The sequence below is a fragment of the Streptomyces sp. SID14515 genome (genome assembly GCF_010548505.1).
Taxonomy (GTDB): Bacteria; Actinomycetota; Actinomycetes; order Streptomycetales; family Streptomycetaceae; genus Streptomyces; species Streptomyces caviscabies.
In genome coordinates this window covers 1-57,671 of the sequence record NZ_JAAGMH010000053.1, presented here as the reverse complement: position 1 = coordinate 57,671, position 57,671 = coordinate 1, and the positions used below count along the sequence as shown (strand labels likewise).

At 71.4% G+C, this 57,671-nt stretch carries 44 protein-coding genes and 4 pseudogenes (1 of these 48 running past the window's edge); 25 read left to right on the top strand and 23 right to left on the bottom strand.

Going from position 1 to position 57,671, the window contains the following annotated elements; all coding sequences use genetic code 11:
• From G3I54_RS10050 to G3I54_RS10040, 3 genes are all read right to left on the bottom strand, one after another.
• Positions 1-602, bottom strand: the 5' portion of a protein-coding gene (locus G3I54_RS10050; RefSeq protein ID WP_164613225.1) for a 4'-phosphopantetheinyl transferase superfamily protein. The gene continues 217 nt to the left of window position 1, outside the view; only the first 602 of its 819 coding nucleotides appear in the window; it begins with the start codon at positions 600-602; the stop codon falls past the left edge of the window.
• Positions 599-1,579 carry a metallophosphoesterase gene (locus G3I54_RS10045; protein WP_164613223.1) on the bottom strand — a complete coding sequence of 327 codons (981 nt, stop codon included), beginning with the start codon at positions 1,577-1,579 and terminating at the stop codon, positions 599-601. The genes G3I54_RS10050 and G3I54_RS10045 overlap by 4 nt, the downstream gene beginning before the upstream one ends.
• Before the next feature lie 318 nt (positions 1,580-1,897).
• Positions 1,898-4,111, bottom strand: coding sequence for a hypothetical protein (locus G3I54_RS10040; protein WP_164613221.1), 2,214 nt, complete (start codon positions 4,109-4,111; stop codon positions 1,898-1,900).
• Positions 4,112-4,180: 69 nt separating this feature from the next.
• Here G3I54_RS10040 and G3I54_RS10035 point away from each other — a divergent pair, with 69 nt between their 5' ends.
• The gene (locus G3I54_RS10035) at positions 4,181-5,068 is read left to right on the top strand and encodes a glycosyltransferase family 2 protein (RefSeq protein ID WP_164613219.1); all 888 of its coding nucleotides are present in this window, start codon (positions 4,181-4,183) and stop codon (positions 5,066-5,068) included.
• A gap of 16 nt (positions 5,069-5,084) precedes the next feature.
• Here the strand turns inward: G3I54_RS10035 and G3I54_RS10030 are convergent, their stop codons facing one another.
• The 3 genes from G3I54_RS10030 to G3I54_RS10020 all read right to left on the bottom strand — a co-directional run bounded on the left by G3I54_RS10030 (position 5,085) and on the right by G3I54_RS10020 (position 8,625).
• The gene (locus G3I54_RS10030; protein WP_164613217.1) at positions 5,085-6,392 is read right to left on the bottom strand and encodes an MraY family glycosyltransferase; all 1,308 of its coding nucleotides are present in this window, start codon (positions 6,390-6,392) and stop codon (positions 5,085-5,087) included.
• Positions 6,393-6,680: 288 nt separating this feature from the next.
• Positions 6,681-6,899, bottom strand: a complete 219-nt coding sequence (locus tag G3I54_RS10025) for a hypothetical protein (RefSeq protein WP_164613215.1) — start codon at positions 6,897-6,899, stop codon at positions 6,681-6,683.
• A 148-nt stretch (positions 6,900-7,047) separates the two neighbouring features.
• Entirely contained in the window at positions 7,048-8,625 is a 1,578-nt protein-coding gene (locus tag G3I54_RS10020) for an amidohydrolase (RefSeq protein ID WP_164613213.1), read from the bottom strand.
• Between the two features lie 212 nt (positions 8,626-8,837).
• Here G3I54_RS10020 and G3I54_RS10015 point away from each other — a divergent pair, with 212 nt between their 5' ends.
• The 9 genes from G3I54_RS10015 (at position 8,838) to G3I54_RS09975 (ending at position 19,255) form a co-directional block, all read left to right on the top strand.
• Positions 8,838-9,782 carry a methionyl-tRNA formyltransferase gene (locus G3I54_RS10015; protein WP_164613211.1) on the top strand — a complete coding sequence of 315 codons (945 nt, stop codon included), beginning with the start codon at positions 8,838-8,840 and terminating at the stop codon, positions 9,780-9,782.
• A gap of 17 nt (positions 9,783-9,799) precedes the next feature.
• Entirely contained in the window at positions 9,800-10,612 is an 813-nt protein-coding gene (gene ddaH, locus G3I54_RS10010; RefSeq protein ID WP_164613209.1) for a dimethylargininase, read from the top strand.
• A 62-nt stretch (positions 10,613-10,674) separates the two neighbouring features.
• On the top strand, positions 10,675-11,091 hold the full coding sequence (locus G3I54_RS10005) for a hypothetical protein (RefSeq protein WP_164613207.1): 417 nt from the start codon (positions 10,675-10,677) through the stop codon (positions 11,089-11,091).
• A gap of 107 nt (positions 11,092-11,198) precedes the next feature.
• Positions 11,199-12,056, top strand: a complete 858-nt coding sequence (locus G3I54_RS10000; protein WP_164613205.1) for an AraC family transcriptional regulator — start codon at positions 11,199-11,201, stop codon at positions 12,054-12,056.
• Positions 12,057-12,207: 151 nt separating this feature from the next.
• Positions 12,208-13,296: an iron-siderophore ABC transporter substrate-binding protein gene (locus tag G3I54_RS09995; RefSeq protein WP_164613203.1), complete on the top strand. Its 1,089-nt coding sequence runs from the start codon at positions 12,208-12,210 to the stop codon at positions 13,294-13,296.
• A 55-nt stretch (positions 13,297-13,351) separates the two neighbouring features.
• Positions 13,352-14,434: an iron chelate uptake ABC transporter family permease subunit gene (locus G3I54_RS09990; protein WP_164613201.1), complete on the top strand. Its 1,083-nt coding sequence runs from the start codon at positions 13,352-13,354 to the stop codon at positions 14,432-14,434.
• Positions 14,435-14,505: 71 nt separating this feature from the next.
• Positions 14,506-15,564, top strand: coding sequence for an iron chelate uptake ABC transporter family permease subunit (locus tag G3I54_RS09985; protein WP_164613306.1), 1,059 nt, complete (start codon positions 14,506-14,508; stop codon positions 15,562-15,564).
• A 113-nt stretch (positions 15,565-15,677) separates the two neighbouring features.
• The gene (locus G3I54_RS09980) at positions 15,678-17,510 is read left to right on the top strand and encodes an ABC transporter ATP-binding protein (protein ID WP_343240301.1); all 1,833 of its coding nucleotides are present in this window, start codon (positions 15,678-15,680) and stop codon (positions 17,508-17,510) included.
• Entirely contained in the window at positions 17,507-19,255 is a 1,749-nt protein-coding gene (locus G3I54_RS09975; protein ID WP_164613199.1) for an ABC transporter ATP-binding protein, read from the top strand. The genes G3I54_RS09980 and G3I54_RS09975 overlap by 4 nt, the downstream gene beginning before the upstream one ends.
• Before the next feature lie 79 nt (positions 19,256-19,334).
• Here G3I54_RS09975 and G3I54_RS09970 read toward each other — a convergent pair whose 3' ends face one another.
• The 7 genes from G3I54_RS09970 to G3I54_RS09940 all read right to left on the bottom strand — a co-directional run bounded on the left by G3I54_RS09970 (position 19,335) and on the right by G3I54_RS09940 (position 28,182).
• Entirely contained in the window at positions 19,335-20,015 is a 681-nt protein-coding gene (locus tag G3I54_RS09970) for a hypothetical protein (RefSeq protein ID WP_164613197.1), read from the bottom strand.
• 86 nt (positions 20,016-20,101) lie between these two features.
• On the bottom strand, positions 20,102-21,130 hold the full coding sequence (locus G3I54_RS09965; protein ID WP_164613195.1) for a winged helix-turn-helix domain-containing protein: 1,029 nt from the start codon (positions 21,128-21,130) through the stop codon (positions 20,102-20,104).
• 137 nt (positions 21,131-21,267) lie between these two features.
• On the bottom strand, positions 21,268-22,575 hold the full coding sequence (locus tag G3I54_RS09960) for an MFS transporter (protein WP_164613193.1): 1,308 nt from the start codon (positions 22,573-22,575) through the stop codon (positions 21,268-21,270).
• A 6-nt stretch (positions 22,576-22,581) separates the two neighbouring features.
• Positions 22,582-23,265 (bottom strand): pyridoxamine 5'-phosphate oxidase family protein, encoded by a 684-nt coding sequence (locus G3I54_RS09955; RefSeq protein WP_164613191.1) that lies wholly within the window; start codon positions 23,263-23,265, stop codon positions 22,582-22,584.
• Between the two features lie 173 nt (positions 23,266-23,438).
• Positions 23,439-25,694, bottom strand: coding sequence for a BTAD domain-containing putative transcriptional regulator (locus tag G3I54_RS09950; RefSeq protein ID WP_343240300.1), 2,256 nt, complete (start codon positions 25,692-25,694; stop codon positions 23,439-23,441).
• Positions 25,695-25,966: 272 nt separating this feature from the next.
• Positions 25,967-27,205 (bottom strand): MFS transporter, encoded by a 1,239-nt coding sequence (locus G3I54_RS09945; RefSeq protein WP_164613187.1) that lies wholly within the window; start codon positions 27,203-27,205, stop codon positions 25,967-25,969.
• Complete coding sequence (locus G3I54_RS09940) at positions 27,202-28,182, bottom strand: EamA family transporter (RefSeq protein WP_164613185.1); 981 nt, start codon at positions 28,180-28,182, stop codon at positions 27,202-27,204. The genes G3I54_RS09945 and G3I54_RS09940 overlap by 4 nt, the downstream gene beginning before the upstream one ends.
• A gap of 208 nt (positions 28,183-28,390) precedes the next feature.
• Here G3I54_RS09940 and G3I54_RS09935 point away from each other — a divergent pair, with 208 nt between their 5' ends.
• Together G3I54_RS09935 and G3I54_RS09930 are read left to right on the top strand one after the other, a co-directional pair.
• On the top strand, positions 28,391-29,266 hold the full coding sequence (locus G3I54_RS09935) for a LysR family transcriptional regulator (protein ID WP_164613183.1): 876 nt from the start codon (positions 28,391-28,393) through the stop codon (positions 29,264-29,266).
• Positions 29,267-29,414: 148 nt separating this feature from the next.
• Positions 29,415-30,114, top strand: a pseudogene (locus tag G3I54_RS09930) (2-phosphosulfolactate phosphatase).
• A gap of 40 nt (positions 30,115-30,154) precedes the next feature.
• Here G3I54_RS09930 and G3I54_RS09925 read toward each other — a convergent pair.
• A complete protein-coding gene (locus tag G3I54_RS09925; RefSeq protein WP_164613181.1) occupies positions 30,155-30,592 on the bottom strand; it encodes an arsenate reductase ArsC in 438 nt (145 codons plus the stop codon).
• A 95-nt stretch (positions 30,593-30,687) separates the two neighbouring features.
• Between G3I54_RS09925 and G3I54_RS09920 the strand changes: the two genes are divergently transcribed.
• Together G3I54_RS09920 and arsB are read left to right on the top strand one after the other, a co-directional pair.
• Positions 30,688-30,996 (top strand): metalloregulator ArsR/SmtB family transcription factor, encoded by a 309-nt coding sequence (locus G3I54_RS09920; protein ID WP_164613179.1) that lies wholly within the window; start codon positions 30,688-30,690, stop codon positions 30,994-30,996.
• Positions 30,993-32,105: an ACR3 family arsenite efflux transporter gene (arsB, locus tag G3I54_RS09915; protein ID WP_164613177.1), complete on the top strand. Its 1,113-nt coding sequence runs from the start codon at positions 30,993-30,995 to the stop codon at positions 32,103-32,105. The genes G3I54_RS09920 and arsB overlap by 4 nt, the downstream gene beginning before the upstream one ends.
• A gap of 36 nt (positions 32,106-32,141) precedes the next feature.
• On the opposite strand, the gene G3I54_RS09910 is transcribed toward arsB, so the two are convergent.
• The gene (locus G3I54_RS09910; RefSeq protein ID WP_164613175.1) at positions 32,142-32,516 is read right to left on the bottom strand and encodes a metalloregulator ArsR/SmtB family transcription factor; all 375 of its coding nucleotides are present in this window, start codon (positions 32,514-32,516) and stop codon (positions 32,142-32,144) included.
• A 142-nt stretch (positions 32,517-32,658) separates the two neighbouring features.
• On the opposite strand from G3I54_RS09910, the gene G3I54_RS09905 reads away from it, so the two are divergent.
• Entirely contained in the window at positions 32,659-34,011 is a 1,353-nt protein-coding gene (locus G3I54_RS09905; protein WP_164613173.1) for an NAD(P)-binding domain-containing protein, read from the top strand.
• A gap of 79 nt (positions 34,012-34,090) precedes the next feature.
• Here the strand turns inward: G3I54_RS09905 and G3I54_RS09900 are convergent.
• Positions 34,091-34,366, bottom strand: a pseudogene (locus G3I54_RS09900) (alpha/beta hydrolase fold domain-containing protein); the annotation flags it as partial.
• A gap of 207 nt (positions 34,367-34,573) precedes the next feature.
• On the opposite strand from G3I54_RS09900, the gene G3I54_RS09895 reads away from it, so the two are divergent.
• Positions 34,574-35,476, top strand: coding sequence for an AraC family transcriptional regulator (locus tag G3I54_RS09895; RefSeq protein ID WP_164613171.1), 903 nt, complete (start codon positions 34,574-34,576; stop codon positions 35,474-35,476).
• Positions 35,477-35,632: 156 nt separating this feature from the next.
• On the top strand, positions 35,633-36,382 hold the full coding sequence (locus tag G3I54_RS09890) for an SDR family oxidoreductase (protein ID WP_164613168.1): 750 nt from the start codon (positions 35,633-35,635) through the stop codon (positions 36,380-36,382).
• A 51-nt stretch (positions 36,383-36,433) separates the two neighbouring features.
• Here G3I54_RS09890 and G3I54_RS09885 read toward each other — a convergent pair whose 3' ends face one another.
• Both G3I54_RS09885 and G3I54_RS09880 read right to left on the bottom strand, forming a co-directional pair.
• Positions 36,434-37,303 (bottom strand): SDR family NAD(P)-dependent oxidoreductase, encoded by an 870-nt coding sequence (locus tag G3I54_RS09885; protein WP_164613166.1) that lies wholly within the window; start codon positions 37,301-37,303, stop codon positions 36,434-36,436.
• A 154-nt stretch (positions 37,304-37,457) separates the two neighbouring features.
• The gene (locus tag G3I54_RS09880; protein WP_164613164.1) at positions 37,458-38,030 is read right to left on the bottom strand and encodes a helix-turn-helix domain-containing protein; all 573 of its coding nucleotides are present in this window, start codon (positions 38,028-38,030) and stop codon (positions 37,458-37,460) included.
• 1,140 nt (positions 38,031-39,170) lie between these two features.
• Between G3I54_RS09880 and G3I54_RS09875 the strand changes: the two genes are divergently transcribed.
• Positions 39,171-39,593, top strand: coding sequence for a hypothetical protein (locus tag G3I54_RS09875; RefSeq protein ID WP_164613162.1), 423 nt, complete (start codon positions 39,171-39,173; stop codon positions 39,591-39,593).
• Positions 39,594-39,845: 252 nt separating this feature from the next.
• Here the strand turns inward: G3I54_RS09875 and G3I54_RS09870 are convergent, their stop codons facing one another.
• From G3I54_RS09870 to G3I54_RS09860, 3 genes are all read right to left on the bottom strand, one after another.
• Positions 39,846-44,186 (bottom strand): trypsin-like peptidase domain-containing protein, encoded by a 4,341-nt coding sequence (locus G3I54_RS09870; protein WP_164613160.1) that lies wholly within the window; start codon positions 44,184-44,186, stop codon positions 39,846-39,848.
• Positions 44,187-44,225: 39 nt separating this feature from the next.
• The gene (locus tag G3I54_RS09865; RefSeq protein ID WP_164613158.1) at positions 44,226-44,600 is read right to left on the bottom strand and encodes a CU044_2847 family protein; all 375 of its coding nucleotides are present in this window, start codon (positions 44,598-44,600) and stop codon (positions 44,226-44,228) included.
• Positions 44,601-45,218: 618 nt separating this feature from the next.
• Positions 45,219-46,625 carry a glycoside hydrolase family 76 protein gene (locus tag G3I54_RS09860; protein ID WP_164613304.1) on the bottom strand — a complete coding sequence of 469 codons (1,407 nt, stop codon included), beginning with the start codon at positions 46,623-46,625 and terminating at the stop codon, positions 45,219-45,221.
• 375 nt (positions 46,626-47,000) lie between these two features.
• Between G3I54_RS09860 and rpmF the strand changes: the two genes are divergently transcribed.
• The 7 genes from rpmF (at position 47,001) to G3I54_RS09825 (ending at position 56,362) form a co-directional block, all read left to right on the top strand.
• Positions 47,001-47,171, top strand: a complete 171-nt coding sequence (gene rpmF / locus G3I54_RS09855) for a 50S ribosomal protein L32 (RefSeq protein ID WP_164613156.1) — start codon at positions 47,001-47,003, stop codon at positions 47,169-47,171.
• Between the two features lie 6 nt (positions 47,172-47,177).
• On the top strand, positions 47,178-48,350 hold the full coding sequence (locus tag G3I54_RS09850; protein WP_164613154.1) for a GTP-binding protein: 1,173 nt from the start codon (positions 47,178-47,180) through the stop codon (positions 48,348-48,350).
• A 288-nt stretch (positions 48,351-48,638) separates the two neighbouring features.
• On the top strand, positions 48,639-48,941 hold the full coding sequence (locus G3I54_RS09845) for a hypothetical protein (RefSeq protein ID WP_164613152.1): 303 nt from the start codon (positions 48,639-48,641) through the stop codon (positions 48,939-48,941).
• Positions 48,942-49,214: 273 nt separating this feature from the next.
• On the top strand, positions 49,215-50,867 hold the full coding sequence (locus G3I54_RS09840) for a SpoIIE family protein phosphatase (protein WP_164613150.1): 1,653 nt from the start codon (positions 49,215-49,217) through the stop codon (positions 50,865-50,867).
• A gap of 139 nt (positions 50,868-51,006) precedes the next feature.
• Entirely contained in the window at positions 51,007-51,816 is an 810-nt protein-coding gene (locus G3I54_RS09835) for an SAM-dependent methyltransferase (protein ID WP_164613148.1), read from the top strand.
• Positions 51,817-51,850: 34 nt separating this feature from the next.
• The gene (locus tag G3I54_RS09830; RefSeq protein WP_164613146.1) at positions 51,851-53,113 is read left to right on the top strand and encodes a DUF6357 family protein; all 1,263 of its coding nucleotides are present in this window, start codon (positions 51,851-51,853) and stop codon (positions 53,111-53,113) included.
• A 279-nt stretch (positions 53,114-53,392) separates the two neighbouring features.
• Positions 53,393-56,362: a family 16 glycoside hydrolase gene (locus tag G3I54_RS09825; protein WP_164613144.1), complete on the top strand. Its 2,970-nt coding sequence runs from the start codon at positions 53,393-53,395 to the stop codon at positions 56,360-56,362.
• A gap of 23 nt (positions 56,363-56,385) precedes the next feature.
• Here G3I54_RS09825 and G3I54_RS09820 read toward each other — a convergent pair.
• Positions 56,386-57,435: pseudogene (locus G3I54_RS09820) on the bottom strand (hypothetical protein); the annotation flags it as partial.
• A gap of 37 nt (positions 57,436-57,472) precedes the next feature.
• A pseudogene (locus G3I54_RS09815) lies at positions 57,473-57,671 on the bottom strand (hypothetical protein); the annotation flags it as partial.

The following is a 57,671-nucleotide window of genomic DNA, read 5'->3' as shown; positions in this document are numbered from 1 at the left end:
CTGCCCAGGCCGCTCAGGCCGTCCGGGCTGCTCGGACTGCCCGGACCGCCGTCGGCCCGATGGAACGTCAGGTCGGCCTCGGTGAAGTCGAGTTCGAGGCCCGTGATCGGATACCAGGTCTTGAAGACGCTCTCCTTCGCGCTGAACAGGACCCGGTCCCAGTGGATTTCGCCCGAGTCCATTTCGCCCGTGCCCTCCGCCGCGGGCGGACCGATCCGCTCGCGCTCGGCGGGCAGCGTCACCAACTCCCGTACGCCGCTGGGGAGCGGGGCGTGCGGTTCCGCGTCGATGCCCAGCGACAGCACGTCCTTCGCACGGGCCAGCGCGGCCGCCCGGTACCCGGCGCAGTGGGTGAGGCTGCCGACGATTCCCTCGGGCCACAGCGGTCTTCCGCGGTGGCCGTGGAGCACGGCCACCGGCGGCAGGCCGAGTCCGGCCATGGCGCGCCGGGCACAGGCACGGGCCGTCGCGAAGTCGTTCCGGCGTTTGGCCACGCTCTTGGCGATCAGCGCCTCCTCCTCCGGGAAGAGGGTTCCGTCCGGGACGCTGTCCGCGCGGGTCGCGGCACAGGAGACGTCGGCGGGCAGCAGCAGCTCGATCACGATGTGCCTCCGGGGGTGCGCGGCCGCGCGGACGGTTCGGCGTCGGTACGGGCCGGCGGGGCGGGGTCGCCCTCGTACGGGAGGATCTGCCGCAGCAGGCCGCGCGGGTGCCCCCGCTCGCGCCACTCCCTGGGGTAGCCGATGGAGACCTCCTCGAAGCGCACCCCGTCGTACCAGGTCGTACGGGGGATGTGGAGGTGGCCGTAGACGACGGCGGTGACGTTGAAGCGGCGGTGCCAGTCGGCGGTCAGTTCGGTGCCGCACCACTGCGCGAACTCCGGGTACCACATCACCGACGTGGGCTCCCGCACCAACGGCCAGTGCCCGGCGAGGACGAGGGGTATCTCGGGGTCGTGCTCCGCGAGCCGGCGTTCGGTCGCGGCGACCCGGGCGCGGCACCAGTCGTCCCGGGTCGGATAGGGGTCCGGGTGGAGGAGGTACTCGTCGTTGCAGACGATGCCGGACTCGTGCGCGACGGCGAGCGACTCCTCCTTCGTGTGCGTTCCCGGGGCGCGGAAGGTGTAGTCGTACAGAAGGAAGAGCGGTGCGATCGCCACCGGTCCGTCCGGGCCCGGCCAGAGCGGGAAGGGGTCTTCCGGAGTCGTCACGCCGAGATCCCGGCACAGCTCGACGAGGTGGTCGTAGCGGGCCTGGCCGCGCAGTTGGACCGGGTCCTTGTTCAGGGTCCACAGCTCGTGGTTGCCGGGGGTCCAGATCACCTGGGCGAAGCGTTCCGCGAGGAGTGCGAGCGCCCACCGGATGTCCTCGGGCTGCTCCGCCACGTCGCCCGCGACGATCAGCCAGTCCGCGTCGGACGTCGGGTGCAGGGACTCCACGAGGGGCCGGTTGTCGGTCACCGCCGCGTGCAGGTCGCTCACGGCCAGCAGACGGCCCGCGCCCTGCTGTCGGTTCCCGTCGCCGGGGGCGGGAACGGCGGCGGGAGCACCGTGCGGTGCGGAGTCGCTGGGAGGAGTCATGGGCAGCTGATTCCTGATCTGTCGCGGTCGTCCGGCTCCGTCCGCACGGTGGGAGCCCCTGGGTACGTAGCCTCTCACGCTCCCCTCGCGGTTCCCCCGGGGTTTCGTAGGGTGGGCACGTCGGCCCGGGGCGGGGTCGCGGCCTAGGGGGTGTCTTGTCGATCAGGCCGGATCAGGGAGCGGGGTCTGGTGCCGTGCATCGCAAGGCGGAGGAGGGAGTCATGGCGGAGCCATGCCGACCGACGACAACGCGGCGAGGCGCGGTGCCAGGGCACGCGAGCCCGGCATGATCGCCAAGACACCCCCTAGGGCGTGGCGTCAGTCGGCTTCCGTCCGGCGGGAGTTCAGTTCGTTCACCGCGCCGAGCGCGTCGCCGACCGTCGTGTAGTCGACGGCGATGAAGTTGACCGGGCTGCCGCGCTGTTCCTCGCAGGCCCGGGTCCGCTCCAGGACCCAGTCCCGGGCGTTGACGCGACCGGCGTCCAGGCGGCTGCCGCCCGCGTTCGTGATGAAGTGGTTGAGGAGGAAGAGCTGCTTTCCGGTGCCGCCCCGGTGCGGCGCACAGGTCATCTCGGAGGGGTTCCGGAAGGCGAACGGGGTCTCCATCCCGTACCGGTAGAAGTTGCGGTACCAGGGCGCCGGTCCGTCGGCCTTCTCCGCGAACACCACCAGTCGGCGGCCGCTGTCGATCATCTCCGCCAGGGTGGGCCACGGGGCTTCCGGGTCGGCCGAGGGGGTGTGCAGGAGGTCGTCCAGGCCGGCGGCGCGGAACGCCTTCTCGGTGTCCTCGGGGCTGATGTCGTCCTGGACGATGAGCGTCACGATCTCGGTGGGGTGGGCGCGCAGCCAGTCGCCGATGTCCTCCAGTGCCGGGACCAGTTCGATGGCCCCGGCGCGGCAGACTCCGTGGCAGAGCCACAGGCCCTCGCGCGGCGGGTTGACCTTGTCGATGGCGCCGGAGATCAGGCGGCGCTGCTCGGGGGTGAACTCGGGGGAGTCGAGGCGCTCGGCGATGTCCTGCGGGCTCTCCCAGCGGTACGTGTCGAGCTGGAGGGCCCGGACGCCGGTGTTGAGCTGGGTGGTGATGTCGGGGTCCTGGAGGGGGCCGATGAACCGGTCGGCCGTGGTGGACATGGCGTTGTGCGAGGTCAGGTAGGCGGCTTCGTCGTAGCGCAGTTCGCACAGGCGGCTGCTGCCCAGGCACTGGCGGGGTGCGGACGGGCCGAACACGGGCGGCACGACCAGTACGCCGGCGAGTGCGGCGCAGGCCACGCCCGCCGCCGTCGTACGCATCGCCGTCGGGGTCGGCATCCGGCTCGGGCGCACCAGCAGCGCCCAGCCCACGCCGGTGAGCAGCACGCCGCCGACGAGAGCCGTGAGGGCGGCGCTCAGCCCGGTGGCCGCCATCTGGTCCACGGCGTTGCGCTGGAGGTCGTCGACGAGCGCGGTGACGCTCGGGGCCCAGGAGGAGGGGACGGCGAGGAGGCGTCCCCCGGTGATCAGCCGGGCCAGCAGTACGGTCACGGCGGTCAGGACGCCCGCGCAGGCGAGCGCCTGTCCCAGCCGCATCAGCCGGCGGGCCGGGGCGGCGGGGCCGGTGAACCAGAGCGTCACGAGAGCGGCCAGGGCCAGGGTGACGGCGAGGGCCTGGAGCAGGGTCAGCAGCCGGACGTAGTCGCGGGCCTCCTCCAGGGCGGTGAGGTCGTTCCCGGCGGCGGTCAGGGTGTCGGTGAGGTCCCACGTACCGTTCTGGAGGGTGGTTCGCAGGTCGGCCACCGCGCTCCGCGAGCCGTCGGAGAGCGCGGCGGCCGCGGTGGCCGCCAGCGCGGTCGATACGTCCCCCTCCCCCAGGGCCACCTCGATCTCGGGGCGCAGCGCCGTCCGTTCCTGTACGGGTACGGCCGTGAGGAGGGCGTCGGCGGCGCGGTCCGCCTGCTCCTCGGTGAGCGGCAGCGCGGGCAGTGCGGGTGCCCGGCCCTCCTTCAGGGCGTCGAGCGCGGTGGCGAGGTCGGCGGTGAACCGTTCGAAGTCCGGCTGGTCGCCGCCCTGGACGTTGGCCACGAGGTCGCCGAAGTAGACCTGCGCGAGGTCGGCGAGGTTCTCCAGCACCGGGGCCAGGTCGACGGTCAGCCGGAGCTCGTCGCGGTCGCCGCGCAGATAGCCGGTCACCGCCTCGATCTGCTGGTCGGTCAGGGCCCGGACCGTGGCGGGCGGCAGTACGACCTTGATGTTCGACGTCACCAGCGCCTCGGGCACGGGCAGGTGCGCGAGCAGGTCGCGGGTGACGGGCGAGATCTCCGGGTCGACGAGCACCTCGCTGTAAAGGCGGTCGTAGGCCGACTCCTCGTCCAGCACCGCCTGGTAGAAGCCGGGTGAGGCGACCGTGGACCGGACGGTCGCGGTCAGGGCGACCGTGCTGACGCACAGGACGGCCAGCAGGAAGGCGAGCACCGGCACGAGACGGCCGGACCGGCGCGGGGACGCGGGGTCCCGGAGGGGCCGGAGCGGGTTCGTGGTCGGTTCGACGCTCACCCACCCAGCCTATGCGGAATATCAGCTTTTATGCATGAATGATGAGATTCAGGAGCTGAGGAGCCCGCTGTGCACTCCGTCCACCTGGCCGTGCTGATGACGAGTCACGACCGCCGCGCGCGGACCCTGTCCGCGCTGCGCGCCCTGGAGGAGCAGCGCGGGCTCCCCGCCGGGACGACGCTGGGCGTGCATCTCGTGGACACCGGCAGCACCGACGGTACGCCGGAGGCGGTCCGGCTGCGGCATCCGGCGGTGGAGGTCATGTCGGTGGCCGCGGACGTGCCCCGCAACCAGGCGCTGCGCATCGCGAGCCGCAACAGCCGCAGCGGCGGCGGGGGCGGCGGCCCGCTCGGCGCGGCGCCGGGCGGACCGAGCCATCCGTGGACGCATCAGCTGTGGCTCGACGACGCGGTCGAACTCTTCCCGGACGCCCTGGTGACGCTGTTGCGTACGGCGGAAGCGGCCGGGCCCGAGGCGGTCGTCGTCGGTGCGGTGCGCAACGCGTACGGGGACACGGTGTACTCCGGGCGGCGCGGCCGGTCCCTGACGCTCGTCGAGCCAGGCGAGCACCGGCCGGAGCGCTGCGACACATACGACGGTCGGGTGGTCCTGGTGCCCCGTGCCGTGTACGACCTCGTCGGGGACCCCGACAAGCTCTTCCGCCACCGGATGGGCGACTACGACCACGGCTGCCGCGCGCGGCGGGCCGGGGTGGGCGCGTTCGTCGCCCCGGGGCACGCCGGTGAGTGCGTGGGCGGACCGGTCGCCCCCGGCTCACGGGAGCCGGGGATCGGCGTCCGGGAGGCGCTGCGCCGGGTGACGTCCGGGCGGGAGCTGCCGCCCCGTCAGTGGTGGGTGTACTGCCTGCGGCACACCTGGCCGTGGGCGCCGTATCTGATGGTCGCTCCGTACGCGCGCACCGCGGCCCGCGCCACCCTCGGCCGGCTGCGGGGGTGAGCGCGGGCCGGTGGCGTCAGCCGCGCTCGGCGGCGACCTGGGCGGGTGAGCGGTCGGTGGGCGGGGAGGGCACGGTGGGATGCCCTTCGGCGGTCCTGGCGGTGGCGGCGGCCTTGCCGGGTACGGGGGCGGCCTTGCCCGGTACGGGGACCGCACCGCCCGGTGCGGCTGCGGCCTTGCCGGAGGCGGAGGCGGGGGCACCCCTTCCGGGCGCGGGGGCCGCGCCGCCCGGTGCGGTCGGCGCCGAGGGGATCGCGGCGCCGGTGGTGTGCGCCGTCGTACGCCGGGCGGCGGTACGGGGCGGGGTCGTACGGGACGAGGTCGCGCGGGGCGGGGCGTACGCCGGAATCCTCAGCAGCGCGAACACCGCGGCCGCCGATCCGGCCAGCGGCACGAGGAGGAGCGCGGGGTGCAGCAGCTCCGCGTACACCAGTGTGCCCGTGGCCACGGGCACGGCCGCCCAGAGGGCCAGGAGGATCGCCGTGCCGGGCACGGTGACACGGACCCGGCGCAGCCGGTGCCCGATGTGGTCGTCCGTGTCGCGCAGCGGGGAACGCGCGGCGCGGCGGCGGGAGATCAGGACCAGGGCGGTGTCGGCGAGGGCCACCGTCGCCAGGGCGGGCAGCGCGGCCCACGCGGCGCGGCCCGACGGGGCGGCCGCCTGGATCAGCGCGCCGGACGCGGCCAGCGCGAATCCGGTGAACTGCGCGCCAGACGCGCCTAGCCGGAGGCGGGCGGGGTGCCAGTTGTGGAGCAGGAAGCCGGCGAGGCCCGCCGCCAGGGTGGCCGGGAGCAGGGCGAGGGCGGGGCTGCCGTCGACGGCGGCGCAGGCGAGCAGTCCGGCGGCGGTGACCACGCCGACGGAGGTCAACAGCCCGTCGGCGTGGTCGAGCAGGGCGAACGCGTTGGTGACGAGGACGATCCAGAGCACGGCCAGGACGCCCGCCGCCGGTGACAGTCCGGCGAGGCAGACGACGAGGACGGCGGCGGCCGTCTGCACGGCGAGGCGGAGGGCGGCCCACAGCGGCTTCAGGTCGTGGACGAGGCCGAGAGCGGCCACGGTCCCGGCCCCGGCGAGCAGCCCCGCGACCGAGCCCGCCGAGTCGTCCGCGGCGCCGAGCCACAGGGCCCCGCCGGCCGCAGTGCCGACGCCGAGCACGGCCGCCGCACCGCCGATCCTGCGCAGCGCCCCGGCCCGTGGCGCACGCCCGCCCGGTTCGTCCGGGACATGGGGGCGGAGCGCCGCGCGGCGGGCGCCCTTGGCGAGTGCGACCGTGATGAACAGCGCGGCCACACCGGAGGCGATGATCCCCAGCACGTTCACCTGCCCTGCCTTTCCTCGTTCATGACCTGCGGCGCGGGACGCCGGACGGCCGGTGGAACGACGGCCGCCCGGTCCCCGGCCGGTGGTGGGTCGGGGGACACAGGACGCCACCCGGGTGGCGTTTCTCCCCAACCTACGGGCCAATGTCCCCATTCACCCTAAATAACACGAAAAGGGTGATGCATTGTTCTGCCGCCGGGGCGTGCGGCGACGCGCGTCGGCCGAGCGGCGTCCGTCAAAGCCCGCCGGAATCGGTCGAGTTGGGAGCCGGTGTGGGCGGATGGGCCGTCAGCCCGCGATGAGGCGGTCGGCGTTGCGCTCGGCGGCCGCGTGCCACCAGCGGGGCGGAGACGGGCCGGTGATCACGGCGGTGGGCTGGTCCGGGTGCAGGCCCAGGCCGCGCAGCTCGTCCGCGGCGACCCGGATGACGTACCGGCCGTACCAGTGCCCGTCCGCGCCGATGCCGCAGAGGAGGTCGCAGTGGATCCGGTGGCCGGCGAAGGGCATCCAGTCGATGCCCCGGTCTCGCAGTCAGGCGCGGAGGGCGGCCGGGGGTCGCGGGGAGCCCGGCAGGTTCTCGTACGACACGACGGTCACCCACTCGGTGCTGGAGCCGTTGCCATCCTTCTGGGCGCGCATGGCGTCGAGCGTAGCGTCACCCCGCGGCGCGGGCGTCCCGGCCGTCCACGAAGGTCCGGACGATCTCGATGTCCCCGATCCGCGAGGGGTCCACGCGGTGCGGGTCGTCGCCCAGCACCACCAGGTCGGCGCGCATCCCCGCCGAGAGCGCGCCCGCCGCGTCCTCCCAGTGGCAGGCGTGGGCGCCGGCGACCGTGTAGGCCCGCAGCGCCTCGTCGACGGTGACGGCCTCGTCCGGGCCGATGGGGCGACCCGAAGAGGAGGCGCGTTCGACCATGAACTGGATCGCCCGCAGCGGCGAACCGTCCGTGACGGGCCGGTCCGAGCTGCCGACGAGGGCGACCCCGTGGTCCAGGAACCCCCGGCCCCGGTACATCCAGCCGGCCCGCCCCTCCCCCATCACCGTCGCGTAGTCGTCGCCGAAGGAGCGCAGGAAGTTGGGCTGGACCACCGCGCTGACGCCGAGCTCGGCGAAACGGGGCAGCTGGTCGGGGCGGATCAGCCCGGCGTGCTCGATGCGGTGGCGCGCGTCCGGGCGGGGCCGTAGCTTCTGGGCCCGCTCCAAAGCGTCCAGGGCGAGGTCGGCGGCCCGGTCGCCGATGGCGTGGACGGCGAGCTGCCAGCCCGCCAGGTGGCCGTCGACGATGAGGCCGGCGATGCGGTCGGGGTCGTCCTGGAAGCGGCCGACGTTGTCGGTCGTGCCCTCGTACGGGGAGGTGAGCGCCGCCGTACGCGCCATCATCCCGCCGTCGGTGTAGATCTTGAGCGCGCCCAGGGACAGCCAGTCGTCGCCGAACCCGGTGCGCAGGCCGAGGTCCAGCGCCCGGGTGAATCCGTCGTCGGCGTGTGCCGCGCGGGGGCGCAGGGTGTCGCCGGACGCCATGAGCTGGACGCGCAGGGGCAGTCGGCCACGGTCCCGCAGCAGTTGGTAGGCGCCCAGTTCGACGGGGCTGTGGCCGAGGAGTCCGCCGCCGATGCCCGCCTCGGCGCAGGCCGTGATCCCCTCGTCGAGGCAGGCACGGGCGGCGAGCTCGATCGCGTCGGCCAGCTCCTCCTGGGAGTAGGGCAGTCGCAGTCGGCGGGCGGTGGTCATGGCGCTCTCGGCGAGGAAGCCGTCCTCGTGCGGCGTCCCGTCCGGCAGCAGCTCCAGCACGGCGGTGTTGACGACGCAGGCATGCCCGGAGTCGTGCATCAGGAAGACCTTGCGGCCGTGGCTGACCCGGTCCAGTTCGGCGGCGGTCAGATGGCGGCCCAGGGCCCGCTGGTCGTACCCGGCGACGTCCACCCAGGCGCCGGACGGAGCGGGCCGCCTCGCCGCCGCGTCCACGGCGGCGAGGATGTCCTCGATCCGCTCGCACGGGGCGACGCTCGGCGTACCGGCCTTCAACCCGGCCCAAGCCAGGTGGACATGGCTGTCGATGAAGCCGGGCAGCACGGTGGCGCCGCCCAGATCGACGACCTCGCGGGCGGGCAGCGAGGTCACGGCCTCGTCCACCCCGACGATCCTCCCCCGCCAGATGCCCAGATCGTGGGCGACGGGGTGGCGGGGGTCCATCGTGAGGACGTTCGCGTTCGTCAGCCTCGTACAGAGCATGGGAGATCCCTCCCCGTCGCGTTCGGACCCACGGCACGCGGCCGGAGAGCGGGCCGGGCCAAGCTAACCCGCATACCCCTTCCTGTCGACGCCAGGGTGTGTTTCCAGCCGTCATCGGCTGTCAACCTCCCCGTGAATCATGGGACGTTGTGCTCTTAGGTAAGCCTTGCTTTACTGAAGCGCCGGTCATCGCTTTCCAAGGAGGCACCTTCATGCGGGTCGTCATGTTCGGATACCAGACCTGGGGCCACCGCACCCTGCAAGCCCTGCTGGACTCCGAGCACGACGTGGTGACGGTGGTGACGCACCCGCGGAGCGAGCACGCCTACGAGAAGATCTGGAGCGATTCGGTCGCCGATCTCGCGGAGAAGCACGGGGTTCCCGTGATCATCCGCAACCGGCCGGACGACGAACTCCTGGAACAGCTCAAGGAGGTGGCCCCGGACATCATCGTGGCCAACAACTGGCGTACGTGGATGCCCCCGGAGATCTACGACCTGCCGCGGCACGGCACGCTCAACATCCATGACTCGCTGCTGCCCGCCTACGCGGGCTTCTCACCGCTGATCTGGGCGCTCATCAACGGCGAGCCGGAAGTGGGCGTCACGGCCCACATGATGGACGAGGAGCTGGACGCCGGCGACATCGTCGTCCAGCGGGCGGTGACCGTGGGACCGACGGACACCGCCACCGACCTCTTCCACCGGACGGTCGACCTGATCGCACCGGTCACGGTCGAGGCCCTCGGTCTGATCGCCTCCGGGCAGACCGAGTTCACCCCGCAGGACCGTTCGAAGGCCAGCTTCTTCCACAAGCGCGCCGAAGAGGACATCCGCATCGACTGGAACTGGCCGGCCGAAGACCTGGAGCGTCTGGTCCGCGCCCAGTCCGCGCCGTATCCGGCCGCGTTCACGTTCCACCGGGGGCAGCGCCTGGAGGTCGTCTCCGCCGTCGTGTCCCAGGGCCGCTACGGCGGCACCCCGGGGCGCATCTTCTACCGCGAGGGCGACGGTGTCGTGATCGTCGCCGGAGCCGACGCCCGCACGGGCCGCAACCGCGGTCTGGCGATCACGCGCGTACGGACCGCGGACGGCCACGAGCTGCCCGCGACCGAGTACTTCACCTCGATGGGCGGCTATCTCACCGGCCGCCCCTGACGATCGGGACCCTACCCATGCGTACCGCACGTGCCCGGCACTACCTCATGTGCCGGCCCACCTACTTCGACGTGGTCTACTCCATCAACCCGTGGATGGACCCGACGAAGCCTGTCGACACTCCGCTGGCCATCGCCCAGTGGGAGCGACTGCGCGAGGTCTACCTGAATCTCGGGCACACCGTCGACACGATCGACCCCGTTCCCGGTCTCCCCGACATGGTCTTCGCGGCCAACGGCGCGACCGTCGTCGACGGGCGCGCCCTCGTGGCCAGGTTCCGCGACGCCGAGCGCATCGCGGAAGGTCCCGCCTACCACGACTGGCTGCGCGACAACGGATTTCCGGATCTGCGCACGGCCGCGTTCGTCAACGAGGGGGAGGGCGACTATCTCCTGGCCGGCGACTGGCTGCTGGCGGGCACCGGGTTCCGCAGCGACCCGCGCTCCCACGACGAGGCACAGGAGTACTTCGGCCGCCCGGTGATCGGGCTGACCCTCGTCGACCCCGACTACTACCACCTGGACACCGCCCTGACCGTGCTCGACGGAAAGACGGTCGCCTACTACCCGGCGGCCTTCTCCCCCGGCAGCCTGGCCGTCCTGGAGCGGCTGTTCCCGGACGCTCTCCTCGCCTCTGCCGGCGACGCCGAGGTGTTCGGGCTGAACGCGACGTCGGACGGGTACAACGTGGTCCTGCCGCAGAACGCGACGGACCTGGCCGGGCGGTTGCGCGAGCGCGGCTTCAACCCGATCGGCGTGGATCTCTCGGAACTCCTCAAGGCGGGCGGCAGTGTGAAGTGCTGCACCCTGGAGTTGCGCCGGGACTCCTGAGCGGACGGCCTCCCCGCGGAAATTCCGTGGGGAGGCCGCCGGGGCGTCGCTACCGTGGGCGCATGACCACCGAGCCCCGGACGACCTTCCCTCCCCGGCCCCTGCCCGGCGTCAAAGCCGTGTACGCCCGTCAGGCAGGCTGCCCGTCCTCCTTCGCCCTGGCGGTGGCGGACTTCGAGCCCTGGGTGGAGGGCGTGGAGTTCGAGACGGCGGACACGAGTACGGTGCCGGGCTGGCCGGCCGCCGAAGTGGCCGAGCTGCACGAGGCCTTCGCCGCGGGCGTACGCGAGGAGCTGGCGGATCCGGCGGCGCTGGATCCCGGCACCGCGGTGGCCGTCGCGGTCGTCCTGCGGTCCATCAAGGTGCACGAGGTGGACACCCATCCCCGCGCGTTCCGCCAGGCGGGGCGACAAGCCGTCCGGAACGCGTTGGCGGAGGCGTACGGCCCACCGGCGACACCCTGGCCGAGACTGTCCTGAACCCGGGCCCCGGACCCGCCGGTCGGTCGGCACACGCTCGCGACCACCCGTGACCGCCGCCCTGGCCGCCCAGCGACCACCGGGGGAAGTTAGGGTAACCTAAGTTCATGCCGATCACCGCCTCCCGTCGCCCGCGCGGCGAGGCCCCCTCGACGGCCTCGCCCGCCTGGGCCGAACCCCCGGCCGGCGGGGCCGAGGTGGCCGAGCCGTATCTGCTCACCACCGCGGTGTTCGACGAATCCGCACCGACGGGCCCGGTGACGTCGGGCGTCCACACGCACACCGACGCGCTGCTGGTCTGGCCGCACACCGGCTCGATCACCCTGCGCACCCGCAACACCGTGCGCCGCCTGCTCCCCGGCCAAGGCGCCTGGCTTCCTCCCGGCACCCCGCACGCGGCGTCCCACGAAGCGGGCGGCATCAGCTGCTACACCTACGTGGCGCAACGAGCCGTCCCAGCGGGCTGGTCCACTCCGCGACCGATGCGTGTGAGCCGGGCGCTCCAGGAGATGCTGCTCCATCTCGACGCGACCTCGATGCCCGACGACCTCCGGCTGCGGACACAGCGCGTCATCATCGAGATGCTGGAGGAGGACACCCTCCCGGCGATCGAGGTGCCCGTGCCGGAGGACCGGCGGATCCAGGTGCTGGCCGACGACGTCATGCGCGACCCGGAGAGCGACCTCTCCGTGGAGGGCTGGGCGGCCCGGCACGCGTTGAGCGTGCGCACCGTCACCCGCACGTTCAGCCGCGACGTCGGCATGCCGTTCACCCGCTGGCGTTCGCTGGTCCGGATGTCCGCCGCGACCGCCCTGCTCGCCCAGGGGCACCCGGTCAACCTGGTCGCGCACCGCAGCGGTTACGCCACCACCAGCGCGTTCTGCGCCGCCTTCCGCCGGGTCACCGGCGCCAGCCCGACGGAGTACCTGCGCGAGCAGACCGCTCCGGCGCCGGCCACCCGCTGATCCCACCCACCGCGACGGCAGGGGCCGGAGGCTCGCCCTCCGGGTGGCCGATTCACGACACACCCTGGCCGGTACGCGACCCCTGAGCGGCCGGTAGCTTCCTAGTGTCTCTCCAGGTGAGGGTTGCCTTACCTCAGAACCAAGGAGAGACATGTCCACATTCATCCCGGCCCGACGCGGGCCGGGCGCCCTGGTCCGCGCCCTGACGGTGGCGGTCGCCGCCGTCGTCGTCCTGGCGGGCTGCGGCGGCACCGCGTCCGATTCCGGCACGCCGAAGGCCGAGGCCGGGGCCGCGTCGGCCGCGTTCCCCGTGACCATCGAGCACGGCCACGGAAGCACGACGATCAAGCAGAAGCCGAAGCGCGTCGTGGCGGTCAGCTGGATGTCCCTGGACGTGGTCGCGGCCCTCGGCACGGTTCCCGTCGGCGTGGACAAGCAGTGGGGCGGCGACAAGCAGGGCTACACCCCGTGGTTCCGCAGCACGGTCGAGAAGCTCGGCGGACCGCTGCCCGAGACCCTCAACTACGGCGACGCGGGCGAGATCGACTTCGAGCAGATCCTTTCGCTGGAACCGGACCTCATCGTCGGCCTGTACTCCGGCATCAGCGACGTCGACTACAAGCGCCTCTCCCAGATAGCCCCCACCCTCCCCTACCTCAAGAAGCCGTGGGACGGCGGAACCTGGCAGGAGATGACCCGGACCATCGGCACGGCGCTGGGCGAGACCAAGAAGGCGGAGAGCCTGGTCACCGACGTCCAGGGCCAGCTGGCCGCGGTGACGAAGGACCACCCGGAGTTCAAGGGCACCACGTTCGCCTACGGGCTGGCCCTCTCCCCCGGCGCCACGGAGGTCGGTCTCTACATCGACTACGACGCACGGGTCCGCCTGCTCACCGAGATGGGCTTCGAGAACACCCCGTCGATGGAGAAGATCGCCTCCACCGCCAAGGGCACCAACTGGTACGGCGGCATCAGCCTGGAGAAGCTCGACACCATCGAGGCCGACATCTTCGTCGCCTGGGCCAACGGGGCCGAGGAGGTCGACCACACGCTGAAGGACCCGCTCTTCACCCGCTGGAAGCCGATCAAGGACCGCAAGTACGCCTTCGTCGAGGACGAGACCATGGGCATGGCCACCAGCGGGCCCTCAGTGCTCTCCATCCCGTGGGCGATCGACCGTTACGTCCCGATGCTCGCCGACGCCGTCGCGGGCAAGGGCAAGGCCGGCGCGGGCTCCTGACCGCCGCCCGCCGCCCCGCCGTTCCACCCCGGTGACGCCCTCCCCAAGGACAACCATGACCACCGCCCCACCCACGGGTGACCTCACCGCCGGCGCCGAGCGCGCTGTGCCGGGCCCGCGCGACGACGCGGGCCCGGCCCGGCGTCACCGGCACCGCCTGCTGATCCTGCTCACCGCCGCCGGTCTGCTCCTCGTCGTCGCCGTCCTCAGCGTGATGGTCGGCGCGCGCGCCATCGCGCCCGGCACCGTGTGGGACGCGCTGCTCCACTTCGACGACTCCGACGAGCACGTCATGGTGCGCGAACTGCGTGTGCCGCGCACCGTGATCGGCCTGGTCGTCGGTGCGGCGCTCGGCCTCAGCGGCGCGCTGATCCAGGCGTTCACCCGTAACCCCCTGGCCGATCCCGGCATCCTCGGCGTCAACGCGGGGGCGAGCCTCGCGGTGACGTTCGCGGTCGCCGTGCTCGGGTACACGGCCGCGGGCCAGTTCATCTGGTTCGCCCTGGGCGGGGCGTTCGGGCTCACCGTGCTCGTCTACGCCCTCGGCTCGATCGGAGCCGATCGCGACACCCCGGTCAAACTCACCCTGGCGGGCGTCGCGTTCACCGCCGTGTGCGGCGGCTTCACCAGCGCCATGGCGCTCAAGAGCACGACCACCTTCGACGTCATGCGGTTCTGGGGCGTCGGATCCATCGGCGGGCGGTCGCTCGACATCCTGCCCATCGCCCTGCCGCTCATCGGCGCCGGCCTGCTGCTCGGACTGCTCAGCGCGGGCTCGCTCAACGCCCTCGCGCTCGGCGACGACATCGCCCGCTCCCTGGGCACGCGGCCGGCGGTGACCCGGGGCGTGGTGATCCTCGCCGTCACCCTGCTGGCCGGAACGGCGGTCGCGGTCGCCGGTCCGATCTCGTTCGTCGGGCTCATGGTGCCGCACATCGTGCGCTGGTTCGTGGGGCCCGACCAGCGCTGGATCCTGCCGGTCACCGTCATCGTCGCCCCCGCCTTCCTGCTGATCGCCGACATCATCGGCCGGGTGGTGCTGCCCTCCGGGGAACTGCGGGTCGGTCTCGTCACGGCGCTCGTCGGCGCCCCTGTCCTCGTCGCCCTCGTCCGGCGGCGGAAGGTGAGCACCCTGTGAGCACCCGAACCGTGCCCCAGCCGCCTCCTGCCGCTCCGCCGCCGGCCGGCACCGTACGCCCCCGGAGCACGATCCGGCGGCCCGGCAAGGTCGGCTTCGGCCGGACCACCTGGACCCTGCGGCGCGGCGGGGTGGCGCTGCGCATCGACCGGCGGGCCGTCCTCGTCTGCGCCGTCCTGACCGTCGTGGTCGGCGCGCTGGGCGTCGTGACCCTGGGCACCGGATCGATCAGCCTGACGCCCGTCCAGGTGCTGTCCGCCCTCCTCGACCCGGACGCCGATCCCCGGGCCCGGCTCGTCGTGGTCACCTGGCGGCTGCCGAGACTGCTGTTCGCCGCGGTGTGCGGGGCTGCGCTGGCGATCAGCGGCGCCCTGTTCCAGTCGCTCACCAAGAATCCGCTCGGCTCGCCCGACGTCATCGGCTTCGCCTCCGGTTCGTACGCGGGCGCGAGTGTCGTGATGCTTCTGCTCGGCACCGCCAACTACCTGGCGGTGGCGTCGGGTTCGCTGATCGGCGGGGCCCTGACGGCGCTGCTGGTGTACGTGCTGGCCTACCGGGGCGGCCTCCAGCCGTTCCGGCTGATCATCGTCGGCATCGCCGTCGGCGCGTTCCTCGGCTCGATCACCTCGATGCTGCTCCTCTCCGTCAGCCCGCAGCAGGCGATGCTGGCGGCCACCTGGGGGGCCGGGTCGCTCAGCGGGCTCGGCTTCGAGCAACTGCGCCTGACCGCGCTCGTGTTCGCCGCTCTTCTGGTCGGCTCCGCCCTCGTGGTGCGTCCCCTGGTCCATCTGGAGATGGGGGACGACGCGGCCGTCGCGCTCGGGGTGCGCGCCCAGCGCGCCCGGCTGACCGCCACGGTCGTCGGGGTGGCGCTCACCGCGCTGGTGACCGCCGCGGCGGGCCCGATCGCCTTCATCGCCCTCGCCGCACCGCAGATCGCCCAGCGGCTGACCCGGAGTTCCACCACTCTGCGCATCGTGCCCGCCGCCCTGACCGGGGCGGCCGTCCTGGTCGGCGCGGACTACATCGCCCAGCGCATCGACCTGCCGGTCGGCGTGGTCACGGTCTGCGTCGGCGGCGCCTACCTGGCCTGGCTGCTCGCGCGCCAGTACGCGGGCCGCCGCCGATGAGCGCCCGGCGGTACGCGCGAGCCCCCGCCGACGACCGCACGGCGGACGCTTCCCCGGCACGGCCCGTTCCTCCTTCTCCCTTCTCCCTTCTCCCTTCTCCCGAGGAGACATCCGTGAGCACCACGACCCCGCCGGCCCGGCCCCCGGCAGCGGGACACCCGGCGAAGGGCCCGGGAGCACGTCCTCCCGCAGTGCACCGCGGGCACGAACCCGCCTCCGTACAGGCGCTGTTCCGCACCGCGCTGGTGCGGGACGGGCGTGGCCTGCGGCTCGGGCTGACCGCCGTCGCGTTCATGGTCCACCAGTTGTGCGAGGCCCTGGTGCCGATCCTCATCGGGGTCGTCATCGACCATGCGCTGGCCCCCTCCGACGGCCGGGCTCTCCTCGGGTGGCTCACCGTGCTCGCCGGGGTGTTCACGCTGCTGTCCCTGTCGTACCAGCGGGCCTCCTCGGCGATGGTGACCGTGTACGGATACGGCGAACAGGCGTTGCGCCGGCGCACGATGGCCCGGCTGCTGGACCCGCTCTCGCTGCGGCGGCGGCCCGGGGCGGGCGAGGCGCTCTCGCTGGTCTCCTCCGACACCTACCGTGTCGCCGGGGTGTCCTGGAGCGTCGTCCAGCAGGCGTCCACGGTCACCGCGATCCTGACGGCGTCGGCGGCCCTGCTGCTGATCTCCCTCCCGCTCGGTGCGGGCGTGATCGCCGGTACGGTCCTGGTGCTGCTGATCATGCGCCGGATCTCGATGCCGCTGGAGGCGCGGGGGCTGGCGGAGCAGAGTTCGGCGGCGCGCGCGGGTGAGGTGGCGACGGACATGATCACCGGTCTGCGGGTGGTCACCGGCATGAACGCCCAGGCCGAGGCGGCCCGTCGCTACCGCGTCGCGAGCCAGGCGTCGCGCAGGGGTGCCGTCGCCGCCGCGCGGTCGGTGCTGACGTACAGCTGCGTGAGCCTGCTGCTGTCCGGCCTCTTCCTGGCCGCGCTCGCCACTGCCTCCGGGTATCTCGCTCTCGACGGGAGCATCACGATCGGTCAGCTCGTCACCGTCCTGGGCCTCGCCCAGTTCCTCCAGGGGTCGCTCGCCCATGTGGGCACCTTCGCCTCCAACTGGATCCACAAGCGCGCCTCGGCCCGCCGGCTCAGCGACCTGATCAACGAACCGCCCCTGATCGACGCCGTCCCGGCCACCCGGGGCGGCCGGCCCGCGGAGGCGGCCGACGCCCTCGCCCCGGCGCTGCTCTGGCATCCGCCGGGCCGCGACGAACCGGTACGGCTGGGGCGCGGCGAGCTCGTCGGCGTCGTGCCCGGCCGGCCGGCCCACGCCCGGGACATCGGCGACCGGCTCGGCTACCGCGTCCCGCTCGCTCGCGGTGAACTCCTGGTGGGCGGCGTCGACGCCGTCGAGCTGGGGCCTGAGCGGGTACGGGAGTCGGTCGTCGCGCCGCCCCATCACGGCGCGGTGTTCTCCGGGACGCTGCGGTCGAACCTCGTGCCCGAGGGCGGCGACCCCGACCCCGCCGTACTGCGGGCGACGATGGTCGACGACGTGATCGAGGACATCGGCGGCGACGGGTGCGAGGTCGGCGAGCGGGGGCGCAAGCTCTCCGGCGGGCAGCGCCAACGGCTGCTGATGGCGCGCGCGCTGCACTCCGGGGCCGACGTCGTCGTCCTCGACGAGCCCACCACGGCCGTCGACCCGGCGACCGAGCAGCGCATCGCCGAAGGCCTGCGCGCGCTGCCCATGACCACGCTGCTGGTCACCACCAGCGGCATCCTGCTCTCCGCCTGCGACCGGGTCGTCGACCTCTCCGCCGACGCCGACGCCGACGCCGGACCCTGCGCCGAGCCCCGCAAGGACTCCGGCACCGCTTCCGAGCCCGCCTCCGCGACCGTCTCCGACATCGAACCCGCCGCCGACCGCCACGAACCGAACGGAACCCCCCGGTGACTCCGGTACCCGCCACCCTGCCCATCGCCGGTCCCCGCCGGACCCGGCGGGAGCTGCTGCGCCGGCTCGGCGTCCACCGCCTCCGGCTCGGCGCGGCGCTGCTGACTCTGCTGGCCGGGACCGCGGTCACCCTCGCCACCCCGCCCCTCCTCGGCGGCATCGTCGACGCGGTCGCCGAGGGGTCCGGCCGCGGCCGGGTGACGGCGCTCGGCGTCGCCCTGCTGCTCGTCGCGGCCACCGGCGCGGCCCTCGCCCTCGTGGGCGGGCGGCTGCTGGTCGCCCTGGTCCAGGAGGTGCTGGCCGCGCTGCGCGAGGACGTGTTCACGACCGCGATCCGGCTGCCCGTCGACATGGTGGAGTCCTCGGACAGTTCGGATGTGGTCTCCCGGGTGACGCACGACGTCGAGGCGATCTCGGAGGCGGCGTCCGATGTCCTGCCCGATGTGACCGGAGCGGCCTTCACCATCGGTCTGAGCCTGGTCGGGCTCGCGGTCCTGGATCCCCGCCTCGCCCTGGCGGGCCTGGTCTGCCTGCCCGTCCACGTCCTGGCCACCCGCCGGTTCCTCACCCGCACCCACCAGGTGTACGGGGACATCCGGCGGCTGGAGTCCGCGCGGGGGCAGAGTGTCATCGAGGCGGTGCACGGGGCCGAGACGATTCGCGCTTACGGAACACAGGACCTGCACCTGGGCGAGGTCTCCGACCGGGGCGAGCGGGCCATCGAGCGCCAGCGCGACGGCGTACGGCTGCGCAACCGCTTCACGGGGTGGCTGAACGCGGCGGAGTTCCTCGGCCTGGCCGCCGTCCTCGCGACCGGGTACGCGCTGCTCGGTTCGGGGGCGATCTCGCTCGGCGCGGCCACCGCGGCCGCCCTCTACTTCCACCGCCTGTTCGGCCCGGTTGGCGCGCTCCTGGGCAGTCTGGACGACATCCAGCGGGCCACGGTGGGCCTGGCCAGGCTGGTCGGGATCACCGACCTCGGCGACGCCCGGGGCGACACGGCGGTGGTGCCGCGCCCGGCGCGTGCCCCGGAGCCGCCGCGGATCACGGTGGAGGACGTCTCGTTCTCGTACGACGGTGTGCGCCCGGCGCTCAGCGAGGTGACGCTGACCGTGCCGGCGGGCGGCAGTGTCGCGCTGGTCGGCGCGAGCGGTTCGGGCAAGTCCACCCTGGCCCGGCTGATCGCGGGCATGGGCGAGCCCACGGGCGGCCGCATCACCGTGGGGGCGTCCGGGACGCCCGCCGTCCGGTACCTGGTCACGCAGGAGGTCCACCGGTTCGGCGGCACCCTCGCGGACAATCTCCGGCTGGCCCGCCCCGCAGCGTCCGACGAGGAGCTCCGCGACGCTCTGCGCACGGTGGGCGCCGACTGGGCGGAGGGCCTGGAGTCCGGGCCCGACACCGTCATCGGGCCGGGCGGCACCTCTCTCGACGACGGCTCGGTCCAGCACCTGGCGCTGGCCCGCGTCCTGCTCGCCGACCCGCCCGTGGCCGTGCTCGACGAGGCCACGGCCGAGTCCGGGGCGGCGGCCGGCGATCAGCTGCGGACGGCGCTCGCCCGGGTGACCCGGGGCCGGACGAGTGTGATCGTCGCGCACCGTCTGGACCAGGCGCGCGACGCGGACCGTATCGTGCTGCTCTCCGGCGGCCGGGTCACTGAACAGGGCACGCACGACGAACTGCTGGCGCACGGCGGTGAGTACGCGGCGCTGTGGCGGGCGTACAGCCGGGGCGCACCGAAGTGAGGGACGCCGTGAGCGAGCTGGGGCCGCAGGCGGGCGGGGGCGCGAGCGGGCGGGGACGCCGCGAGCGGGCGGGGGCCGCTCAACTCCTTTTGTTGTCAGGTGCCTTCACCGGCACGCACGGGAAGGCCGTGGTGTCGACGGGGTGTTCCTTGGTCGGTGCGCACAGCTCGAAGGCGGTGGGGTCCACGGTGTCGGGCAGGCTGAATCCGAAGACGCCGATCTTCGTCTCGCCCCGCTGGATGGGCGATCCCATGACGCTCATGTTGGTCCAGGAGAAGTTCCGCCACTCGCCGTCGGCGACCTCGGCGAGCTGGCTGCGCGGATAGGCCTCGGTGACGCAGTCGATCTCGCCCTCCTGGAGGCGCGGGCCCTTCCCGCAGGTGCCCGAGGCGGGTGTGATGCGCAAGATCAGGTCGGTGAGCCGGGCGTTCTTCACCGCGCGGTCCGGCAGTTCACCCGTCGTCGCGACGTACACCGCGAGGAAGTGCCGTCCAGCGGCGGCCGGTTCGCCGGCCAGTTCGGGTGTCCACATCGCGTCGACGGCCTTGACGCGGACGCCGAGCGGCTCGCCGATGCCGGTGTGGAGGAGTTCGTCGCCGGGGAACTTCTCGAACGGGGTGTACACCGGGGCGGACACGCTCGGCGGCGGGGTGCCGCCCGGGTCGGCGCCCGCCGCCGGGCCCTCCCGGTCGCCGCCCGAACAGCCGGCGAGCAGAAGCATCGAGCCCAGGGCGACCGCGGCCGACCGACGGTGTGACATCAAGACATCTCTCCAGGACGTGTGCCGGTGTGCGGCTCACATGGTGGAGGATCCGGTGGCGCTCGCCCCAGCTCTTAAGCCACGCCTTAAAGGGGGGCGGCCGGAGGAGGACCGGCGTGCAGGGGGTAGGACCCCGTCCTCAGCAGCGTGCGTCCCAGCGGTGTGACGAGGTGCAGCACGGCCCCGCCCCGGCGGCTGGTGGTGATGAGTCCGGCGTTGCGGAGCACGGTCGCGTGCTGGCTGGCGGCCGGGGCCGAGACGCCGAGGCGGCGGGCCAGCTCCGTCGTCGTGCAGCCCTCCGCCGTCACCTGCAGCGCGGCGGCCCGGGTGCGGCCGAGCAGCGCCTGAAGGTTCCGGCCGGGAGATCCGTCCGGCCCGGCCGTTCCGGCTCCGGTCAGCGGTTCGCCGAGGACCGGCACGGTCAGGCGCGGCGGCTGCGTGGTGTCGAGCGGATCCCACAGCAGGCTGACGGCGAGCGGCGAGAAGACCGTGGGCGTGATGACCAGCCCCCGGCCCTGGAGACGCACCTCGACGGTGCGCGGGTAGGGCGCCTCCAGCACGGGCGGACGCCAGCGCAGCAGCGGTGGGCAGAGCGAGCGCAGCAGCAGGTCGACGCCTCCGTCGAGCATGAGACGCGTGAACCGGGCGGAGGCGTCGACCAGTTCGGAGCGCCCCTTGTTCCAGTAGGGCTCCACGGCCGCCCGATGGCAGGCACGTACCGCGTCGGCGAAGTCGCGTCGCGCCTCGCGGTCTCCGCCGTACACCCGACGGGCCCACGAGCGGTGTACGGGAGCGAAGTCGACGCCCTCGAACTCGCGCCGCAGCCGGGCCGCGGGGGCTGACATCCAGTTGTCCACGGCGTGGTCCAGAGACGGCACATCGCCCATCAGGGCCAGCAGGTCGAGCCCCGGGCCGCGCGGCGGGAGCAAGGACGTCAGCGGGCGGGTGTCCGGGCCCATGCGGCCCGCGACCTCCGACCGCCACCGGCGGAAGCAGGAGACGTCCTGGTGCTCCCGCAGCACCTCCAGGCCGTAGTAGGTCTCCGCCGCGGCTCCGATCGTCGCGGCCACCCGGGTCCGCGCGAGGTCTTCCGCCGTGAAGTGGATGCGTAGCACCGGACCGCCCTCCGCCGTCGCCGTGGCGCGCTTCTGCGTACCCCCGCCTCACAGCATGCCCCGGGTCGGCCGCCCGGCCCGCATCCGCTCCGTCCGTATCCACCGCTCCCCCGCCCCCCGACACAGGTGACCCGGCCTCAGCGGCGGTCCGGCACCCGGCGCAGGGTGCGGATCGGGCGGGCGGCCAGCAGGGCGGTGGCGGTGAGGAAGGAGACGACGACGCCGACCAGTAGCACCTGGTCGGTGCCGAACGCGCCGACGGCGGGGCCCGCCAGCGCGCTGCCGATCGGATACATGCCGACGGATCCCGCGACCTCGTACGCGTGGATGCGGTTGAGCATCTCGCCCGGCACCTGGGTCTGCACGCTGGTAGCCCACATGACGCCCCAGACGCCGATCCCGGCGCCGACCGCGACCTGAGCGGTGGCGAGCACCCAGACCGGCAGGCCGAGCACGATGCCCAGCGGGTAGAGCGGGTACGCCAGCATAGCCACCGCCCCTGCGGCGAGCGGCCGTTCGGGTTTGTAGCGGATCGCCAGCAGGCCGCCGATCACGGTTCCGGCGCCCAGCGCGGCGTTGATCAGGCCGAAGGACCGCGCGCCGTGCTCGGGCACGATGACACCGGCGGCCACCGACAGCTGCGGCCCCCAGGAAAGCACCGCGTAGAACATCCAGATCACGATCACGCCCCAGAGCCAGCTGCGGGCGCGGAACTCCCGCCAGCCGACCGCGAGGTTGCGCCACAGGCCCTCGCCGGGCGGCGGGGCGGGCACCGTTCCGAGCCGGAGCACGAACAGGCAGAGCGCGCTGGTCCCGTAGGCGACGGCGGAGATCACCATCACCCAGCCGGTCGATCCGAACCCGACGAGGACGCCCGCCAGCGCGGGGCCGCCCAGCCCGGTGATCGCCTCGGAGGTGCGCAGTACCCCGTTGGCGCCCTGTACGTCGCGGGAGACCAGCGGGACGGTCGAGGAAGCGCCGGGCTGGAACAGGGCGTTGGCGGTCCCGGCCACCACCAGCAGCGCGTACAGCTGCCAGAGGTGGTCGATGCCGTGGATGAACAGCAGGGCGAGCAGGATGTGGGCGGTGAGGTTGGCCAGATCCGCGATGATCATCATCCGGCGGGCGGTGAACCGGTCGGCGAGCACCCCGCCGAACAGCACCAGGCCCGCGAACGGGGCGACCAGGAAGGCCATCGAGTAGCCCGCGGCGTCCAGACCGTACCCGTCGATGAGCAGACCGGCGGCGACGGCGACCGGCAGCATGGCCCAGCTGAGGAGTCCGGCGCTGCGGGCGACGAAGTAGTACCGGAAGTTGCGGGACCAGATCGCGGGCTGCCCCGGCGGCGGCGTCCGGCCGGTCCCGCCGGCCCCTCCGATCCCGCCGTTCGCCGACCGGGCCGTGACCACCGTGGCGTGTTCGTGCTCCGCCAGGCGTTCTTCCATGGTCGTTCAGTCCTTCGGTCGTCGGTCGTGCGCGTCGTAGGCTCCGCGTGGCGGCGGCAACGGGCGGTGTCGCGCGGCGAGTTCCGCCCGCAGAGCGGCGTTCTCCCGCTCCAGCCGCGCGAGGCGGTCGTGGACCGGCCCCAGGGCGTCGGAGAGTTCGCGTCGGGTGAAGCGGGGCGTGATGTGGTTGGGGCAGTTCCAGGCGAAGGCCTCGACCCGGACGGTGACGAGCTGTTCGACCCTGCCTTCGGTACGCGGCGAGTCCAGGCGTTCGGCGAGTACGGGGTGCTCGTCGGCCGGTACGGCGGTGGCACGGCCGAAGAGTTTCAGGCGGGTCTGCCGGGCGTGGTCGAGGAAGAAGAGCGCGACGCGGTCGTTGCCGCGTACGTTGCCGGTGGTGATGTACTGCCGGTTGCCGCGGACATCCAGATAGCCGAGGGTGTGCTCGTCCAGGACGTGGACGAACCCCGGTGGCCCGCCCCGGAATTGGATGTACGGCCAGCCGGTCTCACCGACGCTGGCGAACAGGAAGCCGTCGAGGCTCCGGATGAAGTCGGCCGCCGTGCCGTTGAGCGGCTCGGCCTCCTCCGCCGGCTCCCGCAGACGACGGCGAGCCGCCGTGGCGCTGCCCATCTCCTGCTGGACCCGGCGCACCGATGAGGTGTGTGCGAGTCGGTCGTACCGGCTCATGCGGGCGCTCCTGTCGATCGGCGCGGAGGGGGGTGGTCCTGCGGTGCGGCAACCGTACGGTTACGGTCTGGCCGCGCTCCTCCAGTCCGGCCAGAGAGAACGAGGGCGCCCAGGAGGCCGGTCGCGGCCGAGGGAACGTACGTTGACCTGCGGGTATGGCGGTCGCTGTCGGTCTAGCCGCAGGAACCGGCAGAAAGGACGGAACTGCCGGAGCAGTTGTCCAGCCCGAAGTCCGGTCCGTGGTCCTGCCACCCGTGGCTCTGCCGCCGGTGGTCCTGCCGGTCGTCCGGTCCGTGGCGGGGCTGCCCGTCGTCTTGCTCGTCGTCGCTCCGGACGAGCTCGCGGGCGTAAGCGCGCAGCAGGACGTCCAACTCGTAACGCCCGAGCGCTCGTTGCCGCACCAGATGGGCGTCCGCCAGGATCGTCAGGAGTCCGGCCGCTGCCGCCGGTGTCGAGTCCGCCCGAGCTGCGGCGTCCTCCGGGGTGAACTCCTGGCCGGGGATCAGGCCGAGGAGCCGGAACATCCGTCGCGCCCCGGCCGGGAGCACGCGGTAGGAGAGGTCGAAGGCGGACCGCACGGCCGAACGCCGGTCCCCTTCGATGTGCAGCCGGCCGAGGATGTCCTCACCCGCCAACTCTGCGGCGTGGTCGGCGATACGGGCGTTGCGGGCCACCAGGTTGGCACCGGCGATCCGGATGGCCAGCGGCAGACCGCCGCACAGCGCCACGAGCCCGCGGGCCGCGTCGTTCTCGGCCGCGACGTTGCACGCGCCGACGATGCCGCCCAGCAGTCGGCAGGCCTCGTCCGGGCCGAGCACGTCCAGGGCGATGCGACGCGCGCCGTCGCTGGAGACCAGCCCGGAGAGCTCGCCCCGGCTGGTGATCACCACCGCGCAGCCCCGGGCGCCCGGGATGAGCGGTCTGACCTGCTCGGCGTCGCGCGCGTTGTCCAGCACGATCAGCAGGCGCCGGTCGGCGAGCAGCGTACGGTACAGAGCCGCCGCCTCGTCCTCGTCCTCGGGCAGTTCGTCCGGCGGGGTGCCCAGCGCCCGGAGGAACTGCGCGAGGACGTCGCCGGGCCGCAGGGCGGGGAGCCGGGAGTGTCCGCGCAGGTCGACGAACAGCTGTCCGTCCGCGAAGCGTTCACGCCGCGCGTGCGCCCAGTGCGTCGCGAGGGCGGTCTTGCCGACACCGGGCGCGCCGACCACCACCGCGAGGTGCGAGCGCCGTGCCGGATCCGCATGGACCAGGGCGTCCAGCGCCCGTATCTGAGGCCGTCGCCCGACGTAGGTGTCGGCCTCGGCGGGCAGTTGGGCCGGGACCGGGCCGACGCTCACCGTACGGAGGGCAGGGTGCGAGTCGTCGAGGCGCTGGGCGCGCGGATGTTGGCGGCGCAGCACGCGCAGGTGCGCCTCGCGGACCTCCGGGCCGGGCTCGATGCCCAGCTCCTCGTCGAGCCGGTCGCGCAGCCGGCCGAACACATCGAGTGCGGCGGCCTGTTCACCGCAGGCGGCGAGAGCGAGGATCAGCCGGGCGTGCAGGCCCTCGTGCAGCGGCTCGGTGGCGACCAGGTCCCCGAGCACCGGGACGGCCTGCCCGGGGCGGCGCAGCGACAGCGCCGTGTCGGCGTACAACAGCACGGCTCTGACCCGTCGTTCGTCGGCAGCCACCGAGGCCGGGTGCCTGCGCAGCACCGGGTCCGCGTCCGCGAGGACGGGCCCCCGCCACCACCGCAGGGCCTGGGTGAGCGACGCGTGCACGGGCTCCGGATCCGACGCTCGGCGCAGGCGCTCCGCCTGGGCCAGCAGCTCGTCGAAGTGGCCCAGGTCGATCTGGCTCCGGGACGCCTCCAGCCGGTAGCCGGTGGGCGTCCGGACGACGGTCGGCGGCGGGTCGGTCCGCGGGCCGCACGGTTCCAGCAGCCGGCGGACCTGGCTGACGTAGGTGTGGATCAGGCTCGGATGGGAGTGCGGCGGCCCGGACGGCCAGAGGATGTCGGTGATCTCCTGCTGGGTGGCGGGCTCGGGGTGCTTGAGCGCGAGCAGCCCGAGCAGGCGGCGCAGCATCGGGCTGGTGACCGGTACGGGTGTCCGGCCGCGTCGGAGCGCGAGCGGGCCGAGGATCAGCAGGCGCGGGCGGCCGGTGTCGCGCGGTGGCCCGGTGCGGGCGGCGGCGGCCAGCAGGTCCGCCAGCTCCTCGCCGCTCAGCGCCAGCGCCTCGGCCAGGCTGCGGAGCGTGTGCGGCCGGGGCCGGCGGACGCGGCCGCGCTCGATGTCGCGCAACGCCCTGGTGCTGACCCCGGCCCGTGACGCGGCCGCCTCCTGGCTCAGCCCGGCCCGGCGGCGGAACGACTGGACCCGTGGGCCGACCTCGCCTTGCGTATCGCCTTGCTCCTCGGCCAGTTCGTCGAGTTGTCCCGCGCGGTACACCTCCCGATGCCCCGCGCCTCGTACCTCCCCATGCTCCGCGACTTGTTCCTCTCGCGGACCACGCCGGAGGTCCCCTGTGGCCGACGTCGTATCCGACATGACATCCCCCTAGTCCGCCCGTGGCCAGTTTGGACCGGACCAATGCGCTGATCAAGGGAGGGCCGCCTCACGCCCGGCCGCCGGGGCCGGGCCATCAGGGACCGGGGGCCATCAGCGGCCGGGGCATCGGGTCACAGGGCCGTCAGGACACAGTCATCAGGACACGCGCACGGTCAGGTCGCCCGCGTCGCCGTGCCGCGACCGGTGGCGGCGCCGAGGATCACGGCGAGCGCGACCAGGACGATGCCGAACCGGACGACGCTCGTGACGCCCGCGTGGTCCGCGAACAGGCCGCCGACGAGGGCGCCCAGGGCGATGCAGGTGTTGTAGGCCATGGTGTTGAGCGACATCGTCGCTTCGAAGGCCTCGGGCGCCGCCGCGAGCGTCAGGTTGATCTGACTGAGCTGGACGACGCCGAAGGCGAGGCCCCACAGCGCCATCGCGGTGATGACGCCGACGTCGTTCGCGCCCACGGTCAACAACATGAGCAGAGCGGCGATCATGATCAGACCACCCACGACGAAGCTGCCCCGCATGCTCCGTTCGACCGTCCGGCCGCCGATGAAGTTGCCGACCGCGCCCCCGATGCCGAACACGATGAGGACGACGGTGATGAACCCGCCGGTGGCGGCCGCGCCTTCCTCCAGGTACGGCCGGACGAACGTGTACGCGCCGAAGTGGCCGAGGACGAAGAACACGACCATGAACAGCACCACGCGCAGCGGTACGTTCCTGAGCGGCAGACCGAAGACCTCGCGGACCGGGACCGCGTTCGCCGACGGCAGCGATGGAACCGTGACGGCGACCGCGAGGAACACCACAGCGCTGAGCCCGGACCAGATCAGGAACGTACTGCGCCAGTCGCCGGCGCTCTCCAGCAGGGTGCCGAGCGGGATGCCGACGACGGTGGCGACCGAGATGCCGGACATCACGACGGCGGCGGCGCGATTGGCGTGCCGCTCCGGGACGATGCGCATGGCCATGCTGACGCCGATGGCCCAGAAGACGCCGCTGGCGAAGCCCATGACCAGCCGGGTGCCCAGGATCAGTGGGTAGTTCGGGGCGATCGAGGTGATCAGGTTCCCGACCGCCAGGACGACGAGCAGGGCGGTCAGCAGGCGGCGCCGGTCCACGCGGCGGCTCCACGCCACTATGAACGGCACACCGAGACCGGCCGCGACACCCTGCGCCGTGACCATGAGACCGACCGCGCCCACGGAGACGTCGAGGCTCTCGCCGATCGGGGTGAGCAGGCCGATCGGCATCAGTTCGGTCGTGAGGAAGACGAACAGGCTGGCGGTGATGGCAGCCACGCCGAGCCAGCCCCGGACCGGCGATGTCTGCTTCCCCGTCGTGGCCGGAGGATCAGTCTTGTCCTGCGCCGTCCGAACGGCCCTGTCGTCAGTGGTCATGTCATCTCTCCGGAAGTGGTCGAGCGTGGTCGGGAGCGGTCTGGAGGGGCGAGCGGGGTGGGAGGCGCGGCAGGGGCGGGAGGCGCTGAAGCGGTTGGCGAGGTCTCTCCGGTTCGCGGTCCGGGTGCGCGCTGGCCGAGCACGACCGCCCCGAGGATGACGGCCATGCCGACGAGCTGGAGGGCGGACAGCGTCTCGCCCTTGACGAGGTAGCCCAGCAGTGTCGCCACGACCGGACTGCCCAGCCCGAGGAAGGAGACCGCGACGGCGGGCAGGCGTTCGATGCCCCGGAACCAGACGATGTAGCTCAGGACCGCGCCCAGGGTGATGAGATGGGCGAACCCGAGGATGTTGGATCCGGTGAAGCCGTCGGGCAGCTCCTCCAGCGACAGCCAGAACGGCAGCAGGACCAGTCCGCCGGCCGTGAGTTGCCATCCGGTGAAGGTGAGCAGACCGACGTCCGGCGGCCGGCCCCACCGCTTGGTCAGCGTGATGCCCAGGGCCATGCACAGCGCACCGCCGACCGCGGCGAGGACTCCGAAGGCGTCGAGCGACGCCGTGCCTCTGAAGACGAGCAACGCCACTCCCCCGGCGCCCATGGCGCAGGCCAGGGCGTGGTGGGCTCTGATCCGGTCGCCGAGGAGGAGAGCGGCGAGGATCACGACGAACATGGGCTGGGCCGACATGATCATGGCGGCGATGCCGCCCGGCAGCCGGTAGGCCGCGAAGAAGAGCAGGAAGTTGAAGGCGCCGATGTTCAGGACGCCCAGTACCGGCGCGCGCCACCACCAGCTGCCGGCCGGCAGCTTCCGGCCGAGGGCCAGCAGCACCAGACCGCCGGGCAGGGCCCGCAGGGTCGTCGCCAGGAGCGGGCGGTCCGGCGGCAGCAGCTCGGTGGTCACCAGGTAGGTGCTGCCCCAGACCGCCGGAGCGAGCCCGGTCAGGGCCGCCATGCGTATGTTCGGTCCACTCGTCATCTCGTCTTCATCTCGCCTCGAACTCCCGGGGGGATCACGGAGACTCCCGCTTTCGGGCACGCCGGAGAGGCCCCGGTCGCGTGACCGACCCGCGTGGTCGGCCCGCGGAGGCTCCTGCCGTGTGCGGTAGCCATCAGTCTCGATCCGGGGGTATCCATGAGTCCAACACATGCTTGTCACGCGATGGATCTCGATTCACGATGGATCCATGGAGCTTCAGCAGATGCGGTACGTGGTCGCCGTGGCCGAGACGAACAACTTCACGCGAGCCGCCCAGCGCTGCCTGGTGGTCCAGTCCGCGCTCAGCCACCAGATCGCGCGCCTGGAGAAGGAACTGGGCGCCCGGCTCTTCGAACGCACCAGCCGCCGGGTCCGGTTGACCCCGGCGGGCGAGGCGTTCCTGCCTGCCGCCCGCCAGTGTCTGGACGCGGCGGAGCGGGCCGCCGCCGAAGTGGCGGCGGCCGTCGGAGAGGTACGCGGACGTCTCACCGTGGGCCTGATCCCCACAGTCGCCGCGGTGGACATTCCCACCGTCCTCAAGGACTTCCACCAGCGCCACCCGAAGGCCCGGGTCAGCCTCAGCGTGGGAGCCAGCGACGAGCTGGTCGAGCAGGTCAGACAGGGCGAGATCGAGGTGGCGTTTCTCGGCGTCCCGGTCACGGCCCGCCCTCGGGGCGTCATGGCCCGGGAGCTGGCCAGGGAGCGGCTGATCGCCGTGGTCTCCCCGGCCCACCCGCTCGCCGGCGCGTACTCGGTCGATCTCCGCCGGCTGTCCTCCGAGGTGTTCGTGGACCTCCCGGCGAAGACCGCCGGCCGGGCGCAGTCCGATCTCGCCTTCGCCGCCGCCGGCCTCACCCGCGAGGTGGCCTTCGAGGTGACCAACGCCGACTACCTGGCCCGGCTGGTCGGCGCGGGCCTGGGCGTGGCCCTGCTTCCGCCCTCGTACGTCGCGAGCCTGGCCGGGGTGACCACGATCGAGGTCACGGACGCACCGGCGCGCGTCGAGTACGTGGTGTGGGGCCGGGAGAGCCGTACTCCGGCGGCCACGGCCTTCCTGGAGCTGTTGGGCATCGAGGAGGGGTGAGCGGTGAGGCGGTTACGTCGGTGAGGCGGTTACGTCGGTGGGCCGGGCCGTCACGCACGAGGGCCGAAGATGTTCACGGTCCGGGACCGCGATGTGAAGCGCCTCACCGACCGGGCGCCGCGGGCCGAACGTACGCGATCATGACCGGATGGACGCTCACTTCCTCGGCATCGCCGAACTGACCGAAGCCCCTTCCGTGGCGGTCGTGGTCGACGTCATGCGCGCCTACGGTGGCCGCCCAGGCGTTCGGACAGGGGGCCGAGAAGATCGTCCTCGCCGAGTCGCTGGACGACGCCCTGGCGCTCAAAGCACGCCACCCGGAGTGGGTGACCCTCAAGGACGGCCCGCCGGCGCCCGGCTTCGACGCCGTCAACTCACCGGCCCTGCTGCGGTCGGTGGACCTCGGCGGGCGGACCGTCGTGCAGAAGACCACGGCGGGAACGGTCGGCGCCCTCGCGGTCAAGGAGGCGTCGCTGGTGCTGTGCGCCGGCTTCGTGGTGGCGGAGGCGACGGCCCGGCTGCTGCGGCAACGGGCGTGCGACGCCGTGACGTTCGTGGTCACCGGCGAGGAGGGGCGCGCCGAGGAAGACCTGGCGTGCGCTCAGTACATCGCGCGGAGGTCCACCGGGGCCGGACCGGATGCGGCCCCGTTCCTGCGCCGCGCGGCCGGGTCCCGCGCCGCCGCCGAACTGGCGGAGGGCGTACGGCAAGGAGCCCACCCCGACGACGTCGCGCTCTGCCTCGAACTCGACCGGTTCCCATTCGCCATGGTCGCGACCGCGGAGGACTCGCTGATGGTCCTCCGTCCGTACGCCGTGCCCGCACTGACCGACGCGGCTTCGGCCTGAGGGACCGCCCCGGCCGTCGTGACGGCGTCGCGTGGTGCGTTCAGGCCTTGTCCTCCGGCACGATCTCGGCGATCAGGTCCTCGACCAGGGTCTTGATCTCGTCGCGGATCGGGCGGACGGCGGCCACGCCCCGGCCTGCGGGGTCCGCCAACTGCCAGTCGAGGTAGCGCTTGCCGGGGAAGACGGGGCAGGTGTCGCCGCAGCCCATCGTGATGCAGACATCGGACTCGCGGACGTCGTCGACGGTGAGGATCTTGGGCGTCGCGGCGGAGATGTCGATGCCGACCTCGGCCATCGCCTCGACGGCGGCCGGGTTGACGGCGTCGCCGGGGTTCGAGCCCGCGGAGCGGACCTCGACGCGGTCCCCGGCCAGGTGGGTCAGCCAAGCGGCGGCCATCTGGGAACGGCCGGCGTTGTGGACGCACACGAAGAGGACGGACGGCTTACCGGCGGACGGCTCGCCGGAGGACTCGGCCATGGTGATCGTTCTCTCCTGTTGCGGCGGAGCGCGGCTCCGCCGATGATTTCGGTCCACGCTGACATCAGCGAGCGCTGACGTGAGAGTATCAGCGCATGCTGACTTCAGTCGATCCTGATGTGATCCGTGCGCTGGCCGATCCACTCCGCCTCCGGATCGTGACCCTGCTGGCCCGCGAGACGCTCTGCACGACGCATCTGGTCGAGGAGACCGGGGCCAAGCAGACCAATCTGTCCAACCACCTGAAGGTGTTGCGCGAGGCGGGGCTGGTGGAGACCGAGCCGTGCGGCCGATTCACCTACTACAAGCTCAGGCCCAAGGTTCTGGCCGGTCTGTCCGAGCAGCTCGCCGACCTGGCGGAGTCCGCCCGTACCACCGGCGGGAACAAGAGGGCCTGCCCGTGACGTCCACCGAACCCGCCACGGCCTTCGCCCGGGGCGTCGGCCCGGACGGAGGCGGCTCGATCGTCGGGAAGCTCTCCACGCTCGACCGCTATCTCCCGGTGTGGATCCTCCTCGCCATGGCCGTCGGCCTGGGGCTGGGACGTCTCGTTCCCGGGATGAACGACGCGCTCGCGAAGATCGAGATCGGCGGGATCTCACTGCCGATCGCGCTCGGCCTGCTGGTCATGATGTATCCGGTGCTGGCCAAGGTCCGCTACGACCGTCTCGACCGCGTGACCGGCGACCGCAAGCTGCTGGTCTCCTCACTGGTCGTCAACTGGATCGTCGGCCCGGCGGTGATGTTCGCCCTGGCCTGGCTCTTCCTGCCGGACCTGCCCGAATACCGCACCGGCCTGATCATCGTCGGCCTGGCGCGCTGCATCGCCATGGTCATCACCTGGAACGACCTCGCCCGCGGCGACCGCGAAGCCGCGGCCGTCCTCGTCGCGCTGAACTCGGTGTTCCAGGTGTTCGCGTTTGGCCTGCTGGGCTGGTTCTACCTCGACCTGCTGCCGCGCCTGCTCGAACTCGGCGACGGCCAGGGCCTGGACGTGTCCGTGTGGCACATCGCGCTGAACGTCGTCATCTTCCTCGGCGTGCCGCTGCTCGCCGGGTTCCTCACCCGCCGCATCGGCGAGCGGAAGGTGGGCCGCGAGCGCTACGAGACCGACTTCCTGCCGAGGATCGGCCCCTGGGCGCTGTACGGGCTGCTCTTCACGATCGTCGTCCTGTTCGCCCTCCAGGGGAAGACGATCACGTCGCAACCGCTCGACGTCGTACGGATCGCGCTGCCGCTTCTCGTCTACTTCGCGATCATGTTCTTCGGAGCGTTCCTCCTCGGCAAGAGCCTCGGCCTCGCGTACGACCGCACCACCACCCTCGCGTTCACCGCCGCCGGCAACAACTTCGAACTGGCCATCGCCGTCGCCGTCGCGACGTTCGGCGTCACCTCCGGACAGGCGCTGTCCGGCGTCGTCGGCCCGCTGATCGAGGTGCCCGTGCTGATCGGGCTCGTGTACGTCGCGCTCGCCTGGCGCAAGAGGTTCACCGCCGAGGCGTCACCGACGTAACCCGACGGGCCGTCAAGGCCGCGGCGCCCGGGGGCGTCAGCGCACGGCGGGCAGGGCCAGCAGCTTCCCCATCGCGGCGAGCACCGACGGTTCGGCCCGGTAGTAGACCCAGGTGCCACGCCGCTCGGAGGTCAGCAGACCCGCCTCTTTGAGCTTCTTCAGATGGTGGGACACGGTGGGCTGCGAGACACCGACGTCGGAGATGTCACACACGCACGCCTCACCGCCCTCGTGCGAGGCCACGGCGGAGAAAAGCCGCAGACGCACCGGATCACCGAGCGCCTTGAACATCGGGGCGGCCGTCCGCGCCTCCTCGGCGGTCATCGGGCGCTCGGTCAGAGGCGGGCAGCACGGCGCTGCACCCTGGCCGTCGGCGGGGTCGATCAGCGGCAGCAGCTTCGCATTCGACATGTATCTATGTTGACATACGTCGAACCAGCGCGAGAAGGCCCACTGATTCGACATTCATCTATGTTGACGCATATCGATGCAGGTGCCATGCTCGGCGACACAGGACATCGACAGATGTCGAATCAACGAGGGAGTCGCCGCCGTGAACGCACCCGCCACCACCGCTGACCTGCCCGTCGTCGTGATCGGGGCCGGACCCGTCGGCCTGGCCGCCGCCGCCCACCTGGTCGACCGGGGCATCGAGCCCCTGGTCCTGGAGGCGGGGGCCAGCGCCGGCGCAGCGGTACGCGGCTGGGCGCATGTGCGGCTGTTCTCCACCTGGGGCGAGATCGTCGACCGCGCCGCCGAGAAGCTGCTGGCCCCCACCGGCTGGACCCACCCCGACCCGGCCACGTACCCCTCCGGCGGCGACTGGGCCGGGCGGTACCTGCAGCCGCTCGCCCATGCCCTGGGTAACCGGGTACGCCTCGACTCCCGGGTCACCGGCGTCTCGCGCACCGGCCGCGACCGGATCGTGGACGCCGACCGGGACCGGCAGCCGTTCGTCGTACGGATCGCCCGCGCCGACGGCAGCGAGGAGCAGGTCCTCGCCCGCGCTGTCATCGACGCCTCCGGTACGTGGACCACCCCGAGCCCGGCCGGCGCCTCCGGCCTGCCCGCCCTCGGCGAGAACGCGGCCGCCGACCGGATCGGCTACCGCGTCCCCGACCTCAGGGATCTCGCCGTCCGGGCCCGTTACGCGGGGCGCCGCACCGCCGTCATCGGCTCCGGGGCCTCCGCCTTCACCGCACTCGTCCACCTGGCCGACCTCGCCAGGTCCGGCGGCAACGGCGCGGGAACGAAGGCGGTCTGGGTGGTGCGCCGGGGCATCTCCGGCTCCACCTTCGGCGGCGGGAGCGCCGACCAGCTGCCGGCCCGTGGTGCTCTCGGGCTCGCGGCGAAGGCCGCCGTCGACGAGGGGCACGCGGACGCGGTCACCGGCTTCCGCACCGAGGCGATCGAGCGCGACACCGACGGCCGCCTCGTACTGGTCGGCGAGGACGGGCGTCGCCTGGACCCGGTCGACGAAGTCATCGTGCTGACCGGCCTCCGCCCCGACCTGGGCTTCCTCGACGAGCTCCGCCTCCGCCTCGACGAGCGGCTGCAGGCCCCGACCGAACTGGCGCCGCTGATCGACCCCAACCAGCACTCCTGCGGCTCCGTCCACCCCCACGGCCATCGCGAGCTCTCCCATCCGGAGAAGGGCGTCTACCTCGTCGGCATGAAGTCCTACGGCCGCGCCCCGACCTTCCTCGCCATGACCGGCTACGAGCAGGTCCGCTCCGTCGCCGCCGCCCTCGCCGGCGACCTCGAAGCCGCCGACCGCGTCGAACTCGCCCTCCCCGAAACCGGAGTCTGCGGCGGAGCCGGGCTCTTCGACACCCCGGAGCCCTCGGCCGCGGCTCTGGCCGTGACCGACGTCAGCGCACCGGCGGGCGGCTGCTGCGGCTCGTAGCCGGGCCTTCCGGCGACCGCCCGACGTCGTGGGAGCCAGGTCGAACCGCCTAGGGAACAAGGTCCGTTCGAGCCGGCTGCGCGGACCCGCTGATGTTGCGGTGGTCGAGCATCGGACAGAACAGCATCTGCGCGGCGATGGCCAGAGTGCCGAGGTCGCGAGCCAGCAGGGTGACACCGGCGGCGAGGCCGCCGCCCGCGCTGGCGCCGGCGACGACGATCCGGGCGGGGTCGATGCCCAGTTCCTCGGAGTGCTCGGCGATCCACACCAGCCCCCGGTAGCAGTCGTCGACGAGGGTCGTGCCGGTGGCCTCGGGCGCCAGCCGGTAGTCCACGGAGACCACGACCGCGCCGAACAACCTGCCGATGGGCGAGCAGCTCACGTAGTTCAGGATCCAGGGCGGGGCGTGCTCGGTTCATGGTCATCGCCTTTCACGAATCCGGAGTGCGGTGATTCCATACAACCCTGCTGACCTGCTGAAACGTTAGAGCGATCCTCGCCGCTGCTTGCACAATCCTCGCCCGTACGGGAACCCGGGTCCGCATGGTGCTGCAATGGACGCATGTGCCTCGACGAACTCCGTACCCTGCTGGCCCGGCATGCCCGCCCCGACTGGACCACCGCCATCGACGGCGTACTCATCTCGAAGGTCGACCGTCCGGATCCGCCGGCGCCCTCGACGTCCGGCACGGTGCTCGCGGTGATCGCCCAGGGCGCCAAACGCCTCGCGCTGGGCGACCGGGTCTACGAGTACGGCGCCGGGCAGTACCTCGTCGCGTCCGTGGACCTGCCCGTCACCGGTCAGTTCACCCGGGCCGAGCCCGAGCAGCCGGCCCTGGGCTTCGGTCTCACGCTGGAACCGTCCGCCGTCGCCGAACTGCTGCTGCGGGCCGGCCCCGGCGACATCCCCCGCACCGGTGCCGCGCCGTCGGGCATCGCCGTCAGCGACGCCCCGGCCGCGCTGCTCGACGCCGTGGTCCGGCTGCTGCGGCTGCTCGACGAACCCCGCGACCGCGCCATACTGGCCCCGCTGGTCAAGCGCGAGATCCTGTGGCGCGTGATCACCGGAGAGCAGGGCGCGACGGTACGTCAGCTCGGGCTCGCCGACAGCGGCCTGAGCCATGTCTCGCGGGCCGTGCGCTGGATCCGCGAGCACTACGCCGAACCGTTCCGGGTGGAGGACGTGGCCCGCAGGTCCGGCATGAGCGTCTCCGCGTTCTACCGCAACTTCCAGGCGGTGACCGCGATGAGCCCCATCCAGTTCCAGAAACAGATCCGGCTCCAGGAGGCCCGGCTGCTGCTCACCACCGACCCGGGCGATGTCACGGGGGTCGGTCACCGCGTCGGCTACGACAACCCGTCGCAGTTCAGCCGCGAGTACCGCCGCCAGTTCGGTCTGCCGCCGAGCCGGGACGCGGCCCGTCTGCGGGGCGCCGCACCCGGCCCGGCGGTCGCTCTCCCCTGACGAGATCTGCGCCCTGGAGAGGATCGTGCAAGCGAGGGCGAGGATAGTTCTACCGTATGCCCAGGTCACAGCGTTTGAATGGAATCAATCGTTCTTCTGCGGAGCAGGAAAGTGTCTGCACCGCGTGGATCCCGTCATCTCGCTGAGGAGCTCGGCATGAAGACCGTTCTGATCACTGGCGCATCGTCCGGATACGGGCGCGAGACCGCTCTCCACTTCCACGCACAGGGCTGGAACGTCATCGCCACGATGCGCACACCGCGTGCGGGGATCCTGCCCGAGTCGGACCGGCTCCGCATCATCGCGCTCGACGTCACCGACCCCGAGTCCATCACCGCCGCGTTCGAGGCCGCGGGGCCCATCGACGTCCTGGTCAACAACGCGGGCATCCCCTCGATCAGCGTCTTCGAGGGGATGCCCATGGAGCGGGTGCGCGAAGTCTTCGAGACCAACACGTTCGGCGTGATGGCCACGACCCAGGCGGTGCTGCCCCAGTTCCGCGAGCGCGGCTCCGGCGTGGTGGTCAACGTGACCTCCAGTGTGGTCCTGGGCCATATGCCGCTCTCGGCCGTCTACAAGGCGAGCAAGATGGCCGTCGAGGGATTCACCGCTTCCCTCGCGCTGGAGCTCGCGCCCTTCGGCGTACAGGCCAGGACGGTGCAGCCGGGCGCGTGCCTGACGACCGGCTTCGCCGCGAACGCGACGAACGGCGCCTCGCCGGACGAGCTGGTCCCGGCCCCCTACGCACCCTGGGCGAAGGAGGCCATGGGCGGCTTCACCGGCCAGGACCTGTTCACCGAGGAGAGCGACGTCGCCGAGACGGTGTGGCGGGCCGTGCACGACACGACCGGCCGGCTGCGGTTCCCGGCCGGCCCCGACGCGGTCCGGCTCGCCGAGGCGAAGTGACCGGCAAGGCCCCGCCGGTTCCACGACCCGCCCGGCGAGTCGCCGACCGCCCTACAGAGGCGCCAGCTGTCGACTGAGCTTGAGTACGTTCTCGATGGCCCGGGGGTCGGCGGCACCGCGGAAGAGCGGGACGGGCCGGGCCTCGGGTCCGATGAGCAGGCCGGTCCGCCCGTCGAGCGAGACATCGGTGGCGGCGAAGACGGACGGCCGGGCGGCCACCGAGGCGGGGCCCGCGGTGGACCGTTCGAAGGTACGGCGGACCAGCGGCCACAGCAGGCGCAGCGGCGGGGAGACGATCGTCGGTGAGGTCATGGTGCCGTCGGTCATGCCCGTGGCGGCCCCACCGGGGTCGGCCGCGAAGACGCTCACCCCGGTGCCGCGGAGACGTTCGGCGAGGTGCACGGTGTAGGCCAGGTTGGCGAGTTTGGCCCGGCCGTACCAGTGGAAACCGTAATAGCCGCCCGGCGGTTCCACCGCGTCGAAGGTGCGCTTCGCGGCCTTGATCGCGGCGGACGAGACATTGACGATCCGGCTCGGCGCAGCCGCGTGGAGCCGGTCGAGCAGCAGCTCGGTCAGCAGGTACGGCGAGAGGTGGTTCACGGCGAACGACCCCTCGATGCCGTCGACGGTCTGCTGCCGTCGGGTGAACATCGCGCCGACGTTGTTGACCAGCAGCGCCAGCGGCCCTTCGGCTGCCAGGTGCGTGGCCAGCGCCCTGACCTGTTCGAGCGAGGCCAGGTCGGCGGCCACGAACCGCGGTTCGCCTCCGCTGGAGACCGCCGCGATCTCCTCCACGGCGCTCGCGCCCCGCCCGGGGTCACGACCGACCACCGTGACCGCGAAGCCGCGCCGTGCCAGCCCCTTCGCGGTCTCCAGGCCGATGCCTCCGGTACCTGCCGTCACTACCGCCCGCCGACTCATAGCCACCCCTTCGCCGCCGCGTCACCCGCAAACGGATGAGTATCCGTTTCGGTGAGGGCACGCTAGCACATGCGGATAGCTATCCGTTTAATGCGTGGGCGACAGGCTCCCCGACAAGCGGGCGAAGGTGCGAGGCCTCAGGCGTACCGCCCCGTCAGCGCGGCGGGCGGAGCCCTTCGAGAAGTACGTCCAGGTAGAGGTCCCTGACACCGCTGCCCCCGGAGCGCACGGCGTGTCCGACCCCGCACAGCAGGCGGCGCACATCCTCGGCGCCGACAGAACTTCGTACCGCACCGGACAGACGGGCGCCGTCCAGCAGGCCCGTGACCGTCCGGTCGAGTTCGGACTTCATGTGCGACGTCTGTACGTCGATGTCGCCCGCGGACTCCAGGACGGCCGCGAAGTCCGGGTCGTCCAGCATCCGGTCAAGGGCGAAGCGCAGCAGTCGGCGCAGGCCCGTGAACGGGTCCTCCTCGGCGGCCGCCGCCCGCGCCTCCTCGACCAGTTCGCGAAAGCGGTCCGCCGAAAGCGCCTCCACCAGCGCGTGCCGATTGGGGAAGTGCCGGTAGACCGTCCCGACGCCCACCCCGGCGAGCCGGGCGACGGCGTTCAGCTGCAGCGTGTTGTCCCCGGCAGCCAACTGCCCGCGGGCAACCTGGAGAATCCGGGCGCGATTGCGTGCCGCATCGGCCCTCAGCTCCTTCTCCTGCCCTGCTCGCGGTGTCACCACCACAGCATAGGCAGGCGGGCCCGGGGCCGAGACTCCGGACGAGTGCCGGCGTACAGCTCGTGCCTCCCGGGCGACGCCGATGCCCACGCCGGTGTCGACCACGGCAGCGGCTCACAGGGGGCATCGTGATGACGGGGCAGCGAGCCCGGTGAAAAGGCCGTGCACCACGGAACCGATCCTCATCCCGGTGTATCCGCCTCGCCCCCGTCGGCCCACCACGATGCCCAGTGCCCACTCGCCCGCTTCGGCCAGGCCTTCGACCGGGGAGCCGATCCGCACCTCGTGGCGCAGCTCCACATCGGGGTACCTCTCCTGCCATCCCGCGACCGTCGACGCCGACCAAGAGGTACGGCGGATCCTGGCCGCCCTCGTCGGTATCGCCCACGACGACCACGGGGCAGCGCGCCTGAGCGGTGACGGGAACGACCACCGAACCGGAGCTCAGAATCTCCTCCGCACGGTGCAGGTGCCGCGTGCCCAACACGGCCAGGCATACCTGGCGGGACAGCAGGGCCAGTTGGCGCCCCGGAGAACCGTCCAGGAGCGAGCCGACGACCACGATCTCGGGCCTTCGTGCTCGCGCCCACGAGATCGCCGCCGTCAGGGTTCGTCGGCCGTCCTGCTCAAGCCTCCGGTGGTGCGGGCTGTCGTCGGCGCGCCGGGGCGAGACTCTCCGCACGGACTGCGGCGGCTCTCATCCAGGCTTCGGCACCTGCCCCTCTTCCGGAAAGGGGCCGCAAAGTGCAATCAAGTGAAGCCGCTGCAGAATGTGGCCTCTCCGGGACTGAGGTACTACGCGGCACTGCGCTACTCGCTGGGTGCGAACAACGACCACGTTGGTGCGCGAGTTACGAGTTCGGCGTGTGCCAGGCAGGCACAGGGCGCAGTGACATCGTGCCGATCCTGTTCCCGGGTGACCATCAGTCAGGCCGATCGCACCAGCGATCAGCAGAGGATGACCCATACCGGTGGAGCTGCTGCCGCAGAACTGCTGTCGACGGCAGAACACAGGCGCAAGACGACAGGGGGGAGCGTCCTCGCGCGGCGGGGCTCGGCAGTATGCGGCAGCATCGAAGGTCGGCGATGTGCGACTGTAGACGCGCACAACCGTCCGAATGACCCGACACGGAGAAACACATGAGTGAACAGCCCGCCCCTGACTTGATGGCGATCTGCGACATATGCATGCAGTTGATCGAAGACGGTGACGGACACGTATGGGCCGACCAGGACGACGCCAACACCGCGTTCTACAACACGGACGACGGGCACAACCCGCTGGAGTTCCTGGGGCTGACCACGAGGGTGGACATCGTCGCCTGGCGCACGACACACACAGCCTGCGCCCTGTCCGACTACGCCTACAAGATCGAGGTCGAGCGGATCCGCACCTGGCCGGCGTTCCTCCACTGGTCCGCACATCTGGCAGCCAAGAAGTGGAACGTCGCCACCGACTGGCAGCTGTTCGTCTTGCGCACGCTGGAACCGAAGCGCGGCGCTGTCAGCGGTCTGCGGCCCATGCGCCCGCGGGCCCTGGACTTCGACGGCATCGGCACATGAGGGTAGGCAACCGGGCCGTCGCATCCTCTGGTGCCATACAGTGGCGCCGCCCCGGAGATCAGCAGCCGAGGGCCACGACGAGATGCCGTCCCCTCGTATGCGACCACCACGTACAACAGCGGTGAACGAGTCAACCACCCCCAGCACGCAATACGCCGAACTCCTCGGCGAGGTGGCCACACCTCAGGAGGCCGCCTCGCTCGTCTTCGATCACCTCCCCGAGCGAATGCGGGCCTCAATAGCACACCCCTCTTACGCCGCCCCCGGACAGATGGGAGCCGGGACGCCGTTGGGTAAACTTTTTCGTTCAGTGGGGGTGAGGTCACGGTCCAAGATTCCGCAAAGGTGCCGTTTCCAGATGGCGGGATCGAGTCGGATCGTGTCCGAGGCGCCGTCCACCAAACGCAGCAGCGTCCTGCCGTCCTGGCTTGAGGCGAGGAATTCCTGCTCCTCCTCGAAGGCGTACAATTCGAATCGGCCAGGGTCCGAGACATTCTGGAATCGCACCGTGTTTCCGTTGGCAAGGAAGAATCGGCGATCCTTCGTGAATCCAGCGGTCCACATTCCACTGTCGTTCAGTGGCCCCATGTGGCCCATGGTCCGTTCGGGCGGCTGTCCGGGCCGCAACGACCACAGCTCCACCATGGAGCCCCGGGTAAGCGCGGCCGCGTGGCGTCCTCCGCCGTCCCGGATGACCGAATGAATGTCCGGGCCCAGTTGTAGGCGAAGCCCTCTGTTCTCCTTTCCGGTTCGCAAATCGATGATGTGCGAAATCGGCTCCCCGCTCACCATGACCTCTACATGCCCTGGTCTGTGATCTGGGCTGATGCTGTAGCCGGAGTCACCGGGCCGTTCATCCGAGTAGTGCGGCGGTGGCTCTTCCTTGGTGAGGCCCAGCTCGCGCGCGTCAATGGCTCGTGAGAGACGATGCCCGCCGCGGGCGTCCCAGTACTCGATCCGGCTGCCGGAGCGGGTGACCAGTCCGTCGCCGTCGCTCGTGAAGACGATATCCATCGGTTCGGGGACCCCGCGTTCATCGATCGGCGGTGGAAATGGCGTGACCTGCGCCAGCTTCTTCAGGGAGGGAAGTTCATGGATCACAATTCTGCCCGAGTCGACCACGTTGGCCGTGAGCGTGCCTTGTGGGTTAACGGCCAGTACCTTCGCCTGGAAAGGCGCACTGGAGTTCCTGTCCACCTCTCGTGAGGGAAGCGGAACCTCGGCAACGACGTTCTCGTCGTCACCAAGGTCGACGACCGCCAACCTGCTCTCCCGGAGCCTGCCGTCGTCGAGTCCGCCGAGACGGGCGACCAAGAGGTCTCCGTCGAGCAGCACGGGGTGGTTGGCAATGAGACTGCTGCCGTCATCGGAGTTGTCCTCATTCCGATTCAGTGACACTCCGGACACCGCGAACGAGGATCGGGTAACCACCATGGGCTGGCCCGGTGCTCCGAGGAGCGGTCCGGACACGTTCTCGACGGGGCCTGTGTAGTAAACGGCTTTCGCGTCTCGCTGATTATCGACGATCACCCACTGCCCGTCGCCCGTGTGAGCCGCGAAGCGCCTCCCTGCCGTGTCGACGCTGATGTTTCCGCAGCGGCCGTCCGTCTGGTCGTAGTGGTTCAGTTCACGGCCGTCGGACACCCGCAGGGATCGGTAACGAGCCCCGTCCCCGGCAAATTCTTCACCCTTATCCCGGCACGCGGTCACTACGCTGCGGTCACCTGAAGCACGCCACGAATCGACATCACCCGCGAGTTCGCGCGTGCGTCCGTTACGCACGTCCACGACCACCACTGTGGAGGCGTCTGACACGGACTTCTGCGTGGTGACCAGAACCGTGTTGGTGTCGGGCCCGAACCGCATGCCTAGCGCGTCGAGTACGTGCCCAGGCATCTGGCGGAAGCGTCCCGTTGTCAGATCCCACACCCGCACCCGCCCGTTGTGAGTCATGGTGGCCAGGCTCTCACCGTCCGCGGAGAAATCCCCCGTGATGATGCGACTCAGTATTCCGGCCGCACGACCGTGGACAGGGTGCGCGGGCCCCAGCAGTCCCTGCCGTCCTGCCACCGGGGCCCGCACCTCACGCCAGAAGACTTGGCCGTCCCACATCACATAGGCGATCCGCTGCCCATCCCTGCTGACAATCGGCTCCTCGGTCAGACCGGGAAGGCGCAGATGCTCCTGCTGCACCCGCCCCCCGGCCGTACGGACGAACAGCGTGGCCCGCCCCATTTTGGTCGTGGTGAGAATGACCCTGCCGTCCTCGCTCGTCGCGAGATCGCTGATCTCCCCCTCGGTTCCGCTCAGCATCCACGAGAGGCTCTTAGTCTGGTCGTAACGACGCAACATCGCGTTGCGTGCTTCCTGTGTCGGCGAGACTTCGTACGCCGACATCGCGACCAGGGCCGCTTGCCCCGGGTCCCGCTGCGCGATCTGGTCCGAGATCTGCGCGAGGGCCCGCGACCGCCCCTCCGCCTCCCGCTCCGCGCTGGTTCGCGACTGTTGCAGGAGGAAAGTTCCGAGCCCGGCGACCAGCACGAGCACCAACACGACAGCGGTCCAGGCGACACGCCTGCGGTTTCGCCGGACATGGTGATGCCGCCGTGCGAGGCCGAGGAATTCTCTCTCATCCGGGGTGAGGTCAGTCTCCCGGCCGTTCAGCCGGTCGTACGGAGACAAAAGGTGCGGCAACCGGGGCAGCAGGTCCGGCGACTGGTTCGCCCTCTGCCATCGGTCCAGGTCGTGCCGGAGGTCAGCCCTGGCGGCCAGGAACTCCCTGTCAGCCTTCACTTGCCGAGCCAGTGTCGGCCAGGCACTGATGAGTGCCTCATGAGCGAGCTCGACGCTCTGCGGTTCTCCATGGCCCCCACGAAGCACGAGCAACCGCCGCTCAGCGAGAGCCTCGGCGATCGCCCACCGCGTCTCGCCGGCTTCTTCCCGCGTGAGGAGGCTGCGCAACGGAGCCTCACTACCGGGCAGCACCCTGATGAGGCCGGTGAGCAGCTGCCGGGCCTCCTCCGTGCGCGTGCCCTTGTCACCTTCCTGGCGGCCACGCTCCTCGACGCACTCCTTCCATGCCTGCTCGGCATGGAGACGCAGCGCACCGGACACCCCACCGGTCGCTTCGTAGGTCGTGGTCCGCAGCCGTCCGCCGGCACGCCTGTCCCACAACTGAGCCAGGACGAAGCCCAGTAGAGGCAGGATCCCCGGCTCCTCGCCCGCGTCGTTGAGGATGCGCCGTTCGAGGCCCGGGTCGTACTCGACGGCCGGAATCTGCCTCAGGGGTTCGCTGATCACTGCCGCGAGTTGGTCCCGCGACATGGGCGTGAGCGGTACCGTCGCGCCTTGCTTCAGTACGGAGCCGAATTGCGGGTGGCTCAGCGCCGCGCCCATGAAGTCGGCTCGCAGCGTCACGAGCACGCGCAACCCGGTCTGCTGCGGTTCGGACAGCAGCAGGTTGGCGGCTTCCTCGGCTGCGAAGGCTCCGGAGCCAGCCAGGAGCGCCTCGGCCTGGTCGAGCACCACAAGAAGGCGGCTGACCGGCGAACCGAGGACACGGTGGACGGTGTCCGCCAGCCCAAGTCTGCCAAGCCACTCCTCCACTTCGTCGGCGTTCCGTGCGCGCGAAGGCCCCTCCTGTTCCGGCCCAAGGGCCTCGAACAGTTCGGTGGCAAGCGCGGCCCGCAGGGAAGAGAAGGACGTGGCGTTCACCCGCAGGACCAGATATCCGTCCTGCCTCAGCACCGGCACAACGCCCGCCAGCGCGAGCGACGACTTGCCGCAGCCCGACGGCCCGTACACCGTGACAATGCGCCGATCGCCCCGCAGAGCGGTGACGACGCGCTGGATATCGCCGTTCCGGCCGAAGAAGACGTCCGCATCGTCCTCCTGGAAGGTGGACAGGCCGCGGAAGGGCCGGTCCGGGCTTATATGTGAGGCGAGTTCGGGCACCTCTTTCAACAAGGCTCTGGTCCGCAACGCGAATGCCTGCTGAGCCTCCCGCCCCGGCTGCGCCGCTACCATCATCCCGACGGCGACACCCAGAGCGTCACTCCAGACGGGGCTTCCGCTGAATCCGCCCTTGATGTATGGCGCCTCCCCACTGGCCCGTGAGAGCTGGATCCAGCCCTGCTCGGTAGGACCGAGGAGCCTGGCCCTTTGCCAGATTCCACCCGGGTTGTCGTCGGTAAAGCCCACGGCACGTGCGTCGTGGTCCCATACACCGTCCGGCGGGTCGGCCATGGGCAGCGGGCGGGTACCGGGGATTCCGGTCCGCAACCTCAGCACGGCGATGTCCCCGGCCTGATCCGGTCTGATCGGTATCCAGCGCCGAACCTCGGCGCGCTGCTCGCCTCCGTCGACGTTTCCGGCCAACGGCACGTCGACGGTGACCTCGGTGCCGGTTTCGACCGCTTCCTCCCGGGGCCGGTCGAGCGCGTCCGACACCACATGGGCGCAGGTCAACACCAGGTCCGGAGCGACGAGAAATCCCGCACCTCCGATCGCACCGTCCGCTCCCTTGACCCGGACGACGGCTGAGACCAGTGCCGACTCCGTTGTCCCGCTCCCCGGATCCTGAACTTCCGCCACCGCGCCCTCCGTTTCACCGTGCCCACACCGCGGACCCGGTCAGCCGACCCGTGATGCGGCTTCGCCGGAGTTTCCCTCGTCGCTCTTGTTCCAGGTCAGGCTCACGGAGAAATTGGCCGCTGTAGCTGTGCTGGCGATGACCACATCCGCCTCGGCCGACAGAGACACCCCGAACTCCAGTGTGATCTCGTCCGGCGCGTTCGCGAGCCCGCTGAATCGCCCCACGAAGCTCTCCGCCACTGGGCGCACCGTGTCCAGCATCTCTCCGAAGGACCGCTCGGCCCTTGCTATGGAGCGGCCTCCTCGCCCCACTCGGACGAGCGTCTCGTCCACCTCTCGGATTTGGACTCGCACGACATCGTCGCTGCCATCGCCCAGAGGGACTTCCACCGTGTGTACGGGGCGGTCGCTCATAACTCTCCTCAACCGCTAGGGAAATGCCGATCGTAGCGAGCAATTCTGCTGAGACGAGGGTGAAATGGCGAGTGGGCGCGCGGCTGGCTCAGCCAGCCACTCCAACCACGGCGCAGCCGTCTCCCCCGGGCGTTGGGTAACACGCAGATGTTCTAGCCGGACCGCGAACTAGTGCTCCGCGAGCGCATGCATCGCCACGGGTGGTCGCGGTCATCCCTCTTGTCGCCATGGAGCTTGGCCGACCCCGTCGGTACCGTCCACGCCGGGAGCGCATCGGCGCGATACCCCGCACCAGGGCTTGAGGGCCTGACTGTCGTGAGCATGCGCGGCGGAGATGCCGATGGAGAGGGGCAGACCCGGTCTGCTCGGTGAGCAAACAGTTGAACCCGGGCCAGACCCAACTGCCTGCAGAAGAAACGGATGGCTACCCGATACTTGGCAGTCACGGTCGACTGCTCGACGACCGGAACAGAAGTATCCGGGCTGCTCAGCTGGCGGGCCCTCATGGTCAACAGAGTCAAGCCGTCTCCGGCTATCGCCGTCCATGCACCGCTGACGGCGTGGAAGCGTGCCGGTGCAACCGGGCGCCGGACCAGGTGCCGCGGCGGCTGCCCGAAGTCAGCCGCCGGCGTTCGCGTTGAGCAGGTCGAGGACGCTGTGCTGGCAGCCGTAGTCGGTCGTGCCGCTGCCGCCGCTCCAGTGCGGGCCGTACTGGTCGAGCGCGTTGCGGTTGTGCTCGTAGGCGCTGTCGGCCCAGCGCTCGATGGCCGCCGCGTAGGGACGGTCCGGCAACTGGCGGTCGAGCTGGCCGAGTCCTCGGACGTAGGCGCCCTTGAAGGAGGCCCCGTCGCTCGTGCAGCTGTCGTCCTCGCCCGGTTCGCGCAGTACGCCGCCGGACTCCAGCCCGACCGTGGAGGCGTCGGCCAGTGAACGGGCGGTGGTCAGCAGGCCGGTGTCTCCGGTCGCCCGGTGCAGCTCGGTCAGCGCGGCCAGGACGACGCCCTGGTTGTACGTCCAGGTCGGCTGGCGGTTGTTGGCGCAGGAGTCGTCGAGGCCGTCGTTGATCATCCGGTCCTCGTTGATCATGCCGCTCTCCCGGAACCAGTTCCAGCCACGTTGCGCCCGGTCCAGATAGGTCGTGTCACCAGGGGTGCGGTTGTGCAGGGCCGCGTTGAGCTGGATGAACAGCTCGTTGGTGATCGCGTTCTTGTAGTTCCCGTTCGTGTTCCACCGGACTCCGCCGCCGCAGGTGTCGTTCCAGTTCGCGTTCATGTGGTCCGCGTCGGCCCGCGCGGTGTCGAGGTAGCGGCGGTCGCCGGTGAGGTCGTAGGCGTTGATCCAGAGCAGGCCCCACCACCCGGTGTCGTCGAGGTACTCGTTCCGGAACTGTCCGTCCTTCGCGTCGATGTTCTTGGCGTAGGTGTCGGCGAAGGCGTACGCGTAGCTGCCCATGCCGCTGGTCCTGATGTTGTCGGTGAGCGCGGTCAGCGCGTTGGCGCTGGTCCACCAGCCGTCGCCGCCGAAGAGTTTGCTGTCCCGGTCGTACGACATCATCAGCGCGGTGGCGGCCGCGGTGCTCCTGCTGTCCGCGTTCCATGTGGTCCGGGCCCAGGGGGTGCACGCGATGCCGCCGCCGGCCGGCTGCCCGCAGGCGCGGAGCGCGCCGATGCCCTGGGTGTTCCAGTCGTCGACGTTGTACATCTGGGTGCGCCAGCCGCTGCCGCCGACGGGCACGGCCGTGTCACCCAGGCGGCTGCCGGACGCCCAGGTACGGCCGCCGTCCATGGACCGGTCCAGCCATACCCGGTCGCCCGGACCGCCGTTGTCGATGGACCCCCAGCCCATCCCGTCGGCGTCGTCGAAGTGCAGTGCGACGGTCCGCGAGGAGATTGCGGCGGTGACGGGAACGCGGTCGCCGGGGCTCGACGACGGGTCCCGGGCGTCGCAGTACGTGTTGCACACCTCCACGGGCGCCGCCGAAGCGGTGGTCGGCGTTCCGCCCACGAGGAGGCCGGCGGACAGCATCGCCAGGGACATGAGAAGTGCGGCGGGCGCGGTTCCGCCCTTCCCGTCGATCCGCATGCTGAACCTCGGTTTCCTGGAAGCCGGTAGGCAGGCCGGCACCGGCTGAGCCTGTCGGCCCGGAGGCCGGTGCCACCCCTCCTGAGTACGCCCACCAAGGGGCTTTGTACAGCAAGTGGACAAAGTTTGTTTCCTTTGCGTCAGCCATTCCCGCCCCAGGATGAAGCCGCCACATCCCTCGCCAACCTCCCTGCCAACAAGGGGGAGTTGGCGTGATCGGGGCCGGCCGCCCACCCCGTCCCGGTGAGCCCGACGCCGCTTTTGGTGTTGACTATCGTTTTCATGTAGCGTTTCCACACCGACGACAGAGGTGGTCCCATGGCAGTCCCGAAGCGCAAGATGTCCCGCAGCAACACCCGTCACCGCCGCGCCCAGTGGAAGGCGGTGACGCCCCAGTTGGTGCCGGTCACGGTCGACGGTTCCGTCTACCGGGTGCCGCAGCGGCTGGCGAAGGCCTACGAGCGCGGCCTCCTGCGCCCCGAGGACTGACCCCTCATGGCGCGGGACCCCCTGCCCGTAACCGTGCTGTCCGGCTTCCTGGGGGCCGGAAAGACCACCCTGCTCAACCATGTCCTCGGCAACCGTGACGGCCTGCGCGTGGCGGTGATCGTCAATGACATGAGCGAGATCAACATCGACGCGGCGCTGGTCCGCGAGGGCGATGCGACGCTCTCGCGGACCGAGGAGCGCCTGGTCGAGATGACCAACGGCTGCATCTGCTGCACGCTGCGCGACGACCTGCTCGAAGAGGTGGACCGGCTCGCCCGCGAGGGGCGCTTCGACTATCTGCTGATCGAGTCCAGCGGCATCTCGGAGCCGATGCCGGTCGCCGCGACCTTCTCCTTCCCCCGCGACGACGGGGCGACGCTGGGCGACCTCGCCCGGCTCGACACCATGGTCACCGTGGTCGACGCGGCCGGCTTCCTCACCGAGCTGGCAGAAGGCGACGGGCTTGCCGAGCGGGGCCTCGACCAGTACGAGGACGACGAACGCACGGTCAGCGACCTGCTGATGGACCAGGTCGAGTTCGCCGACGTCATCGTGCTCAACAAACTGGACCTGGTGGGCGAGCGAGAGCGCGCACGGCTCGGCGCCGCGCTCAGCCGCCTCAACCCCGAGGCCCGCCTCCTGCCCGCCACGCGGGGCCGCGTGGAGCTGAGCGACGTGCTGGGCACCGGCCTCTTCGACCTGGAGCGGGCCCAACAGGCTCCCGGCTGGGTCCGGGAGCTGAACGGCGACCACACGCCGGAGACCGAGGAGTACGGCATCTCCAGCACGGTGTTCCGCGCCGACCGCCCCTTCCACCCCGGCCGCCTGTGGGCGTTCGTCACCGAGGATCTGGACAGCGGGCGGTACGGACAGGTCCTGCGCTCCAAGGGTTTCTTCTGGCTCTCCAGCAGGCCCAGGGTGACCGGACTGTGGTCACAGGCCGGCTCCGTCGCCCGCTTCGAGCCTTCCGGGGCACGCGAGGCCGGCGCCACGCAGGGCCAGGAGCTGGTCTTCATCGGCACGGAGCTGCGCGAGGACGCCTTGCGTGCGGCCCTCGCCCGGTGCCTGCTGTCCGAGGAGGAGTCGTGGCGCACGGCCGCCGACCCTTTCCCGGAATGGGAAACCCACGGCCTGGACGACGCGTGCGAACACGAGGAAATGGTCACCGCGCGCCCCTGATCTCCGGACCGGGCGGTGGTCGCAGCCACGGCATCGCCCGGTCCGGCCCCTCTCCGCAGGTGAACCCCGTCGGCCGACAGTCCGGTCGACGGGGTTCTCAGCCGTCGGCCATCGACATCGAGTCGGGCGAGGAGCACGTGTCCTGGGGGCTCGCTCCTCGCCTGCTCCTCGTGCAGCGCGCCCGCGGGCAGCAGCACCGGGGCGGACTTAGACTGCGAGAAAAGCCGGATATGTCCGCCCGGGCGCCTCCGCGGACAGTCCCGCGCCACCCGCGAAGGAGTCAGCGAGATGTCCACGACCACGGCGCACCACCCTCACCCCGCGCACACGCACACCCACGCCCCGGGATGCGGCCACGTGGCGATCCCGCACGACGACCACATCGACTACGCGCACGACGGGCACCTGCACCGGGTGCACGAGGACCACGCGGACGAGTGCGTGAACCCGTCGCACACGGTGCACGACGGACACGAGCACCGGCACGGAACGGACTGCGGCCACGTCGCCGTACCGCACGAGGACCACGTCGACTACGTCCACGACGGCCATCGGCACGCCCAGCACGGCGATCACTGGGACGACCACTGAACGCCTCTCCCGCAGGACCGTCGACGTAGGTGCACGCCGGGCACTCCCCTGCGTGGCACGGCGTGCAGGCCCTCGCCGGTCAGGGCGTGCTGCCGTCCCGCATACGGGAGATGATCGGGACATGAGTGGCGAAAGAGACCCGGTGTGCCGGCGTACGGCGCCGGTCCGCCGTGTCCGCGCCGCGAGCCACGCCCTCGCCCCGAGGCCCTACGAAGCGGCGCTGCCGCCGTCCGCGGCCGTACCGCCGTCGGGCGGACACCGAAGGCGGGGGCGGTGAACCAAGAACGTCTTCTCCGGCATTACGCGGCGCTGATGAGCGCCGTGCCGCAGTCGGTCTGGGTGCTGTCCGCCGACGGGGTCGTCACTCTTCCGGCGGGAAGCGGCATGACGGAGAGGCTGTGGCACCCCGATGGCGGGACGTCCTGGATGGAGGCCGTCCATCCGAAGGACCGGGACTGGTTCCGGCGGGCCTGGCGCAGGACCACCGAGGAGAGGTCTCCGCTCGACACGGTGGTACGGGTGCGGCTCAAGGACGCCCCCGACCGCTTCCGCCACATCAAGATCATCGCCGTGCCCGTCCTGGACGAGGAAGGCGGCACCGAATGGGTCGGCACGGCCGCCGACGCAGAGGAGCACTGGCGTATCCGGATGCGGGAGAAGCTGCTGGCCCGCATGGCGGCGGTACCGGCCGCGCACAACCTGTCCGAGGCGTTCCTGACGACCGCGGCCGCCGTCGTCCCCGAACTCGCGGATGCCGTCGCCGTCTTCCACGTACGGGGCGAGCCCGGGCCCGGGCACGGGCGGCCCGAGGGCGCCGCGTCCGCGGCATCGACGCAGAGCGTGGGGCTGGCGCCCGGGCTGCCGTCCCTGTACCCGCTGGACAGGGACATCCTGTGGGGGGCGACCCCACGGCAGGTCATCGAGAGCCAGGAGGCCCGCCTGTTGACCTTCCCGCCCGGAGAGCCTCCCGAGGACGGCCTCTCGAAGGCGTCCGTACGGTGGCTGCGCAAAGCCGGTGCGACCAGCGTCGCGCTGCTTCCGGTCGTGGTGGACGGCCGGGCCGTCGCGCTGGCGACCACGACGACCTGCCGGGGGAACCCGCCGCCGGACGAGGCCGAACTGAACCTGTTGCAGGACGTCTTCCAGCAGATGAGCGGGCCCCTGCGCCGGACCATGGAGCTGCAGAGAATCCGCGACAAGGCTCTCGCCCTGCAGCAGTCCTTCCTCGCTCCTCCGTCGGCCGTCGACGGCATCTCGATCACAGCTCTCTACCATCCGGCCGACTCGGCCGCGGAAGTCGGTGGGGACTGGTACGACGCGGTCAGGCTCTCGGCGGACTCGCTCGCCCTGTCCATCGGCGACATCGCCGGCCATGACCTGGACGCGGCCGCCGCGATGGGCCGCGTCAACAGCCTGTTGCGAGGACTCGCCTACGACAGCGGGCCGGCCGCCAGCCCGGCGGTCACCCTGAGCCGGCTCGACCGCATTGTGCAGGCGCTCGACGGGCCGTCGATGGTCACGGCGGTGCACGCGGTCATCCGGCGGCTGGCCCCTCACGTCTGGCGTGTCACCCTGTCCAACGCGGGTCACCCGCCGCCGCTGCTGATCCCCCGCGACGCGCCGCCGCGGTACCTGCACGACCTCACGGCCCCGGACCCTCCGCTGTGCGTCACCGACGCCCTGCCCCGTACCGATCTCCACATGGTCATCCGGGAGGGCGACACCCTGGTCTTCTACACCGACGGGCTGGTGGAAGCACCGGGCACGGACATCGGCGACAACCTCGGGCGCCTGCGCGAGCGCACCGAAGCCCTGGTGCGGGCGGGGGTGCCCCTGGCGACGCTGATCCGAAGGCTCCTGCCGCCCGCGCAGAACCGGCGGGACGACATCGCCGTCATCGCGCTGCAGGCCCGGTCGGGCCAGTAGTCCGTCGACGAGGTGCGCAAGCCGGATGTGTCACCTCGGCCCGGGCCGCCGGGCGTGATCCCGCCCGGCCGCCTCGCTTGCGCGCCCGACACCGCGATATACCGTCGAACAAGCCGTACCTGACCGAAAGAGGCCTCGCATGAGTACCCCCCACGACCGGCAGAGCGGACTCGCCACCTCCCGGGCCCACTCCGCCCGGGTCTACGACTACATCCTGGGCGGGAAGGACCACTACCCCGTCGATGCCGAAGCCGGCGACGCGATGTGCCGCCACTGGCCCGCCCTGCCCGTCCACATGATGGAGAACCGCCGGTTCATGCACCGCGCCGGTCGCTTCCTCGCCGAGGAGTGCGGCATCCGCCAGTTCCTCGACATCGGTACGGGACTGCCGACCCCTCCCAACCTGCACCAGGTCGTGCAGGAGGTGGCGCCGGAGTCACACGTGGTCTACGTGGACAACGACCCCATCGTGCTCGCACACGCGCGGGCCCTGCTCCAGAGCTCGGCCGAGGGCGCCACCGCGTACGTGGACGCCGACATGCACGACCCCGACTCCATCCTCGACAGCCAGGAGTTCCGGGATCTGATCGACCTGGACCGGCCCGTCGGCCTGATGGTGATCGGCATCATGCACTTCATCCTGCCGCCCGACGACCGGCGCCTGATCACCAGGCTGCTGGATCCGCTGCCGTCCGGCAGCTATCTGGCCATGACCATCGGCACCGCGGACTTCGCACCGGAGGAGGTCAACCGGGTGGCGGAAGAGTACCGCCAGCAAGGTATGCCCTTCGTCCTGCGTGACCTGCGGACAGCCACCTCGTTCTTCGACGGGCTGGAGTTGCAGGATCCGGGAGTCACCCAGGTGCACACCTGGCGCCCCGGTCCGGAGCAGAGCGCCATCGACGGCCGGGACATCGCCATGTACGGCGCGGTGGCCAGGAAGCCCTGAAGGCCGGCCTCGCCCGGTGCGGAAGACTGGGCCCATGAACGACATAGTTTTCACCCGTCAAAGCGGCTGGATCCCGAACGTGGTCCGCGAGGACGGTGGACTGAAGCTGATGCTGGGCGCCGGGGCCGACGCCAACCATGATCCCCGCACCTTCACGTTCCCGATCGAGGAAGCCCATCTCGGGGTGATCCGGGAGGATCTGGGCAGGCATCTGCTGCTGTGGAGCGCGGTTCTTCCGCTGTGCGACGCCGCCGGCACCCGGGGCCGGCTGGACGAGAGCGCCGCCGTCGCGCTGCTGGATCCGATCCTTTTCTCGCCGGCCGCGGACGTCGACGCGCTCTTCCGGAGCATCCGGTGGGACAGGGGCCGGCTCATCGCGCATGGGGCGGACATCGATCTGCTGGAGCGCGGCCAGGTCTGCGCGGCGATGCGCGCGGCGACGGAGACGGCCGACGGCAAACGGGCCCAGAAGTACGCCGCGAACCGCCGTCGCGCCGAGCGCGGAACCGTGCTCGGTCCGCTCGACGCCGCGATTCTGCGGTACACGGGCCAGTATCTGCACGGTTCGACGGTCCCGAAGCGGACGCCCGGCGCCGTCGACCCCGCACTGCTGCCCGAGGTCATGCGGGTGATCAGCACCGCGGAGCAGGCGTGCGCCAGGATGCGGATCGGCCGCGATCCGCGACGGGGAAAGCGCGCCACGGACAAGCGCGACTGGGATCGGATGGCGGCGGCGGTCGACGCGGCCGTACGCCGTGCGCACCCCGCGCTCGCCGATGACGCGGTGCGTACCGTGAGCTTCCTGATGTGCTCGGAGGCCGCGGGCCGCTCCAGGAGCGCACCCATGGAGGACGAGGAGGAGGCTGCCGGGGAGCGCGCCGACGTCGGCGGGAGTGCGAAGAAGACGGCCCTGTCGTTCACCGACGACAAGGGCGTCGAGAAGAAGTGGCTCTCGGGCGGCGCCCGCACCGCCACCGCGGAGTTCTGGGAGTTCGTCGCCGATCGCTCCGCCGCGGACAACGAGGTGTTCACCATCGAGGACGAGGCGATGGGTGAAGGGATCCAGCTCCACTTCTACGCGGACTCCATCGCCCGGGTCACCACGGTGCGGGAAGGTGTGGGCGGGGCTGATCCGGAGTACCGGGTCGAGTACAGCCTGGTCGACGGGATCGGCGGGTACCGGAAGCTGGTCGGCGCCTTCGTCCGGGGCGGCTGCGCCGCGCTCGGACCGCACGGCCGCTGGATGTCGGATGTCGCCGAGTTCGAGCGCGCACGCCGCCGGAAGGGCGGCGCCTGACTTCGGCGCCACACCTGAGAAGCAGGAACCGGAGCAGCCCCTGAGGTCGCCCCGCTGGGCGGCGACCCAGAAAGATGCCGCCTAGAAGCAAGCGCTTTCTCCATTCCACCAGCCCACTCGGGCGCGAGTTGAGCAATCTCCTCTCCATGGACTTTCCAACGATAGACAGAAAGCGCTTGCGGACCCGTTGCCTTTTCCGTGGGGCCTGCCCTTCACTGTGAACGGCAGCCCGTCAGCCACTGGACCGCCGGCTGCCTCGGCCCTCAAGGAGGAAGGCCCATGCGGCGTTTGGCCGTACTCGTCTCAGCCCTGTTCCTCGTGTCCCTCACCCAGGGCCAGGCCGCCGCCCAGCCCCCCGACATACCGCCCCAGGAACCGGGCGTGACCATGCGGGTGTTCGACGTACAGATGGCTCTGGACGACTTCTGCACGCTCAAGCCGGGGCAGACGCCCAACGTCGACGAGTTGAAGCCGACGATCGACTGGACCACCGCCGAGGACTTCGGGCTGAGCGGCAAGTTCGTCACCGAGGTCACCGCGTACCTGAACGTCGAGTCGGCCGGGACGTACGACTTCCGCATCACCAGTGACGACGGATCCCGGCTGATCATCGACGGCACGGAGATCATCGACAACGGAGGCAAGCACGGCGCCCAGCCCAAGGAAGGCTCGACCGAGCTGACGGAGGGCCACCACGCACTGCGCATCGACCACTGGGACGGCGAGTACGACCAGCGCCTCCTGCTGGAGTGGCGGCCGCCCGGGTCGGACGCGTACACCGTCGTACCCACTTCGGTGCTGAGCACCGACGCCGACGTCACCCGGGTCACCTCGCCGGGCCGCAAGCTGTGCGAGGGCATCGACGAATCGCCGGGCGACGGCCTGCCGTTGGCCGGCGTGCACCCCGACTACACGCTGACCGATCTACGTCCCGACGGTTTCGAACCGCAGGTCACCGGCATGGACTGGCTGCCGGACGGCCGGCTGGCCGTCAGCACCTGGGGCGGCAGCAGGGAGAGCGAGCTCGGGCAGGTGTATCTGCTCGACAACGTCACCGGCACCACCGACCCGTCGAAGGTGACCAAGAAGCTGGTCGCCGACAACCTGCTGGAGCCGATGGGCCTCAAGTATGTCGACGGCACCCTCTACGTGTCCGAGAAGGACGGCCTGACGGCGCTGGTCGACAAGGACGGCGACGAGGTCACCGACGAGTACCGCCAGATCGCGACCTGGCCGTTCGGCGGCAACTACCACGAGTTCGCGTTCGGGCTGCTGTACGAGAAGGGGCACTTCTACGTCAGCACGGGCATCGCCATGGTTCCCGGCGGCGCGACCCAGGACCCGCAGAACGTGCCCGACCGCGGCTCCACTCTCAAGATCGACAAGAAGACCGGCAAGGTGTCCTACGTGGCCGGAGGGCTGCGTACGCCGAACGGCCTCGGCCGGGGCCCGGAGGGCGACATCTTCGCCACCGACAACCAAGGCGCGTACGTGCCGACGTCGAAGCTGGTGCGGATCAAGCAGGGCGCCTTCTACAACCATCACACGAACCCGGACGGCGTCTACGACGACCAGCCGGTGACCGAGCCCGTGCTGTGGCTGCCGCACGGCGAGATCTCCAACTCCCCCAGCAACCCGATCCAGTTGCCCGACGGCCCCTTCGCCGGGCAGATGGTGTTCGGTGACGTCACCTACGGCGGCCTCCAACGGGCGTTCCTGGAGAAGGTCGGCGGCGAGTACCAGGGCGCGGTGTTCCGGATGACGCAGGGCCTGGAAGCCGGGGTCAACCGGATCGGCCTCGGCCCGGACGGGGCGATCTACGCCGGCGGCATCGGCGACGCGGGGAACTGGGGCCAGGAGGGCAAGCTCAAGTTCGGCCTCCAGAAGCTCGCGCTCACCGGTGACGAGGCCTTCGACATGCGCGCCATGCGCGCGATCGACGGCGGCTTCGAGATCGCGTACACCCAGCCGCTCTCCGAGGAGACCGCCGAGGACCTGGCGGCCAAGTACGAGGCGCAGCAGTGGCGTTATGTGGCGACCCCGCGGTACGGCGGCCCGAAGGTCGACGAGGAGACCCTCGACGTGACCTCGGCGACGCTCTCCGAGGACCGTAGGACCGTGACGCTGAAGATGGACGGCCTGCGCCCCGGCCGGGTGGTGCATGTGCAGTCGCCCCGCCCCTTCGCCGCGGAGAACGGCGCGGAGCTGTGGAGCACCGAGGCCTGGTACACCCTCAACACGCTGCCGGACGGCTCGAAGGCGCCGCCGGTGTACGAGGCGGAGTCCGCTTCGCTGGACGGCGGGACCAAGTTCAACGACAACCACTCCGGGTACTCCGGCGCGGGCTTCATCGACAACAACTGGGAGCCGGGCTCCCGCACCACCTTCGCCGTACGCGCCGACAAGAAGGGGAAGCACGACCTCGCCCTGCGGTACGCGAACGGGCAGAACTCCGACCCGGAGCCGAAGCCCCGGTCGATGACCCTGTACGTCAACGGCGAGCGCCACAAACAGATCTGGCTGGACTCCACCGTCGCCTGGAACACCTGGGCCACCCACGTCGAGTCGGTGCCCCTGCGCAAGGGTGCGAACACGATCACCTACGCCTACGAGCCCGAGGACGACGGCCATGTGAACCTCGACAACCTCACCGTCACCCCGACGAAGCGCACCACGCTCTTCGACGGCACGAACCTCGACGCCTGGGAGTCCAAGGACGGCGGTCCGGCGCGATGGCCGGTGGCGGACGGCTCCATGGAGTCGTTGGGGGGAGACATCCGTACGAAGGAGAAGTTCGGCGACTTCCGGATGCACGCCGAGTGGTACCAGCCGGACTACCCGGGGGACGTCACCGGGCAGGCGCGGGGCAACAGCGGGGTCTACATCCAGGAGCGGTACGAGCTCCAGGTGCTGGAGTCCTTCGGGGTCGACGTACCCGCCAAGGACGACGCCGGGGCGATCTACCTGCGCAAGGCCCCGGACGTCAACGCGGCGACCGCGCCCGGCACCTGGCAGAGCTACGACATCGATTTCCGGGCGGCTCGCTTCGACAGCGACGGAAAGAAGGTCGAGGACGCGCGGGTGACCCTCCGGTGGAACGGCAAGCTGGTGCACAGGAACGTCGCCATCGCCGGACCGACCGGGGCGGGCCGCCCGGAGGGCCCCGCCCCGGGCCACATCAAACTGCAGGACCACGGGGACCCCGGTGAGAACCCGAGGTTCCGCAACATCTGGATCGAACGGCTCTGACACCCGCGTTCACACGGTGTGCCCTACGTGGTCGGATCCCAGGCCGCTGAGCACAGGGATTCGGCCACGGCGGCCGTGTAGCGGGCGGCGGCCAGCCAGTGGGCGGCGAAGCCGTCGGTGTCGGCGGGGAGCAGACGGCCGAAGAGATCGCGATCACGCTGGGCCGCCGAGGCGCACAGGGCGGTGAGGAGGGCGGCGGCGGTGGGAAGACCGGCGCGGCGGATCCGCGAGGTCTCGGCAGTGACGTCGCCCAGCATGCCGAGGGCGGCGCGGCCCGCCGGAACCGTCTGTTCGACCCGGCGCTCCAGGAGGTACAGGGGCGATGGCCCGCCGGAACCGGTGGGCTGCGGCGGGGCGAGGTGCGCGGGGGCGGCCGGGTCCGGGAGGTCGGCGCGGCGCAGACGATCGAGGCCGAGGTCGATCGTGCCCTCGCCGGTGGGGTGCGAGCACGCGAGGAGGGTGAGCCGGGGGTGGGGGGCGGGAGCCAGGCGGCCGATGATCCTCAGCCGGGCGCCCGGCGCCGCGGCCAGCAGTGCCATGTTGTCGCGGTGAGCCAGCGCGGGGTCGTCGTCGGCGACGGCGAGCCGGACGGGAACGCCTCCCTCGCACAGCGCGAGCAGACAGCTGCCGCCCGGTTCCCGTACCGCGCCGAGAAGTTCGACGTCCAGGAAGAGCAGATCGCTGCCACCGCCGTCCGGGTCCGCGTAGCGGGAGGTGGACCGCAGGGCGCGCGCGGCCTGTTCGGCCGGCGGCGTCTCCCACAGGGCGGCGAGCGGCGGCTCCGTCCACGCCGCACCCCGGGCGGTGACGGCCTTCACGCCCTTTCCTGCGCCCAGTCTGCCGTCCGGCGAGACCGTCGCCCCCGAAACCGCCAGGCCGGCCCGGCCCAGCTCCCGGTGGGTGAGCGCGCTGTCCCCCAGGCGCACGGCCCGGTCGGCCACGCCGAGGGCGCGCCCCACACCGCCGGGCGCCACATCGCCGACCGTGAAGAGGCGGCCGTCGGCTCCGAGGACCCAGGTGCGGACGCCGCCGTGCCCCGAGTCGGTGACCACGGGTTCGGTGAACAGGCCGTATCGAACGGCTCTGACACCCGCGTTCACACGGTGTGCCCTACGTGGTCGGATCCCAGGCCGCTGAGCACAGGGATTCGGCCACGGCGGCCGTGTAGCGGGCGGCGGCCAGCCAGTGGGCGGCGAAGCCGTCGGTGTCGGCGGGGAGCAGACGGCCGAAGAGATCGCGATCACGCTGGGCCGCCGAGGCGCACAGGGCGGTGAGGAGGGCGGCGGCGGTGGGAAGACCGGCGCGGCGG

Excerpts from the sequence above, each read along its gene's own strand:
- G3I54_RS10045 (WP_164613223.1), bottom strand. The coding sequence starts at position 1,579 with ATGACTCCTCCCAGCGACTCCGCACCGCACGGTGCTCCCGCCGCCGTT.
- G3I54_RS10025 (WP_164613215.1), bottom strand. The coding sequence starts at position 6,899 with ATGCCCTTCGCCGGCCACCGGATCCACTGCGACCTCCTCTGCGGCATC.
- G3I54_RS10020 (WP_164613213.1), bottom strand. The coding sequence starts at position 8,625 with ATGCTCTGTACGAGGCTGACGAACGCGAACGTCCTCACGATGGACCCC.
- G3I54_RS10015 (WP_164613211.1), top strand. The coding sequence starts at position 8,838 with ATGCGGGTCGTCATGTTCGGATACCAGACCTGGGGCCACCGCACCCTG.
- ddaH (WP_164613209.1), top strand. The coding sequence starts at position 9,800 with ATGCGTACCGCACGTGCCCGGCACTACCTCATGTGCCGGCCCACCTAC.
- G3I54_RS10005 (WP_164613207.1), top strand. The coding sequence starts at position 10,675 with ATGACCACCGAGCCCCGGACGACCTTCCCTCCCCGGCCCCTGCCCGGC.
- G3I54_RS10000 (WP_164613205.1), top strand. The coding sequence starts at position 11,199 with ATGCCGATCACCGCCTCCCGTCGCCCGCGCGGCGAGGCCCCCTCGACG.
- G3I54_RS09995 (WP_164613203.1), top strand. The coding sequence starts at position 12,208 with ATGTCCACATTCATCCCGGCCCGACGCGGGCCGGGCGCCCTGGTCCGC.
- G3I54_RS09990 (WP_164613201.1), top strand. The coding sequence starts at position 13,352 with ATGACCACCGCCCCACCCACGGGTGACCTCACCGCCGGCGCCGAGCGC.
- G3I54_RS09970 (WP_164613197.1), bottom strand. The coding sequence starts at position 20,015 with ATGTCACACCGTCGGTCGGCCGCGGTCGCCCTGGGCTCGATGCTTCTG.
- G3I54_RS09960 (WP_164613193.1), bottom strand. The coding sequence starts at position 22,575 with ATGGAAGAACGCCTGGCGGAGCACGAACACGCCACGGTGGTCACGGCC.
- G3I54_RS09955 (WP_164613191.1), bottom strand. The coding sequence starts at position 23,265 with ATGAGCCGGTACGACCGACTCGCACACACCTCATCGGTGCGCCGGGTC.
- G3I54_RS09945 (WP_164613187.1), bottom strand. The coding sequence starts at position 27,205 with ATGACCACTGACGACAGGGCCGTTCGGACGGCGCAGGACAAGACTGAT.
- G3I54_RS09940 (WP_164613185.1), bottom strand. The coding sequence starts at position 28,182 with ATGACGAGTGGACCGAACATACGCATGGCGGCCCTGACCGGGCTCGCT.
- G3I54_RS09935 (WP_164613183.1), top strand. The coding sequence starts at position 28,391 with ATGGAGCTTCAGCAGATGCGGTACGTGGTCGCCGTGGCCGAGACGAAC.
- G3I54_RS09925 (WP_164613181.1), bottom strand. The coding sequence starts at position 30,592 with ATGGCCGAGTCCTCCGGCGAGCCGTCCGCCGGTAAGCCGTCCGTCCTC.
- G3I54_RS09920 (WP_164613179.1), top strand. The coding sequence starts at position 30,688 with ATGCTGACTTCAGTCGATCCTGATGTGATCCGTGCGCTGGCCGATCCA.
- G3I54_RS09910 (WP_164613175.1), bottom strand. The coding sequence starts at position 32,516 with ATGTCGAATGCGAAGCTGCTGCCGCTGATCGACCCCGCCGACGGCCAG.
- G3I54_RS09895 (WP_164613171.1), top strand. The coding sequence starts at position 34,574 with ATGTGCCTCGACGAACTCCGTACCCTGCTGGCCCGGCATGCCCGCCCC.
- G3I54_RS09890 (WP_164613168.1), top strand. The coding sequence starts at position 35,633 with ATGAAGACCGTTCTGATCACTGGCGCATCGTCCGGATACGGGCGCGAG.
- G3I54_RS09885 (WP_164613166.1), bottom strand. The coding sequence starts at position 37,303 with ATGAGTCGGCGGGCGGTAGTGACGGCAGGTACCGGAGGCATCGGCCTG.
- G3I54_RS09875 (WP_164613162.1), top strand. The coding sequence starts at position 39,171 with ATGAGTGAACAGCCCGCCCCTGACTTGATGGCGATCTGCGACATATGC.
- G3I54_RS09865 (WP_164613158.1), bottom strand. The coding sequence starts at position 44,600 with ATGAGCGACCGCCCCGTACACACGGTGGAAGTCCCTCTGGGCGATGGC.
- G3I54_RS09860 (WP_164613304.1), bottom strand. The coding sequence starts at position 46,625 with ATGCTGTCCGCCGGCCTCCTCGTGGGCGGAACGCCGACCACCGCTTCG.
- rpmF (WP_164613156.1), top strand. The coding sequence starts at position 47,001 with ATGGCAGTCCCGAAGCGCAAGATGTCCCGCAGCAACACCCGTCACCGC.
- G3I54_RS09850 (WP_164613154.1), top strand. The coding sequence starts at position 47,178 with ATGGCGCGGGACCCCCTGCCCGTAACCGTGCTGTCCGGCTTCCTGGGG.
- G3I54_RS09845 (WP_164613152.1), top strand. The coding sequence starts at position 48,639 with ATGTCCACGACCACGGCGCACCACCCTCACCCCGCGCACACGCACACC.
- G3I54_RS09835 (WP_164613148.1), top strand. The coding sequence starts at position 51,007 with ATGAGTACCCCCCACGACCGGCAGAGCGGACTCGCCACCTCCCGGGCC.
- G3I54_RS09830 (WP_164613146.1), top strand. The coding sequence starts at position 51,851 with ATGAACGACATAGTTTTCACCCGTCAAAGCGGCTGGATCCCGAACGTG.
- G3I54_RS09825 (WP_164613144.1), top strand. The coding sequence starts at position 53,393 with ATGCGGCGTTTGGCCGTACTCGTCTCAGCCCTGTTCCTCGTGTCCCTC.